Source organism: Photobacterium nomapromontoriensis, from assembly GCF_050336815.1.
GTDB lineage: Bacteria > Pseudomonadota > Gammaproteobacteria > Enterobacterales > Vibrionaceae > Photobacterium > Photobacterium nomapromontoriensis.
Map to the genome: position 1 here is coordinate 1 of NZ_JAKJSL010000058.1, position 41,558 is coordinate 41,558.

38 protein-coding genes, 2 tRNA genes, 1 rRNA gene and 1 riboswitch are annotated in these 41,558 nt (G+C 50.0%); of the genes, 12 read left to right on the forward strand and 29 right to left on the reverse strand.

Going from position 1 to position 41,558, the window contains the following annotated elements; genetic code table 11:
- A partial coding sequence (locus L4D12_RS22590; RefSeq protein ID WP_428450086.1) for a hypothetical protein occupies positions 1 to 347 on the forward strand: 347 nt, incomplete at its 5' end.
- A 56-nt stretch (positions 348 to 403) separates the two neighbouring features.
- On the opposite strand, the gene L4D12_RS22595 is transcribed toward L4D12_RS22590, so the two are convergent.
- The 4 genes from L4D12_RS22595 to ftnA form a co-directional block, all read right to left on the reverse strand.
- Positions 404 to 1,591 (reverse strand): BaiN/RdsA family NAD(P)/FAD-dependent oxidoreductase, encoded by a 1,188-nt coding sequence (locus L4D12_RS22595; RefSeq protein WP_428450087.1) that lies wholly within the window; start codon positions 1,589 to 1,591, stop codon positions 404 to 406.
- Positions 1,592 to 1,797: 206 nt separating this feature from the next.
- The gene (locus tag L4D12_RS22600; protein WP_428450088.1) at positions 1,798 to 2,904 is read right to left on the reverse strand and encodes a mechanosensitive ion channel family protein; all 1,107 of its coding nucleotides are present in this window, start codon (positions 2,902 to 2,904) and stop codon (positions 1,798 to 1,800) included.
- Positions 2,905 to 2,985: 81 nt separating this feature from the next.
- Positions 2,986 to 3,324: a universal stress protein UspB gene (gene uspB, locus L4D12_RS22605; RefSeq protein WP_428450121.1), complete on the reverse strand. Its 339-nt coding sequence runs from the start codon at positions 3,322 to 3,324 to the stop codon at positions 2,986 to 2,988.
- A 77-nt stretch (positions 3,325 to 3,401) separates the two neighbouring features.
- On the reverse strand, positions 3,402 to 3,929 hold the full coding sequence (gene ftnA / locus L4D12_RS22610) for a non-heme ferritin (RefSeq protein ID WP_428450089.1): 528 nt from the start codon (positions 3,927 to 3,929) through the stop codon (positions 3,402 to 3,404).
- Positions 3,930 to 4,224: 295 nt separating this feature from the next.
- Between ftnA and L4D12_RS22615 the strand changes: the two genes are divergently transcribed.
- Positions 4,225 to 4,647, forward strand: coding sequence for a universal stress protein (locus L4D12_RS22615; protein ID WP_428450090.1), 423 nt, complete (start codon positions 4,225 to 4,227; stop codon positions 4,645 to 4,647).
- Positions 4,648 to 4,841: 194 nt separating this feature from the next.
- Positions 4,842 to 5,717: a carboxylate/amino acid/amine transporter gene (locus L4D12_RS22620; RefSeq protein WP_428450091.1), complete on the forward strand. Its 876-nt coding sequence runs from the start codon at positions 4,842 to 4,844 to the stop codon at positions 5,715 to 5,717.
- A gap of 188 nt (positions 5,718 to 5,905) precedes the next feature.
- On the opposite strand, the gene fre is transcribed toward L4D12_RS22620, so the two are convergent.
- From fre to trxA, 6 genes are all read right to left on the reverse strand, one after another.
- A complete protein-coding gene (gene fre, locus L4D12_RS22625) occupies positions 5,906 to 6,616 on the reverse strand; it encodes an NAD(P)H-flavin reductase (protein WP_428450092.1) in 711 nt (236 codons plus the stop codon).
- A gap of 9 nt (positions 6,617 to 6,625) precedes the next feature.
- Entirely contained in the window at positions 6,626 to 6,892 is a 267-nt protein-coding gene (locus tag L4D12_RS22630; RefSeq protein WP_428450122.1) for a 2Fe-2S iron-sulfur cluster-binding protein, read from the reverse strand.
- Positions 6,893 to 6,976: 84 nt separating this feature from the next.
- On the reverse strand, positions 6,977 to 8,842 hold the full coding sequence (gene ubiD / locus L4D12_RS22635) for a 4-hydroxy-3-polyprenylbenzoate decarboxylase (RefSeq protein ID WP_428450123.1): 1,866 nt from the start codon (positions 8,840 to 8,842) through the stop codon (positions 6,977 to 6,979).
- A gap of 137 nt (positions 8,843 to 8,979) precedes the next feature.
- Positions 8,980 to 10,005: a hypothetical protein gene (locus L4D12_RS22640; RefSeq protein ID WP_428450093.1), complete on the reverse strand. Its 1,026-nt coding sequence runs from the start codon at positions 10,003 to 10,005 to the stop codon at positions 8,980 to 8,982.
- A gap of 192 nt (positions 10,006 to 10,197) precedes the next feature.
- Positions 10,198 to 11,460, reverse strand: coding sequence for a transcription termination factor Rho (rho, locus tag L4D12_RS22645; RefSeq protein ID WP_428450094.1), 1,263 nt, complete (start codon positions 11,458 to 11,460; stop codon positions 10,198 to 10,200).
- A 196-nt stretch (positions 11,461 to 11,656) separates the two neighbouring features.
- Positions 11,657 to 11,983 carry a thioredoxin TrxA gene (trxA, locus tag L4D12_RS22650; RefSeq protein ID WP_428450095.1) on the reverse strand — a complete coding sequence of 109 codons (327 nt, stop codon included), beginning with the start codon at positions 11,981 to 11,983 and terminating at the stop codon, positions 11,657 to 11,659.
- A 113-nt stretch (positions 11,984 to 12,096) separates the two neighbouring features.
- Between trxA and rhlB the strand changes: the two genes are divergently transcribed.
- The gene (gene rhlB, locus L4D12_RS22655) at positions 12,097 to 13,407 is read left to right on the forward strand and encodes an ATP-dependent RNA helicase RhlB (protein ID WP_428450096.1); all 1,311 of its coding nucleotides are present in this window, start codon (positions 12,097 to 12,099) and stop codon (positions 13,405 to 13,407) included.
- Positions 13,408 to 13,422: 15 nt separating this feature from the next.
- A complete protein-coding gene (gene gppA / locus L4D12_RS22660) occupies positions 13,423 to 14,913 on the forward strand; it encodes a guanosine-5'-triphosphate,3'-diphosphate diphosphatase (RefSeq protein WP_428450097.1) in 1,491 nt (496 codons plus the stop codon).
- 64 nt (positions 14,914 to 14,977) lie between these two features.
- Here gppA and prlC read toward each other — a convergent pair whose 3' ends face one another.
- Positions 14,978 to 17,020, reverse strand: coding sequence for an oligopeptidase A (prlC, locus tag L4D12_RS22665; protein ID WP_428450098.1), 2,043 nt, complete (start codon positions 17,018 to 17,020; stop codon positions 14,978 to 14,980).
- 213 nt (positions 17,021 to 17,233) lie between these two features.
- Between prlC and L4D12_RS22670 the strand changes: the two genes are divergently transcribed.
- The 3 genes from L4D12_RS22670 (at position 17,234) to L4D12_RS22680 (ending at position 21,543) form a co-directional block, all read left to right on the forward strand.
- Positions 17,234 to 18,073, forward strand: a complete 840-nt coding sequence (locus tag L4D12_RS22670) for a 23S rRNA (adenine(2030)-N(6))-methyltransferase RlmJ (RefSeq protein WP_428450099.1) — start codon at positions 17,234 to 17,236, stop codon at positions 18,071 to 18,073.
- Positions 18,074 to 18,473: 400 nt separating this feature from the next.
- Positions 18,474 to 19,829 carry a glutathione-disulfide reductase gene (gorA, locus tag L4D12_RS22675; protein ID WP_428450100.1) on the forward strand — a complete coding sequence of 452 codons (1,356 nt, stop codon included), beginning with the start codon at positions 18,474 to 18,476 and terminating at the stop codon, positions 19,827 to 19,829.
- Between the two features lie 349 nt (positions 19,830 to 20,178).
- Positions 20,179 to 21,543 carry a YjiH family protein gene (locus L4D12_RS22680; RefSeq protein WP_428450101.1) on the forward strand — a complete coding sequence of 455 codons (1,365 nt, stop codon included), beginning with the start codon at positions 20,179 to 20,181 and terminating at the stop codon, positions 21,541 to 21,543.
- 193 nt (positions 21,544 to 21,736) lie between these two features.
- On the opposite strand, the gene tatC is transcribed toward L4D12_RS22680, so the two are convergent.
- The 7 genes from tatC to rmuC form a co-directional block, all read right to left on the reverse strand.
- The gene (tatC, locus tag L4D12_RS22685; RefSeq protein ID WP_428450102.1) at positions 21,737 to 22,492 is read right to left on the reverse strand and encodes a Sec-independent protein translocase subunit TatC; all 756 of its coding nucleotides are present in this window, start codon (positions 22,490 to 22,492) and stop codon (positions 21,737 to 21,739) included.
- A gap of 11 nt (positions 22,493 to 22,503) precedes the next feature.
- Complete coding sequence (tatB, locus tag L4D12_RS22690) at positions 22,504 to 22,845, reverse strand: Sec-independent protein translocase protein TatB (RefSeq protein WP_428450103.1); 342 nt, start codon at positions 22,843 to 22,845, stop codon at positions 22,504 to 22,506.
- A 3-nt stretch (positions 22,846 to 22,848) separates the two neighbouring features.
- Positions 22,849 to 23,106, reverse strand: a complete 258-nt coding sequence (gene tatA, locus L4D12_RS22695; RefSeq protein ID WP_428450104.1) for a Sec-independent protein translocase subunit TatA — start codon at positions 23,104 to 23,106, stop codon at positions 22,849 to 22,851.
- 69 nt (positions 23,107 to 23,175) lie between these two features.
- Positions 23,176 to 24,813: a ubiquinone biosynthesis regulatory protein kinase UbiB gene (gene ubiB, locus L4D12_RS22700; RefSeq protein WP_428450105.1), complete on the reverse strand. Its 1,638-nt coding sequence runs from the start codon at positions 24,811 to 24,813 to the stop codon at positions 23,176 to 23,178.
- Positions 24,810 to 25,421 (reverse strand): ubiquinone biosynthesis accessory factor UbiJ, encoded by a 612-nt coding sequence (locus L4D12_RS22705; protein WP_428450106.1) that lies wholly within the window; start codon positions 25,419 to 25,421, stop codon positions 24,810 to 24,812. The genes ubiB and L4D12_RS22705 overlap by 4 nt, the downstream gene beginning before the upstream one ends.
- 7 nt (positions 25,422 to 25,428) lie before the next feature.
- Positions 25,429 to 26,184 (reverse strand): bifunctional demethylmenaquinone methyltransferase/2-methoxy-6-polyprenyl-1,4-benzoquinol methylase UbiE, encoded by a 756-nt coding sequence (ubiE, locus tag L4D12_RS22710; RefSeq protein WP_428450107.1) that lies wholly within the window; start codon positions 26,182 to 26,184, stop codon positions 25,429 to 25,431.
- 80 nt (positions 26,185 to 26,264) lie between these two features.
- Entirely contained in the window at positions 26,265 to 27,821 is a 1,557-nt protein-coding gene (rmuC, locus tag L4D12_RS22715) for a DNA recombination protein RmuC (RefSeq protein WP_428450108.1), read from the reverse strand.
- 237 nt (positions 27,822 to 28,058) lie between these two features.
- Between rmuC and L4D12_RS22720 the strand changes: the two genes are divergently transcribed.
- Positions 28,059 to 28,964, forward strand: coding sequence for a DMT family transporter (locus L4D12_RS22720; RefSeq protein WP_428450109.1), 906 nt, complete (start codon positions 28,059 to 28,061; stop codon positions 28,962 to 28,964).
- 147 nt (positions 28,965 to 29,111) lie between these two features.
- Here the strand turns inward: L4D12_RS22720 and L4D12_RS22725 are convergent, their stop codons facing one another.
- Positions 29,112 to 30,320, reverse strand: a complete 1,209-nt coding sequence (locus tag L4D12_RS22725) for a multidrug effflux MFS transporter (RefSeq protein WP_428450110.1) — start codon at positions 30,318 to 30,320, stop codon at positions 29,112 to 29,114.
- Between the two features lie 114 nt (positions 30,321 to 30,434).
- On the opposite strand from L4D12_RS22725, the gene L4D12_RS22730 reads away from it, so the two are divergent.
- Entirely contained in the window at positions 30,435 to 31,382 is a 948-nt protein-coding gene (locus L4D12_RS22730) for a LysR substrate-binding domain-containing protein (RefSeq protein WP_428450111.1), read from the forward strand.
- 139 nt (positions 31,383 to 31,521) lie between these two features.
- Positions 31,522 to 33,309, forward strand: a complete 1,788-nt coding sequence (locus tag L4D12_RS22735; RefSeq protein WP_428450112.1) for an aminopeptidase P family protein — start codon at positions 31,522 to 31,524, stop codon at positions 33,307 to 33,309.
- A 93-nt stretch (positions 33,310 to 33,402) separates the two neighbouring features.
- Here the strand turns inward: L4D12_RS22735 and thiH are convergent, their stop codons facing one another.
- From thiH to L4D12_RS22770, 7 genes are all read right to left on the reverse strand, one after another.
- The gene (gene thiH, locus L4D12_RS22740; RefSeq protein ID WP_428450113.1) at positions 33,403 to 34,515 is read right to left on the reverse strand and encodes a 2-iminoacetate synthase ThiH; all 1,113 of its coding nucleotides are present in this window, start codon (positions 34,513 to 34,515) and stop codon (positions 33,403 to 33,405) included.
- A gap of 10 nt (positions 34,516 to 34,525) precedes the next feature.
- Positions 34,526 to 35,296, reverse strand: a complete 771-nt coding sequence (locus L4D12_RS22745) for a thiazole synthase (RefSeq protein ID WP_428450114.1) — start codon at positions 35,294 to 35,296, stop codon at positions 34,526 to 34,528.
- On the reverse strand, positions 35,297 to 35,518 hold the full coding sequence (gene thiS / locus L4D12_RS22750) for a sulfur carrier protein ThiS (protein ID WP_428450115.1): 222 nt from the start codon (positions 35,516 to 35,518) through the stop codon (positions 35,297 to 35,299).
- Positions 35,519 to 35,522: 4 nt separating this feature from the next.
- Positions 35,523 to 36,284 carry a HesA/MoeB/ThiF family protein gene (locus L4D12_RS22755; protein WP_428450116.1) on the reverse strand — a complete coding sequence of 254 codons (762 nt, stop codon included), beginning with the start codon at positions 36,282 to 36,284 and terminating at the stop codon, positions 35,523 to 35,525.
- Positions 36,274 to 37,518: a thiamine phosphate synthase gene (thiE, locus tag L4D12_RS22760; protein WP_428450117.1), complete on the reverse strand. Its 1,245-nt coding sequence runs from the start codon at positions 37,516 to 37,518 to the stop codon at positions 36,274 to 36,276. The genes L4D12_RS22755 and thiE overlap by 11 nt, the downstream gene beginning before the upstream one ends.
- On the reverse strand, positions 37,518 to 39,440 hold the full coding sequence (gene thiC, locus L4D12_RS22765; RefSeq protein WP_428450118.1) for a phosphomethylpyrimidine synthase ThiC: 1,923 nt from the start codon (positions 39,438 to 39,440) through the stop codon (positions 37,518 to 37,520). The genes thiE and thiC overlap by 1 nt, the downstream gene beginning before the upstream one ends.
- 124 nt (positions 39,441 to 39,564) lie before the next feature.
- A riboswitch (TPP riboswitch) is annotated at positions 39,565 to 39,662 on the reverse strand.
- A gap of 95 nt (positions 39,663 to 39,757) precedes the next feature.
- Complete coding sequence (locus tag L4D12_RS22770; RefSeq protein ID WP_428450119.1) at positions 39,758 to 40,180, reverse strand: universal stress protein; 423 nt, start codon at positions 40,178 to 40,180, stop codon at positions 39,758 to 39,760.
- A 185-nt stretch (positions 40,181 to 40,365) separates the two neighbouring features.
- On the opposite strand from L4D12_RS22770, the gene crcB reads away from it, so the two are divergent.
- A complete protein-coding gene (crcB, locus tag L4D12_RS22775) occupies positions 40,366 to 40,749 on the forward strand; it encodes a fluoride efflux transporter CrcB (RefSeq protein ID WP_428450120.1) in 384 nt (127 codons plus the stop codon).
- A 268-nt stretch (positions 40,750 to 41,017) separates the two neighbouring features.
- On the opposite strand, the gene L4D12_RS22780 is transcribed toward crcB, so the two are convergent.
- From L4D12_RS22780 to rrf, 3 genes are all read right to left on the reverse strand, one after another.
- A tRNA-Trp gene (locus tag L4D12_RS22780) sits at positions 41,018 to 41,094 on the reverse strand.
- A 36-nt stretch (positions 41,095 to 41,130) separates the two neighbouring features.
- A tRNA-Asp gene (locus L4D12_RS22785) sits at positions 41,131 to 41,207 on the reverse strand.
- Between the two features lie 66 nt (positions 41,208 to 41,273).
- Positions 41,274 to 41,389 (reverse strand): 5S ribosomal RNA (rrf, locus tag L4D12_RS22790).
- Between the last annotated feature and the right edge of the window lie 169 nt (positions 41,390 to 41,558).

Consider the following 41,558-nt stretch of genomic DNA (forward strand, 5'->3'; position numbering starts at 1 on the left):
ATCGGTTTGACACTCCAAAGGTTGTGGCAGGCATCGCGCCACAGCGCTGGATTGTACAAGAGGGACAGTGGTTTATGAGTGAGGATAACCACGATATCACCCGCTTACGTCAGCCAGGAGAAGACTCGCCACTTTCGGCGGTACATTATACCTACACCGGCAAGGGCAAGGGCCCGCTCGATGTTATAGCTGGCTACTTCAGTATGTCGATATCCCAGAACCTCAGGGAAGACTACAACCACCGTGATTTCAGCGCGTTTTTCCCGCCCCTGCCCAGCCCTGACATGTACTGGGAATCAGCCTATCGCCAACTGGACGCACAGAGCAAGAGAGGGAAACGTGGCTAACTATACCGTTCACGGCGTTTACCTGATGGAGGTAGCGTCTCCTTCGTCCCACGCGTTTACGCGTACTGGCCCACCACAAAGCCTGAACTCCAGGCCCATTGGAAGTTGTAGCCACCAAGCCAGCCACTGACGTCCATCACTTCACCGGCAAAATACAGCCCTTTGATCTTTTTCGTTTCCAAGGTTTTCGATGATAGCTCGTCGGTATCGACCCCGCCCAATGTCACTTCGGCGGTACGGTAGCCTTCAGTGCCGTTTGGCACAATGGTCCACTGGTGGAAAGAGGTCGCCAGTGCAGTAATGTCTTTCGGGTTAAGCTGCTTAAGTGGACGGTCGACCACCTCACCCCGCGTCATCAACGCCTCAATCAGGCGTTTTGGCAACAGTCGCGCCAGTGAATTCTTCAGGCTCTGGTTCGGATGCTGCTCACGCATGGTTGTCAAGATCTCAGCCAAATCCAGCTCCGGCAGTAAATCGACCGTTACTTTCTGTCCCGGCGTCCAGTACGAGGAGATCTGTAAAATGACCGGCCCTGACAGGCCACGGTGAGTAAACAATAAATTCTCTTTAAAGCTGACGCCATTTTCTGCCTCGACCACCGTAGGAATGGCGATCCCTGACAGCTCGGCAAACGCATCTTTATCAGCAGTGTGCAGGGTAAAAGGCACTAAACCCGCGGTGGTCGGCACCATTTTCAGGCCAAATTGCTCAGCAATGCGGTAACCAAATGGCGTCGCGCCCAGTTTCGGCATCGATAATCCACCCGTTGCCACCACAAGCGACTCGCACTCTACCATCTCGGTATTCAGTTTGAGGCGAAAGCCGCTATCTGTCTGCTCGATGCTGTACACATCGACCTGATAGCGCTGCTGTACCGTCGGTAAATCACATTCTGCCAATAGCATCTTTACGATATCTTTGGCGGAATCTTCACAAAATAGCTGGCCGTGTTCACGCTCTTCGAAGGTGATCCCGTGCTTTGACACCATTGAGATAAAATCCCACTGGGTGTATTGCGATAAGGCCGATTTCACGAAATGTGGGTTACGGCAAACGTAATTATTCGCGGCGACATCGTAATTGGTGAAATTGCAGCGGCCCCCGCCTGAGATCAGGATTTTACGGCCTGGCTTCTTAGCATTATCAACTACCAGCACCGAACGACCACGCTTACCCGCTTCGGCGGCACACATCAAGCCAGCCGCACCCGCGCCAATTACTACCACATCAAATTTTTCTGTCATTACTTCACCGCTGTTGGTCTCAATCGTACCAAGCCTATCGATAAAAAAGGGATGCACTGCCCGCGGGCCTGCATCCCTTTCAATACATAATATCCCAATGACCTTGGGTATATCCCGGCTCACCCTCACCGGATGGCGGCAATTTTACCTGCCAGGCAAAGTGAATACCAATGGATTATCCTCTCAGCCGTTACACCCCTTAACGATTAACCTACAGAGGCGGGTAAACGCACAACGGGGGCCTCAGCCTGCTCAGGAAGATCAATCTGCACCGTGGTTGTGGGAAACGCAAAACCGGCATCGTGCTCTTTGACGATTGCCATAATCTTCAGCATCACATCTTGCTGGACGTCTTGATACGCCACCCACTCCGTGGTCTTGGTAAATGTGTAAACCAAAATGTTCAAAGACGACGGGCCATAACTTTCAAAACTGACGATCATGGTCTGGTGGGAATCGATATCAGGGTGAAGCGATAGCATCGCCTTGATGTCTTTCACCACGATCTCAACTTTATCAGCATCCTGATAACGCAAACCAACGGTCTGTTTGATCCGGCGATTGAGCATCCGCGAAGCATTTTCGACCACTATCGAACTGAATACCGAGTTGGGTACATACAACGGTCGTTTGTCGAATGTACGGATCAAGGTCATCCGGAAACCAATCCTTTCTACTGTGCCTTCTATCTGGCGGTCAGGGCTACGGATCCAATCACCAATCTTGAACGGGCGGTCAAAATAAATCATCACCGCACCAAAGAAGTTGGCGAGTAAATCTTTTGCCGCCATACCGACAATCAAGCCACCCACACCACCAAATGTCAGCACCCCGGAGAGACTCAAACCGAAGTTCTGCATCATCGCCAGACCGCCAATCACCATGACCACTAAACGCAATACTTTTGATATCGCAGTGATGGTGGTGACATCTTTCATATTGCGGCAAATCGCTTCCTCTGCATTGCTGATCAAGCGCAGCAGAACCCAAATAACGGTCCATACCACCATCAACTGACGCAGGGTTGAGAGGAAGGAAGCAGAATAATGCGAGGTATTTTCGATCACAACACCGAGGGCAAATGCGGCAGGCCACAGCCAAATTAACCAGCTGATCGGCCGCCGAACCGCTCTGATCAAAGCATCGTCCCAAAGCAGACGAGTATTTTCTGCGATGTGGAGTAAATGCCGGGTGATCATCAACCAGCCCCCCCACAAACAGGCACTGAGGAGCAGCAATAAACCCACATTGCCGATCCAGTTTTGACTCACACCTTGCTGTAAGGCATCCCACCATTGGTATAAATGATTCATAGCGATCCGGTTATTAATATCTCTTGGTCGCTACGGTAGTGCTCAGCTGCTCGGATTTCAAGCCCTGACACCAACCGGTCATTAAATCCCGAGGTAGGCCACAACAAAAATAGAAATGAAAAAAATCAACAGGTAGGCGCTTGCCAAAATAAACAGCTTACGTACTTTGACGCATTTTTCCATGAAGATGGGATCATGGTGATTTTGATATTGATGGCTGCGAATATAATGAAACAGCCGAATTTGCTTAGAAACATTTCCCTGAGAAGAGAAAAAACCGCGTCCATCCACCTGCTGGTATAGCAGGGGATCACATTCTCGCATTACCGCGAGTAACGTGCGCAATGTACTGACATACCGAGATACATTCACTACTGCTACCAAAAAAAGTGCAAGTAAAAGTGCATCACCACTGATCATAAAGCCCCCCGAACAACGTCTCTGATCAGCCAGGCTAATGAAGCATAGATGGGGCATGTTGCCATGCCCCGAACTTATCAGCCAGCTGTTGTATCCATAACCGATGAAGACTCAGCTTTTGCCATTGCCGCAAGATCTTTATCAATGAAAAATAGCGCTTTGCCGTCTTCACCAACCAGCTCAATCTTATCTAGGATACCTTTAAACAATTTTTCTTCTTCGTGCTGCTCTGCGACATACCACTGCAAGAAGTTAAATGTTGAGTAGTCTTGGCTCGTAAACGCCACATGAGCCAGCGTATTGATCTGCTTAGTGATCAATTGTTCATGCTCATACGTTTCGCGAAATACATCACCTAATGAGGCAAATTCATGCTTCGGTGCTTCAATCGTCCCTAATATTGGCATCGAACCCGTTTCGCTCACATAGGTAAACAAACGCTGCATATGGGCCATTTCTTCAACGGCATGGGTACGCAAAAACTCTGCGGCCCCTTCAAAGCCCTTGTCTTCACACCATGCACTCATTTGCAGGTAAAGGTTTGAAGAAAAGAACTCCAGATTGATTTGCTCGTTGAGTTTCTCAACCATAGCTTGAGCTAACATCGCACTACTCCTATCTATTCTAGTGTATACCAATCTCAACGATAGGTATGAAAACGCCAGTTACCTATTGTCACCATGCCCTCATGATAATGCAACTCAAAGGGCATAAGGAGAATACTCTATACTAATCAAAATCACAGCCAGCGACTTCTGTCAAAAAAACAGAGTCAATTCAATCTTTCACGACTCATTTTTCTTTTTGCTAAGGCGCCGTAAGTTGGGATCCCGGTAATATTATTCCATCGCAGTCGATGCTAGCATGAGATAAAACCCGCACGGTCAAGGAGTGCATATTATGGCGTATAAACATATTCTGGTTGCCATCGATCTCTCAGACGACAGCCACATTATCCTCGGTAAAGCGGCCGATTTGGCCAAGGCACTGGATGCCAAGCTATCGCTGATCCACATTGACGTTAATTATGCCGAACTGTATACCGGACTGATTGATATCAACCTCGCCGACGCCCAACACAAGATGGCCGATGATGCCCAGCAACAGCTTAAGGCGCTGGCAGCCAAAGCCAATTACCCGGTTTCCCATACGTTGGTTGGCAGCGGTGATTTAAGTGATGAGATCTGTCATGTGATTGATGATCTCGATATCGAACTGGTGGTTTGTGGTCACCACCAAGATTTCTGGAGTAAAATTCTCAGCTCCGCCAAGCAGCTCATCAATCGCTCTCCGATCGATATGCTGATGGTACCACTCAAATAATCCCGCAATCCCGCGGCTTTCGCCCCGTACCACAAACCTATTGTGCTGCAACTGCGAAAGCCCGGTTATCACTCGGCTTAACGTCTCGCATTTCATTGCTCTTACCAGTCCCAAAACGCAGAAATCTACTACTTCCCTGCCGACAACTTCCGCTACACTAGCGCCATCATTTTTTGGACAACACATTTTATCTTATGGGATATCTCTCTGCTGTTACCCTGCTGTGGGCATTTTCATTTAGCCTGATTGGGGTCTATCTGGCCGGGCAAGTGGATGCCTGGTTCTCGGTGCTCACCCGTGTTAGCCTTGCGGCGCTCGTGTTCTTGCCTTTCCTTCGTCGCCAGCACCTGCACCGTGCACTGTCACTCAAACTGATGGCGGTCGGGGCGTTTCAGCTGGGGCTGATGTACTGCTTTTACTACCAGTCATTCCTTTATTTGAGTGTACCGGAAGTCCTGCTGTTTACCATTTTCACCCCCATCTACGTCACGCTGATTTACGATATGTTGCATCGCCAATTTTCAGCTTGGTATCTGGTAACCGCCGCCGTGGCGGTACTGGGCGCGGCAGTGATCAAGTTTGAAGGGATCAATGAAAATTTTATTCTCGGCTTTTTTATCGTTCAGGGGGCGAATCTCTGTTTTGCCATTGGTCAGGTGGGCTATAAGCGGATCATCGAACAGGAAAAGGCAGATATTCCCCAGCATACGGTTTTTGGCTTGTTTTACCTTGGGGCGATGTGTGTCGCCCTGCCAATGTTCTTGCTGTTTGGCAATACCGAGCAGCTGCCAACCACCAGCACTCAATGGGGTATTTTGATTTACCTCGGCACGATTGCATCCGGGCTGGGCTATTTCATCTGGAACAAGGGTGCCACGCTGGTTAACGCAGGTGCGCTGGCGATCATGAACAACGCCTTGGTGCCTGCTGGCCTTATCGTCAATATCGTGATCTGGAATCGCGATGTCGACTACCCGCGCCTGATCCTCGGCGGAGTCATCATCATGGTATCACTGTGGCTCAACGAGACATGGGTAAAGCGCAAGGTCGAACAAGCCAGAGCCCATTAATTTAGATAAATAGCACCACTAAACAGCGCACATAAAAAAGGCGAGATCCATGATCTCGCCTCTTGTTTGGGTTCTGTAAGCTGAGTATCCGCCGGAACATCAGGTCGCCGCAGAATCCCCACAGGATCTTAGGGTCATAGATCCGCTTTTATCGCTTTTCCTCGCCCCTAGTCCCTCACTACTAAAACCTAGATAAACGAGAAAGCATCGGCGAACATCCGCTCGCGCACCGCACCTTTTTCAGCCGAGAACTGCTCACGCGCCGCGCCCGCCATCTCAAAACGGCCACAAATGTAGATATCGTAAGCTGACAAACTGACAAAGTCTTCGCTTACCGCTTCTAGTACGTTACCCACCTTACCCTGCCAATGGGCTGGTGCCGTTTCAACCACGGGCACATAGGTCAAATGGGCATGCTGTTCGGCCAATGCCTGCAACTCATCATGTGCATACAACTGGCAGGCATCACGTCCCCCCCAGTAGATGAAAATCGGCTGAGAGACACCACGGCTCAGGCAGTTATCGAGAATACTTCGGACATACGAGAACCCAGTTCCTCCCGCAATCAACAACAACGGCTTGTTGCTGTCATCACGTACCCAGGCATCACCGTGTGGCGCTTCAATCTCGATCTGTGACCCCTCCGCCAACGCAGTTTTCATCACCTCGACCACTTCAATCGCGTAGGCATTATGCTCTGCAGCACCGATGTGCAGCTCCAGTTCACCTTCACGGCACGGGCTACTGGCAATGGAAAATGGACGCTTATCTTTCTCGCCCATGACCGCCAAGAGGTATTGCCCCGCTTTGAAATCAACCGGTTGATCTGGCTTGAGCAAGATCCGGAACGTGTTACAAGCCAAGGGTTCGATGGACTTAACTTCGCATTTGATTGACATTTTCTTCCTCTAATCTAACTCTAAGACCAAGTTACTCTCGACGACGGCCTGACAGGCAAAGATCCAGCCTTCGGCTTGCTCATTCTCAGTAAGCATAGGCGCTAGCTGATAACGGATCTCACCCGACAGTTTACGGCACATACACATAGCACATGCCCCTACCTGACAGCGGTTCGGGAAAGCAATACCTGCATTGAGCGCAGCCTCTAATACCGTTTGGCCCGTTTCAGCGCGGAACGTAATATCATGAGGCAACAGGTGAACTTGGTGCATTATTTCTCTCATTCCCGGTAACATACCGGGCTATTGTTGTTATTTCGGGTTCGTAACTACCGTATTGATATTACCGATCTATCAGGGTTAACCGTTAATTCCTAATTTATCCCAGATCGCATCAATTTTTGCCACGATCGCTGCATTTTTGCTAATTGGGGTTCCCCACTCTCGATCGGTTTCTCCCGGCCATTTATTGGTCGCATCCATCCCCAGCTTCGAACTCCGACCTACATCTGGCGAGGGGATCAACACCGTATCACGGCTTGGGTCCATCCGGGTGGTGATCGCCCAGATCACATCATTCCAGTCACGCACATTGACATCGTCATCACACACAATGACAAACTTGGCATCGGTAAACTGGCTCAGCCATGCCCAGATCCCATTCATCAGCTGCCGCGCATGACCGACAGCTGATTTCTTCATGCTGACAATGGCCATACTGCTGGCATCCGCTTCTGGCGGTAAATAGCAGTCGACAATCTCAGGGTATTGTTCCTGTAATGCACGCTGGCTTGCTGCAATATCAAACTCGGGATCGGCTTGATAGGTATTATTGGGCGTTGTATGGGTTTCTGCCGCCCATTTAATGGTCGCATCTAGCCCCATTTTTGAGCCAAGCCCAACCACAGGAGAAGCAAAGTCGAGTGAGTCAATCGGGGTGTTGTCGATCATCAGTGTATCGCGCACCGGATCCATCCGGGTGGTTATGGCATGAATGACACTGTTCCAGTCACGGCCATTCACGTCGTCATCGCACACCACCACATACTTGGTATACATAAACTGGCGCAGGAACGACCACACCCCCATCATGACTCGCTTGGCGTGCCCGGGGTACTGCTTCTTCATCGTGACCACCGCCATCCGGTAAGAGCACCCTTCCGGTGGCAGATAAAAATCAGTAATTTCAGGAAACTGCTTACGCAAAATCGGCACGAACACTTCATTCAATGCCACCCCAAGCACTGCAGGCTCATCCGGTGGACGGCCAGTGTAGGTGCTGTGATAAATGGGATCTTGGCGCATCGTGACATGGGTGACGGTGAATACGTGGTGACGTTCAACCTCGTTATAGTAGCCCGTATGATCGCCGTATGGCCCTTCATCAGCATACTCATTCGGGTCGATATAACCTTCCATGACGATTTCCGCACTGGCAGGCACATCCAGATCATTACTGAGGCTTTTGACTACCTCCGTTTTACTGCCACGCAGCAGCCCTGCGAATGCGTACTCTGACAAGGTATCAGGAACCGGCGTCACCGCACCCAGAATCGTCGCCGGATCGGCACCGAACGCCACGGTCACCGGGAAGGGTTTGCCGGGATAAGTCTCCATCCAGTCACGCAGATCCAGCGCGCCACCACGGTGGGCCAACCAGCGCATGATGATTTTATTTTTGCCGATTTTCTGCTGGCGATAAATACCAAGGTTCTGGCGTTTTTTATTCGGCCCTTTGGTGATCGTCAACCCCCACGTCAACAACGGCGCGACATCACCCGGCCAGCAACTCATCACCGGAATATTGTCCAGATTGACCTCGTCCCCTTGCCATCTAATATGCTGGCAAGGCGCTTTACGCAGGCGTTTGACGGGCATATTCAGCACTTGCTTGAACACTGGCAGCTTATCGATCGCGTCACGAAATCCACGCGGTGGCTCTGGCTCTTTCAAATAGGCCAACAACTCGCCCACCTCACGCAACTCGCGCACATCCTGACGCCCCATCCCCATAGCCACCCGTTCAGGAGTACCGAACAAGTTAGCCAACACGGGCATGTCATAGCCAATCGGGTTTTCAAACAACAGTGCTGGCCCGCCCGTCCGCAAAGTGCGATCACAAATTTCAGTGATTTCCTGATCCGGGTTAACGGGATGCGTAATACGCTGTAACTGCCCTTGTTGCTCTAGGTAGTCAATAAACTCTCGCAGATCCTTGAATTTCATCGATTCGCGGTTATCCATCCAAAATACACCAGCACCCGAAGCCGCTCGCCGCCTCGGGTACAAATAATCATTATCACGTCATTATAACGATTTGTTAACGCCAGGACAGCGTAAATTCGACTGTCGCATACAGCTCGTTATGGCGACGGAGCCATCGCTATACTGACGTTATTTTTCAACACGGGGTTATGGCTTGACGCCGCCCACAGCTCCAGCCAATCACGATGATGACTGCGGGCTAATTCCGTTGCAACAATCTGGCCATCATCGACCTCATTTAATTTGCCCTTGAGAAAATCATGGATAGCCATCGGTAATGATGGAAATGAAATCAAGGCACGATAGGCCTGACGTTTTAAAGAGGGGTTTATCGTCGCCGCCATCAACTGTTCTATCGCCATAGGTTGCGGGGCAAGACTGGTAAGGCGGTTCAGCTCTGCCAGACTGTACTGGTCGCTACGCCGACGCCATAACAGATGGTAGACATCCTCGCGCCCCGATGCAGCGGCTAATGCAGCAAGTACCGCGTTATCAGGCTGCCACATCAATTTACGATCCGAGATGAACTGCTCTGCAAGCTGTGCAACCGCTGACTCAGATAACTGCGGCAATTGGCTCAGAAAAATATCTCGCCGTGCAGTCTGGGCCGATAAATCTCCGGCCAGCCACTGCGACAAGACCAATTCGCCTTGCTCGGCCTGTGCCGTCATGGCCTGAGCCAACAGAATTTGCTGCCAACGCAACACCAATCCTCGCGCTTTGGCGCCATAACGAAAGGCACTGCGTGTCACCATGTAGCCATCACCTTGTTCGATGATACTGAACATGGGTTTACGTTCAGCCTGCTCCTGAAGCCAATCAGCCTTCGCCTGATCCAGAGCCTGATGAGTGATCGCATAGTCCACCAGCGACGCCCTAACGGCTTCCTGTGGTAAAGCAGAAAGCAGGGATAGGTTGAATTCCAGCGACCAAAAATCGCTGTTCACATAGAGCACCGACAATGCGGCAACCCGATGCTGAACTTGGTAAGAAGTAATAACGCGCTTAACGTCTTGTGCTGACACCTCGGTCGTGCGATTCACACTAACTGCATGAGCCACACCGGCTGTCATCGTCATACTGACAGCAAGGAGTCCTATCTGCATGCACCGTCCTAGTCGCATGTCACCTCCCTGGTGATAAAAAAGTCATAATATTCGAACCATCCTGGTCCGCGAATACCTATAAAGTAAGCGGCTGCCTCTACCATTAAGTATAATTGAACAGCGAGCAATAGGATTATGCCCAAAGTACAGACAATAAAAAACGCCACACGAGGTGGCGTTTTAGAAACTGTGAGTTAGACAGCGAATTAATTATTTCTGACGACGCATCGCATCGAAGAATTCATTATTGGTCTTAGTCATCGATAACTTATCGATCAAAAATTCCATGCTATCGGTCTCGCCCATTGGGTGAACGATCTTACGCAGAATCCACATTTTTTGTAGCTCATCGGCTTTTGCCAGCAGCTCTTCGCGACGAGTACCTGAACGGTTGAAGTCAATTGCAGGGAAGACACGCTTTTCCGCAATCTTACGAGAAAGATGCAGTTCCATGTTACCTGTACCTTTAAATTCTTCGTAGATCACTTCATCCATCTTCGAGCCAGTATCCACTAGCGCGGTGGCGATGATAGTCAGGCTTCCGCCTTCTTCAACGTTACGAGCAGCACCAAAGAAGCGCTTTGGACGGTGCAAGGCGTTGGCATCCACACCACCTGTCAGTACTTTACCTGATGATGGGATCACGGTGTTATATGCACGTGCCAGACGAGTGATTGAGTCCAGCAGAATCACAACATCTTTCTTGTGTTCAACCAGGCGCTTGGCCTTCTCTATCACCATATCAGCAACCTGTACGTGACGAGACGCTGGCTCATCAAACGTAGAGGCAATCACTTCACCCTTCACCAGACGCTGCATCTCGGTCACTTCTTCCGGACGTTCGTCGATCAATAGCACCATCAACACACACTCAGGGTGATTGTAGGCAATGCTCTGGGCAATGTTCTGCAGCAACATGGTTTTACCGGCTTTTGGCGGCGCAACAATCAGGCCACGCTGGCCTTTACCGATAGGTGAAGCCAAATCCAAAACACGGGCGGTAATGTCTTCGGTTGAACCGTTACCACGCTCCATACGCATACGCTCGTTAGCGTGCAGTGGCGTTAGGTTTTCAAACAGGATCTTGTTACGGGCGTTGTCCGGCTTATCGAAGTTAACTTCGTTAACCTTCAGTAGGGCAAAATAACGCTCACCGTCTTTCGGTGGACGAATTTTTCCGGCAATGGTATCACCAGTGCGAAGGTTGAAACGGCGAATTTGGCTAGGAGAAACGTAGATATCGTCAGGGCCGGCAAGGTAAGAACTGTCTGCAGAACGGAGGAAGCCGAAGCCATCTTGAAGGATTTCTAGAACACCATCGCCAAAAATGTCCTCACCGCTTTTCGCGTGCTGCTTGAGAATGGCAAAGATGATGTCTTGTTTTCTCAAGCGCGCTAGGTTTTCAAGCCCTAGGCTTTCGCCAAGCGCAACCAACTGTGAAATAGGTTGGCTCTTCAGTTCAGTCAGATTCATAGTGGTGGGTTTCTTGTCAGTCAAAATGGGGGTTCTATATTAATTTGAGAAAGTCGACCAATGAGGCAGGTCAAGGAATGAACGAAAGTGCAATTTACGGGCATTAAGTTAGCACTAAAGATCTCATCCGTCTAGCATAGACGGTTGTCAAACCATGCACAACTTAGAAATTGAGCATGGTTCACATTCAGATCGCTTACAGGTTCGCGTTCAGGAACTCTTTTAGCTGGCCTTTTGATAGCGCGCCCACTTTCGTGGCGGCCACGTTACCGTCTTTGAACAGTAGCAATGTCGGGATACCACGGATACCAAATTTAGGCGGGGTGTCGGCATTCGCATCGATATTCAGTTTGCCGATCGTTAGCTTGCCTTCGTACTCATCCGCGATTTCATCAAGGATTGGGGCTATCATTTTGCAAGGACCACACCATTCGGCCCAAAAATCGACCAGTACTGGACCTGCTGCATTAATCACATCGCTGTCGAAACTTTCATCGGTCAGCTGCACAATCTTGTCGCTCATCTTCCACTCCAATGGTTGATTTTCTTAGCTGATTTGATTTTAACCAGCAAATCGATGCCCTATTTGAATGGAATCCGTTTCGTATTGCAACCCTAAGCTGATATTCTATACGAATGAAGATGACTCATATCACAGAGCAAAAATTTGCCGACCTGGGTTTAGACCCTCGGGTTTTACAAGGATTGGAAGCCAAAGGTTTCCATAATTGTACGCCGATCCAGGCGCTGGCATTGCCGGTAGTGCTCTCCGGCCATGACATTGCTGGTCAGGCTCAAACAGGCACAGGGAAAACCCTGGCTTTCCTGACCGCGACTTTTAACCACCTGCTGGTTACCCCAGCCAAAGAGGATCGCAAACAAAATCACCCTCGCGCTATCATTATGGCACCTACCCGTGAACTGGCTATCCAGATTTACAATGATGCCCAGCCGCTGCTTGAAAGCACCGGACTGACCGCAGGCCTAGCCTACGGCGGTGAAGCCTATGAAAAACAACAGAAAGCACTGGAAGATGGCGTCGATATTCTGATTGGCACCTGTGGCCGTATTATCGACTTCTACAAGCGACATGTTTTTGATCTTCGCTCTATTCAGGCCGTGGTTCTGGACGAAGCTGATCGCATGTTTGACTTGGGCTTTATCAAAGATATCCGCTTCTTGTTCCGCCGTATGCCAGCACCAGCTGAGCGCCTGAACATGCTGTTCTCGGCAACCTTGTCATACCGCGTAAAAGAGCTGGCTTTCGAACACATGAACAGCCCTGAAAGCGTTGTGGTTGAGCCTGAGCAAAAAACCGGCCACCGCATTCAGGAAGAGCTTTTCTATCCGTCAAACCAGGACAAAATGCGCCTGCTACAGACGTTGATCGAAGAAGAATGGCCTGATCGTGCCATCATTTTTGCTAACACCAAGCACCGCTGTGAAGATATCTGGGCGCACCTTGCTGCAGATAAACACCGTGTTGGCCTACTGACGGGTGATGTCCCACAGAAGAAACGCGTACGCATTCTAGAACAATTCACCCAAGGTGAAATTGACATCCTAGTTGCCACCGACGTTGCTGCTCGTGGCCTGCACATCCCTCAGGTTACCCATGTTTTCAACTACGATCTGCCTGACGATGCCGAAGACTATGTTCACCGTATCGGCCGTACTGGTCGTGCTGGCGCCAGTGGCCATTCCATCAGCTTCGCCTGTGAAGGCTATGCGATTAACCTGCCTGCGATAGAAACCTACATCGAGCACGCTATCCCGCTATCAAAATATGATGCTGAAGCACTCCTTGATGACCTACCGCCGCCAGTGAGTATTCCACGTACACCGCGTCAAAACGGTGGCCGTCGTAATAGCAACAATTCATCACGCCAAGGCCAACCTCGCCAGCAGCGTAACCGTCGCCGTCCGCCACAAAACAAACCGGCGTAACCAGCAGATATGACCATGGAAAGAACAGTATCCCCTTTGTATGCCGCCATTGATTTAGGCTCGAACAGCTTCCATATGTGGATAGTCAGAGAGGTTGCAGGCAGCGTGCAAACTCTGGCAAAGATCAAGCGTAAGGTGCGCCTTGCCGCGGGTCTTAATAGCCACAATGAACTTAGCAACGAAGCGATGCAACGGGGGTGGGATTGCCTCAGCCTGTTTGCCGAGCGCCTGCAAGACATTCCGGCAGAGAATATCCGGATTGTCGGCACTGCCGCACTGCGAACGGCGATCAATGCCGATACTTTTCTTTCCAAAGCGGAGGCTATACTCGGCTATCCCGTTGATATCATTCCAGGTGAAGAAGAAGCCCGAATCATCTATCAAGGCGTCGCTCATACCTCAGGGGGAAGCGGTAAACGTCTGGTGGTTGACATTGGCGGAGCCAGTACCGAAGTGATTATTGGCGAAAGGTTTGATACCAACGCCCTGACCAGCCTCAAAGTGGGTTGCGTCACCTGGTTAGAGCGCTATTTTAAAGATCGCTATCTGAGCGCGACTAACTTCGATGCCGCCATTACAGCTGCGAAAGCGGCTATCGCCCCCATTGTCGACCAGTATCAAGCTCTGGGTTGGACAACCTGCGTCGGGGCTAGCGGTACCGTACAAGCCCTGCAAGAAATCATGCTGGCTCAGGGGATGGATGAAATCATCACCTTGCAAAAGCTCAAACGCATGCAGCGACAGGCAATGCAATATGAGCGGTTAGAAGATCTCGATATTGAAGGGTTAACCCTTGAGCGCGCGCTGGTGTTCCCAAGCGGTTTATCAATCTTGATCGCCATTTTTGAATCACTCAATATTGATGCCATGACGTTGGCAGGCGGCGCCTTGCGCGAAGGCATGGTGTACGAGATGATGAGTCAAATGCGCCATCACGATGTCCGGGAGCGCACGCTGCACAGTCTGCAATCGCGTTTTCAGCTTGATAGTGAACATGCCGAACACGTCGCCGACATGGCCAAGGCTTTACTCAACGCGAGCTCACCCGCATGGCAACTGGAACCACAAGCATCATATTTACTGCATGCTTGTACCGCCCTGCATGAAATCGGCACCTTACTAGAGTTTAAAAAGAGCGGTGAGCATGCCGCTTACCTGATCAACAACAGTGATCTGCCCGGTTTTACGTTGGCGCAGAAACACCTGATTGCTGAACTGCTGCGCCGTTTTCGTGAACAGCTCACCAGCTTACCGGAGCAGCATGCCCTGTCTGCCCCCAGTGCCACCCGATTACTCCGCCTGCTCCGGCTGGCCGTGATCCTGTGCCACCGCCGCGACAAGGCCCAGCAACCGCCCTTTACCCTTACCGTGGAAGACAACACCCTGACCCTGTCTCTGCCCGCCACATGGTTAGCGGCTAACCCACTGAGCAATGCTGAGCTACAGCAAGAAGCCATCCGTCAAACCGATATGGGCTGGCCACTGGTGATCAACGAGTGTGCCTAACCGCATACCCATCCAAACAAAAAAAGCACCCTCGGGTGCTTTTTTATTACCTGCGATACAGGGATTAACCCGTGATGCCCGAATGGCGAAGCAACGCATCGATCTGCGGCTCACGGCCACGGAAACGCTTGAACAGTGCCATCGGCTCTTCGCTGCCGCCACGCTCAAGGATACAGTCCAGGAAGTCTGCACCGGTGTCGGTATTGAAAATCCCTTCCTCTTCGAAACGCGAGTAAGCATCTGACGACAGCACTTCTGCCCACAGGTAGCTGTAGTAACCGGCACTGTAGCCACCGGCAAAGATGTGGCTGAAGCTGTGCGGGAAACGGCCCCACTCTGGACTTTGTACCACCGACACGCGCGATTTGATCTCAGCGAGAGTTTCTAGCACTTTGGCGCCGGCTTCTGGATCGTATTCAGTATAGAGGGTGAAATCGAACAGACCGAATTCGAGCTGACGCAGCAGTCCCATGGCTGACTGGTAGTTCTTGGCTGCCAGCATCTTATCTAACATTTCTTTTGGCAGAGGCTCACCAGTTTCATAATGACCAGAGATAAAGCTCAGTGCCTCTTCTTCCCAGCACCAATTTTCAAGAAACTGGCTTGGCAGCTCGACCGCATCCCATGGTACACCGTTGATACCCGACACGGCAGGTACGTCAACTTGTGTCAGCATATGGTGGATGCCATGTCCGGTTTCATGAAACAGAGTGACCACTTCATCATGGGTAAACAGAGCAGGTTTATCGCCAACCGGTTTATTGAAATTACACGTTAAGTAAGCGACTGGCGATTGCAACGTGCCATCCTGACGCACACGACGGACAATACATTCATCCATCCATGCACCACCACGTTTATGCTCGCGGGCATACAGATCTAGATAGAAGCTGCCACGCAGTTCACCTTTTGCGTCAAAAATATCATAGAAGGTCACAGACTCATGCCAGGTCTCAATCCCGTCACGCGCCTTCACCTCCATCCCGAACACACGCTTGAGTACCTCAAACAAGCCGGCGACGACTTTCTGCTCTGGGAAATAAGGACGTAGCTGCTCATCAGAAATACTGTAACGATGCTGCTTCAGTTTTTCGGCATAGAACGCAAAATCCCATGGCTGGAGATCGGCTGCGCCAAACTCACAGTTGGCATACTCACGCAACTCAGCTACTTCTCGCTCGCCTTGCGGCTTGGCGCGGCTCGCCAAATCATTGAGGAAACCCAGGACCTGAGCGGGTGTTTCTGCCATTTTAGTCGCCAATGATTTCTCACTGTAAGTATTAAAACCCAACAAACGAGCTATTTCGTGATTCAGTTTTAGCTTCTCTGCAATGATGTCGCTGTTGTCCCACTTGCCCGCATTCGGACCTCGATCCGACGCGCGGGTCACAAAAGCCTCATACATTTCCTGACGTAGCGCGCGGTTTTCACAATAGGTCATCACTGGCAGGTAAGACGGAATATCTAATGTGAACAGGTAACCTTGCTGATCTTTCGCTTCAGCATTGGCTTGGGCCGCCTGCAACGCAGACTCAGGCAAACCGGCTAAATCAGCGTCGTCTGTTACCAGCTTACTCCAGCCCATGGTCGCATCCAGCACGTTGTTGCTGAATGTTGAGGAAAGCTCAGACAAGCGCTTGCTGATCTCACCATAGCGATGCTGCTCTTTGGCTGGCAGCCCAATGCCTGACAGCTCAAAATCTTTCAGGGCGTCAGTGATCGACTTCTGTTGCGCCTGACTCAGCACCGCAAAACCCGCATCGGCTTTGATCGCTTTATACGCGTCATACAGGCCTTTATGCTGTCCCACCCAAGTGCTGTAGTCTGACAGCAACGGCAAGCAGCTCTCATAAGCATCGCGGAGCTCTGGGCTATTTTTAACCCCGTTAAGATGACCGATCGGGGACCAGATGCGGCTCAAACGATCATCAGTTTCTGCGAGAGGAACACAAATCGTTTCCCAGCTCGGCGCAGCGTCATGCGCTAATACCGCTTCTACTGCCGCACGGCAGTCAGCAATCGCCTGCTCGACAGCGGGTTTAATATGCTCTGGCTCAATCTGTGAAAACGGGGGCAGATCCGTCATTGTAAGTAATGGGTTAGACATGCGCGGTTCCTTAAATATATTGTTCTTTATTAAATGCGTCTTCTGACACATAAAATCAATCCTTTCGTGCCACCAAGTCGTAAAAACATCCTAGCATTTTAACGTACAATTAACATCCGCCACGATAGAAGTCATCCCCACCCCTAGCTATTCCGCGGCAATTCGCCATAATACAGGCTCAATTCATTACATTTTTCTGTCGAGATCCCAGCCATGCTGAGCTACCGCCACAGTTTTCACGCCGGCAACCATGCCGATGTGGTCAAACACATTGTCCAGAGCCTGATCCTTGATGCCCTCAAGCAAAAGGATAAGCCGTTTGTCTATCACGATACCCACTCCGGGGTCGGCCGCTATGACTTGCAAGACGAGCGCAGTGAAAAAACCGGTGAATTCAAGCAAGGTATAGCCCGTATTTGGGGTCGTGACGATATTCCAGCCGAGCTTGCCAGTTACTTGAATGCCATCAAAGTATTGAATGACACGGAAGAACTGCGTTACTACCCAGGCTCACCGAAGGTGGCCCGAGCCCAGATCCGCGAACACGATCGCATGGTGCTGACTGAGCTGCACCCGAGCGACTTCCCACTGCTACTGCAAGAATTTCGCGGTGATCGTCAGGTAAAAATCTACAAAGAAGATGGTTTTGCTCGCCTTAAGGCCAGCCTTCCGCCAAAAGAGCGCCGCGGCGTAGTGCTGATTGACCCACCTTATGAGCTCAAGCATGAGTATATGGACGTGGTCAAAGCGATTAAAGCGAGTCATATTCGCTGGGCAACGGGCACCTATGCTATTTGGTATCCTGTGGTGTATCGTGAAAACATCGACAAGATGCTAAAAGGCCTGAAAGATCTCGGCATTCGGAAAATTCTCCAGATTGAATTGGGCGTTGAACCGGATACCGAAGAGCGCGGCATGACCGCCTCTGGCATGATTGTGATCAACCCACCGTGGATGCTGGAAAACCAGATGAAAGCCATCCTGCCATGGCTACAACAGGCTATTGCGCCGAACCACGGCCACCACACCGTCGAGTGGGTTGTGCCGGAATAAGCCCGCAGACCGGACACTTAGGCAGGATGTTTCCTGCCTTTTTTATGTCTAATTTCTCGACCATCGCCTCTCGTAACTGCCCCCGTTCTTGATTAAACTACTATACCCAAGTTGCCTCAATATGTTGGATTCAAAGTGAGTTCTACGCATTCAAATCAAGGAAAATGTCTGAAGGAATAATTCCCTTCCAAAGGCATTTGATACCGAAGTGATTGCGCTGAATCACTCCCAAAAGGCGAGTGTTATTGGCTTCTACTCAGCGTTGCAGATTTTTAACGTAGAACTCCTATGTCTACAAATCTACGCCTTGATTAGAAACCAATATCTTCTCGCTGAAACGAGCATCTTGAGGTAGCTTGGGTATAACAGCCAAATTAATAAAAATTATTGGAGTAAAGTCATGGCGAAGCATTTTGATTACATCTGTATTGGTGGTGGCAGCGGCGGGATTGCCTCAGCGAACCGTGCAGCTATGTATGGTGCCAAGGTTGCACTGGTTGAGGCCAAAGCACTTGGTGGTACCTGTGTAAACGTGGGTTGTGTACCGAAGAAAGTGATGTGGCACGGCGCACAAATCGCGGAAGCCATGCATCTGTACGCCAAAGACTACGGCTTTGATGTCGATGTAAAAGGCTTCAGCTGGAGCAAGCTGGTAGAAAGCCGCGAAGCGTATATCAGCCGCATTCACTCCGCTTATGACAATGTACTAAGCAACAACAAAATTGAAGTGATCAACGGCTTCGCGACCTTCGTGGATGCGAAGACCATCGAAGTAAATGGTGAACACTACACCGCCGATCATATTCTGATCGCTGTCGGCGGCGAACCAACCATTCCGAATGTACCAGGTGCTGAGCACGGTATTGATTCCAATGGTTTCTTTGCGCTGACTGAACAACCAAAGCGGACTGCCATTGTTGGTGCCGGTTACATTGCAGTAGAAATTGCCGGTGTATTGAGTGCTCTGGGGACCGATACCCACCTGTTCGTGCGTAAAGAGTCACCGCTGCGTACCTTCGACCCAATGATCATCGATACCCTCGTTGAAGTGATGAACACCGAAGGCCCGACGCTGCATACCCATTCAGTACCCAAAGAAGTGGTCAAAGAGCAAGATGGCTCAATCACCCTGCATTTTGACAATGGTGAAAGCCACAATACCGATCTCTTGATCTGGGCAATTGGTCGCAACCCGACCACGGATAAAATCAACCTAGCGGCAGCAGGCGTTGAAACCAATGCCCGCGGCTACATCAAAGTTGATGAATACCAGCAGACCAATGTTGAAGGTATCTACTGTGTCGGTGACATCATGGAAGGTGGTATCGAGCTGACTCCGATTGCGGTGAAAGCGGGTCGCCAATTGTCAGAGCGCCTGTTCAACAACAAGCTTGATGCAAAAATGGACTACACACTGGTACCGACCGTGGTATTCAGCCACCCGCCAATCGGTACCATCGGTTTGACGGAACAAGATGCCATCGCCCAGTACGGCGAAGACAACATTAAAGTCTACCAGTCTGGTTTCACCGCGATGTACACCGCCGTCACCGCTCACCGCCAACCATGCAAAATGAAGCTAGTATGCGCGGGTGACGACGAGAAAGTCGTTGGTCTTCACGGCATCGGCTACACCGTGGATGAGATGATCCAAGGCTTTGGCGTTGCAATGAAGATGGGCGCCACCAAAGCAGACTTCGACTCTGTAGTAGCTATCCACCCAACAGGCTCAGAAGAGTTTGTCACCATGCGTTAATATATTTCCTGCTCAGCCACGTTCGCTGAGCACGAAACGTATGACTATCCCATATATCAAGGAGGCTTCGGCCTCCTTTATTTTTTGGTTTTTTCCTCCCCCCAACCACCACATACCACCCAACCATGCTTTATGCTGATTTACACATTTTCAGGAAACGCTACCACTGCCATAGCGGCAAAATCACCACACAAAAATGAATAAACACCCACATTTTCACGAAAAGTATTCCAATCAAAAGCCAAAGACGGTAATCTCAGCCTTAATTACTTACATTCAGTGAATAGTTATTCTGTAGCGAATAACACTGCTATTTACTTAATTTGAATTCATTACATAAAGGTCAGATATGCAAGATCAGGTCATTCCACCACCCGCTAAAAAATCACCGTGGCTGATGTTCCTCGTGCCATCACTTCTCGGCGTGTTCATTTTTATGGCACCCATCAGCTTTCAGGGAACCATCACCATTCCTATCGCGGTACTGGCAAAATTCGTTCAGGCACTGTTCGACGGTATGCTGACAACTGTTGTGACCTTTCTAATCAGCATCACCGCTCTTGCGGCGATTGCGACCAAACTTTTTAAGCCTCAGGCTGTCCTCAACAATAGTTTTGTCAGTGGCTTGCTCAATCCGAGCCTGCCTTGGTTTATCGTCCAGCAACTTGGTGCTGTTTTTGTACTGATGACCTATTTTGGTATCGGGCCGGAAATGATCCGTGATGGTGCAACAGGTGGACTGGTGCTCAATGATCTGCTGCCAGTACTTTTTTCTGTCTTCCTGTTTGCTGGCCTGTTGCTTCCTTTGCTACTGAACTTTGGCTTGTTGGAATTTGTCGGCGCGTTGTTTACCCGCATCATGCGCCCGCTATTTAACCTTCCGGGTCGTTCTGCAGTAAACTGCATTGCCTCTTGGCTGGGTGATGGCAGTGTCGGCGTGCTGATGACCAGCAAACAGTACGAAAGTAAGATCTACACCGAACGTGAAGCAGCGGTCATTGGCACCACCTTTACCGCCGTATCGATCACTTTTAGTCTGGTGGTCATTGCCCAGGTGAATCTGGAGCATATGTTTGCCCCGTTTTATTTAACGGTGTGTGTAGCTGGCCTTGCTGCCGCTGTGATAGTGCCGCGTTTGCCGCCCCTGTCTTGGAAAAAAGATCAGTACATTGACGGCGAAAAACTGACGGTAGATGTTGAAGCCGTCCCTGCGGGCCAAACCGTCTTGAGCTTTGGACTTGAGCAAGCATTGTTGAAAGCTAATGAAGTCACCAGCTTACGCGCGGTACTCATCGATGGCTTAAAAAATGCCGTTGATATGATTTTCGGGGTACTGCCGGTTGTCATGGCGATTGGTACGGTGGCACTGGTGATTGCTGAAAATACACCAATTTTCAGCTTGCTGGGCCTACCTTTTATTCCGTATCTTGAATTACTGCAGATCCCGGATGCTGCTGCAGCGTCTGAAACCATTGTGGTGGGTTTTGCCGATATGTTCCTGCCGTCTATTCTGGCTTCTGGCATTGAAAGCGATCTGACCCGCTTTGTCATTGCTGCGATGTCGGTAACTCAGCTGATCTACATGTCGGAAATTGGCGCCTTGCTAATTGGCAGCAAAATCCCGGTAAAACCGTGGGAGCTGTTTATGATCTTTATTTTGCGTACTCTCATCACCCTACCGGTGATCGCATTTATGGGTCATTTGTTCTTCTAGCACTTTCGCTGATTCACGGTAAACACAACCAGCCTTCGGGCTGGTTTTTTATATCTATAATCGCCATATCTCATCACGCCATGCACACTATCATCTACCCTCACCCAGCTTGATCTGAGTCCTTCACATGGCATACCGAGCCAAATTACAGGCATAAAAAAACCGGCCTCAGCCGGTTTTTTATCCGATGGCATTACAGCTCATCATCTGCAAGATCTTCGTCTTCCTCTTCTCGAACATAGTATTTCGAGAAGAACAAACCAACCTCAAATAACAGACACATGGGTACAGCCAGTAGTGTCTGTGAAATGATATCCGGTGGTGTCAGTAGCATCCCCACCACAAACGCAGCCACAACAATATATGGGCGCTTCTCGCGTAGACTTTGCGGATCCGTTGCTCCGGTCCAGCACAGTAAAATGATGGCAACCGGAATTTCAAATGCAATACCGAATGCCATAAACAGTGCTAACACGAAATCAAGGTAGCTGGAAATATCCGTCGCAACCTGCACCCCTTCCGGTGCAATGCTGGTGAAGAACGCAAAGACCAACGGGAACACCACAAAATAAGCAAAGGATACACCGGCATAGAACAGCAGCGAGCTGGAAAACAGCAGCGGCATGATCAGCTTGCGTTCATGCTTATACAGACCAGGTGCGATAAACCCCCAGATCTGATACAGGATCATGGGTACCGCAACAAACACAGAAGTGACCAGTGTGAGTTTAATTGGCGTAAAGAATGGTGATGCTACATCTGTCGCGATCATTGTCGCCCCTTCAGGTAGGCGATCTACCAAAGGAGCTGACAAAAAGGCATAAATGTCATTTGCAAACCAAACCAGGCACAAAAAAACCACAATGACACTCAGGATCGAACGCAACAAGCGGTTACGCAGCTCAATCAAATGGCTGAATAACGGTTGCGTATCTTCAACAGTAGACATAGTGATGTAATTTAATCCTGCTTATGAGAGGTCGTCACCGATGGCTGCTCATCTTTTTTTTCAGCATAAGGACGCTGCACTTCTGAGGCGGCTTTTTTCAGCTCCTCGACAGAATCCCTTAGCTCAGGCGAGAGATCTTTCATCCCCATTTGCTCAGCTTTTTTCAGATTTTCCTGCAACTCATGAAGCTTTAGCTCCTGAGACAGCTCATCCTTGACTGAGTTCGCCATATTCCGAGCAGCTCCTACCCAGCGCGACACCGAACGGATCGCGACAGGTAGGCGTTCCGGCCCCAGTACAACCAATCCCACGACGGCGATCAGTATTAGTTCCCAGAACCCGATATCAAACACGCGTTAAACCTGCTCTTTGTCTTTCTGGCTCTTCTGAGCCTGATCACCTTGCTGTTCAGCAAGTTTCTTTTGGTCGAAATCTGCGTCAGCATCGACTGTTGCATCTTTCTTGGCTGTTGGCTCATCATCGCTGATCGCTTTTTTGAAACCTTTAACCGCAGAGCCTAGGTCACCACCTATGCCACGCAGTTTCTTGGTTCCGAATAGCAGCACTATGATTAGTGCAATGATAAGCAATTGCCAGATACTAATACCACCCATGCTTGTTTTACCTCAGCTTATTGTGGTTGATAACAAAACGTTTTATTTGTTGGCTGCATACTTTACCGCCTATTTACGGCAAGCACGCCACCCAAGTAACCAAAACGTGATACCCGTTACAGCACTGATGGCTGCGTAAGTGTCAATATGATTACTAAAAAGTATGGCAGAACATACAACCAAAGTTGCACCAATGCCAAAATGGAACCTTGCTTGGCCCTGATAGCGTCGGCTCTCCATGAAGTTGTCATAGAGTGTATCTATACGCTGATTTAGCGCATTGCCCTGACGCAAACTGTCGTACAGTAATTCCGGCAGTTCCGGCAGTTTTTCCGCCCAGAACGGGGCCCGACTTTTCACCCCGTCAATCACGGCCTGTGGCCCGACTTGACGAGACATCCAATCTTCAAGAAACGGCTTGGCGGTATCCCACAGATCAAGCTGCGGATAAAGCTGCCGACCTAACCCCTCTACGTATAACAGGGTTTTCTGTAATAGCACCAATTGCGGTTGCACTTCCATATTGAAGCGCCGCGCGGTATTAAACAGGTTAAGCAGCACATGGCCAAATGAAATTTCTGCTAACGGTTTTTCAAATATCGGCTCACACACGGTACGGATAGCAAATTCGAATTCATCGACGTTGGTATCTCTCGGCACCCAGCCTGAATCAACATGTAATTCAGCCACTTTGCGGTAATCTCGATTAAAAAATGCCAGCAGGTTTTCAGCCAGATAGCGTTTATCATCCCGGTTCAAGGTGCCGACAATACCACAATCGAGGGCAATCCACTGCGGATTTTGTGGATTTTCCCGCGCGACAAAGATATTCCCTGGGTGCATGTCAGCGTGGAAGAAACTATCACGAAATACCTGAGTAAAAAAGATCGTTACTGCATTCTCAGATAACAATTTCATATCAGTACCGTTGGCTATCAAAGCCTCGACGTCCGATACTTGAATGCCGTAAATCCGCTCCATCACCAGTAGATTTTCCCGACTCAGGTCGGTATACACTTCCGGTACATACAGCATGTGGCTGTCTTCAAAATTACGGCGCAGCTGAATTCCATTTGCCGCTTCACGCATTAAATTGAGTTCATCGAGCAGGGTTTTCTCATACTCCCGCACCACCTCAATAGGACGTAGTCGACGTGCTTCAGGCAGCATTTTCGATAAGATTTTGGCCATCCGATACATCAGTCTGATATCGGCTTGGATCACGGGCAATATATCTGGGCGAATCACCTTGAGGACAATCGCCTGACCATTTTCGCGCAGGGTCGCGGTATGTACTTGCGCAATTGATGCAGAAGCCAATGGCGTTTCATCAAAGTCATCGAACCAGGTATCCAGCGACGCACCTAATGCGGCTTCCATCTGCTGCTTAGCCAGCTTTCCGTCAAAAGGGGCCACCTGATCTTGCAGCAGTGCGAGCTGATCAGCGATGTGTGGCGGGAACAGATCCCGACGTGTCGACATCATCTGGCCAAACTTGATCCAAACCGGCCCTAGCTCTTGCAGCGCCAAGCGTAAACGTTCACCCAACGGTTTTTCAGGGTGCTGATTTTTGAGCCAGAATAGTGATCGACGTGCGGTTTTGGGTAGCTGAAGACGCGGGTCGTTGGGTAACAGCTCGTCCAGTCCATACCGGAGTTGAACGGCGGTAATTTGGTATAGGCGTTTAAATTCGGAATAGCCCATCATGCGTAATGTCGCTCCAACAATCGGTTGAGGCGTACTTCGCAACGGGCGACGTCCGTTTTAAGATCGTCCACCCGATCGGCAAAATAGGCGATTTCCAAAGCCTGAGGGGCAAGTTTCCATTCTTCGGTGATCACCTCCGCCAAATGACGCTGGTGTCGTTCCATGCCCTGACGAACAATATGCACACCGCTTTTCACACCACTGACTACGGTGTGGGCCACAATATCACCAGTATAGTGAGACAATTTCTCTTCTACATCGGGTTTCAGCCCACTGAGCAAGCTTGCAAATTGCTGAGCAAGCTGGATATCGCCATCAAGCGCTAACTTATCGGCTTTGATCAACTGGGTCAGGTTCGCCTGCTGACGCAGCTCTGGCAACACCGACAGGTTCAATGCCAATTGGCAGTCCACGTCACCTTCATAGGCGCCCAGCACATCAATCTGCTGGCTAAACAGAAAATATAACTGCTTACCAAATTCATTGAGCGTCACTCCAATCACCTTGCCACGCAGACGAGCAAGACGACGCTGGCTACCTTCATCTTCTTTCAGTAAGGCATTGAGTGACGTTTCAATGGCCGCCGTTACAAACGCATCAACAGGCATAAGATCCTCAGAACTTGTAACCACGGTGCAAGGCAACAATGCCGCCCGTTAGGTTGTAGTAATTGGTCTGCTCAAAACCAGCCTCTTGCATCATGCCTTCGAGGGTATTTTGATCTGGATGCATACGAATAGACTCTGCCAGATAACGATAGCTTTCGCTGTCATTGGCGATCAGTTCCCCCATTTTGGGTAACAGATGGAAGGAATAAGCATCATAAATTTTTGACAGCGGCTCAAGGGTCGGCTTAGAAAATTCTAACACCAATAGACGACCACCAGGCTTTAGAACGCGGTACATTGAGCGCAATGCTTTCTCTTTATCGGTCACATTGCGCAGGCAGAAGCTGATGGTTATGCAATCAAAAAAATCATCAGGGAATGGCAGTTCTTCGGCATTGGCCTGAACATAACCGACATTCCCTACCACGCCGAGATCGCGCAGTTTACTGCGGCCCACCTTGAGCATCGAGTTATTGATGTCAGCCAAGATCACCTGACCGTTATCGCCGACAATGCGCGAGAACTTAGCGGTTAAATCCCCGGTACCGCCACCGAGATCCAAGACTTTATGGCCACGGCGTACACCACTGCAATCAATGGTAAATCGCTTCCAAACGCGGTGGATCCCCATCGACATCAGATCATTCATAATGTCATATTTTGCCGCTACTGAGTGGAAGACTTCAGCAACCAGCTCCGCCTTCTCTTCCTTGGCTACGGTACGATAGCCGAAATGGGTCGTATCTAGTGTGGTGTCCGTCATGTTAATTCCGTCGTGGTTAACTTTCTGCCATAAACTGGCCTAGTGTACTTGATGGTTGTCCTTTGCTCAAAGTTCTCCGCTCAATCATTTGCCGGAGTGCTCGCGGGACGAACGGATTCTTCATCGGCAAAAGGCAATTCCGGTGTCTCATCCGCGGCACCAAGCAGTGCCCGCTCAATCAGTAATGGCGAAATATCCCGTTTCACTTCCACCCCTAACTGGCGGAAACTTTCGGCCTGACGGATCACATTGCCCCGTCCGGTAACCAGTTTATTCATGGCCCCTTGATAGCTCTGGTTGGCTTTATCCAGCGAGCTACCCACTGCCTCCATATCCGTGACAAACAGCCGTAGCTTGTCATACAGCTTGCTGGCCCGTTCAGCGATTTGCTTGGCATTCTGATTCTGTCGCTCATTACGCCACAAGTTACTGATGGTACGCAGTGCCACCAGCAACGTCGTTGGGCTGACCAACATAATATTTTGATCCATCGCATCACGGATCATGCTCGGATCGGCGGCAACTGCAGCCTGAAACGCGGGCTCAACGGGAATAAACATCAGCACGTAATCTAAGCTCTCAACGCCATGGAGCTGATGATAATCCTTACGGCTCAGCCCGCGAATGTGGCTACGTACTGAGGCGACATGCTCACTCAGAGCCAGCTCTTGCTCGGCGATGGTCTCGGCGTTGAAGAATCGCTCATAGGCCACCAGCGACATTTTGGCGTCAACCACGACATCTTTATTCTGTGGCAGGTGTACTACCACATCTGGCTGATAGCGCTTGCCGTCATCATTTTCCAAACTCACCTGAGTCTGGTATTCATACCCTTCGCGCAGCCCAGAATCACTCAGCACCCGAGCCAGCACCACTTCACCCCAGTTGCCTTGGGCTTTGTTGTCCCCTTTTAGCGCCTGGGTCAGATTCACGGCTTCTCTCGCCATCTGCTCGTTAAGCTGTTTAAGGTTATTAATTTCATGTACTAAGGTATGGCGCTCACGGGCTTCCTGGCTGAAGTTGTCATTGACCTGTTTGCGAAACCCTTCCAACTGCTCACGCAACGGCCCGAGTAAGCCATGCATGCTGATCCGATTCTGCTCATCCACGGTACGGGTTTTCTGTTCAAACAGGCGATTGGCCAAACTTTCAAACTGGATCCGTAACCGCTCTTCGGCGTTTTCCAACAGAGCTATCTTGTCATCCGCGGCTTTTTGCTCTTCGAAATGCCGCGCTTCTTGCTCGCGCAGATCGGCTTCTAGCCCGGCATTAGCCATTCGTGCATTTTCGAGCTGTTCGCCCAGATACTGCTTTTCATTTTTAAGCGCTTCAAAATGGCGCATTTTTTCCAGTGCCGCTGCTAATCGGCCATGCATCTGGCGCAGTTCAGCCGTCAGCCGATCCCGCTCGATATCCATTTCATCAAGTTCCTGATTGCGCTCATCAAGTTGTTGCTGACAATACTGCTCACGGCTCTGGGCCAGCCGCAAATCACCCTCCGCCTGCTGGCGAAGCAGCTGTAACTGCTGCTGGCAACGGTTGTTGAACACCCATGCAGTAATGACACTGGCCAACGTTGCCCCGGTCAAGCTTGCGACTACGGCCAGCCCAACCCCCGACAACCACTCATTCATCATGTTCTTTATCCTGACTCATTGACAACACAGGCTAATGGCCCGTTTTTTCCTACCTCAAGGCTAAGGGGATACTGGATAAATGTCCAGCCAAAGTCAGGTTATCAACCGCCGTTCTGCAAATCATTACATTGATAATTGGGAGAGGCTAGCCGCCATTCTGACAATCGAATAAACTGATGATCTTACTGAGATTAGGCCTGCGGTTCCGATACCGTTGCCATTGATTATGGATGAACAATGAACGAACGTTATGCGCTCGGGTATGGCCTGGCGGCCGTCCTGTTATGGTCCACCGTTGCGACCGCTTTTAAAATCACCCTGAACTATTTTTCCCCGGTCCAGATGCTGGTTGCCGCCAGCGTGGTATCGGTCTTAGCTCTGTTTGCTATCGCGCTGTATCAAGGCAAATTGCACCTGCTTGGCCGCACATTTATGGCCCGCCCGTTCTATTATTTGCTGCTTGGCCTGATCAACCCTTTTGCCTATTACTTGGTATTGTTCAAGTCCTATGAACTATTACCTGCCTCGCAAGCCCAGCCACTTAACTACAGCTGGGCGATCACCCTGACATTAATGGCAGCTATCTTTCTTGGCCAGACAATCCGGAAACAAGACTGGATGGCCTGTGTGCTGGGCTATCTGGGCGTGGTTGTGATAGCAACCAAAGGGGATCTGATGGCGCTACAGTTTGATAGCCCGATGGGAGTTGCACTGGCGCTTGCATCTACCCTGCTGTGGGCAATGTACTGGATCCTCAATACCAAAAATCAGGCAGATCCGGTATTAGGGGTATTGCTAGGCTTTGTCGTCTCACTGCCTTTTTCTATCGGGCTCAGCCTCTATGTTGGCGGCTGGTCGAGTGTACCTTGGCAGGGCTGGGCAGCAGTCAGCTATGTGGGCTTGTTCGAAATGGGGATCACCTTCGTGCTGTGGATCAACGCACTTAAACTGACCCGCAATACTGCACGGATCAGTAATTTGATTTTTATCTCCCCTTTCATCTCTCTGATCCTGCTGGCAACCATTATCGGCGAGCACATTCACTCGTCGACGTTGGTCGGGTTGGTATTGATTATCTGTGGCCTGCTGATCCAGCAGTGGAAAGGAAAAACAGCCCGTTCAGCAACGCCAACGAGTCAATAAAGGCAAACTCATCCCTGCCTTTACCATAAAAAAAGCCTGCCACGAGGTGGCAGGCAAATAGCCTTACGGGTTGTCGAGACCCTGCGCCTTCAATATACGGCGTCGAATTATTTTATTAACAATTAACCGTTATACGAGCTCACTCAATCAGGCCGTGACGGGCGCATGCCAACGTCGTCCCAAGCGAGACCACAAGATCACTAAGCCCGGGATCAATAACCACATTTGTAACACCATCAGGTTCGGCGGGGTTAGATCTAAACGTTGGGTCAGGCTCACCATCACACCTGCGCCACTCATCTGGAATAACCCCAAAAGTGCGGCAGCGGTACCCGCTCGATCACCAAAGGGCGCCAATGCCTTACCCGCCGCAGAGCCCAGCACAAAAGCAAAGCCAAATGAAGAAAGAAAGATTGGCAGCATAAATGCCCAAGCGGCTTGAATGTGACTCATCACCAGCATTAGCATCCCAGCCACCAGCAAGATCACCAATCCGGTACTTAAGGTAATACGCGAGCCAAAGCGGTCAATGTATTTCGGTGCCACCATACACGCCAGAATATTCAGCCCGGCATTAATCCCGAACCACACCGTGAACTGGTTCATGTCTTGGCCCAATTCCATCATTAGCCAGACTGGGGCTGAGGTAACGTAAGCCAGGATCACCGACATCGCGAGCATGCATAACGAGGCATGGAACAAGAAGGTTGGTTCACGCAATACTGAGAGATAACGGGACACACTAATTGTAGCGCCGGATACATCGGTATTGGCTGGGCGCGTTTCTTTAAACAGCAAGACAATAAATAGTCCCGCCACTACCGCAAAGCCGGCCATAAAGCTGAAGTTTGAACGCCAGCCAAAATGATGTGTTAGCCAAGTCCCTAAGAGCGGAGCCAGCGCAGGAATAAAGCAAATAGCGCCATTCAAATAGCTGATCATCCGACCGCTTTTCTCAGGGCCAAAACTATCGCGAACCGCCGAAAATGCAGCAACTGAGGTTGCACAGGCACCAAAACCTTGTAGCAAACGGGCGACAAGCAACATATCAAGACTCTGCGCCATGAATGCCAGCATCGCGCTGCAACCGTAAATGACAATACCGCCCAGTGCGATAGGACGTCGGCCAAATCGGTCAGCTAACGGACCAGCCAATAACTGACCCAGACCCAGACTGAACATGAACCAAGTGATGGTATCTTGCACTCGGGTGGTATCCACCGCGAAGGTATCTGCGATCGCAGGAAAAGCAGGAAGGTAAATATCGATAGCCAACGGGCTAAACAAAACCAAGATCACCATCAGGGTGACCAGTTTCGCGCCAGCAGGATTGTTCGTTTGCGTGTTCGATTGCATGGGGGTGTCCTATGGAATAATGGCGGCAGTCTACGTTGTTCGTGATATGAATTGAAATGGTATATATTCAAGTCATATTTTCCATTATGGAATATCACTCATTGCGAGGTCTTTGTGTCTTTCGAAAAGCTCACCCGGCTCGATCTCAACCTGTTAGTCTGTCTCCACGTTTTACTTGAAGAGGGCAGCGTCACCCATGCGGCTAAACGCTTATGCCTAAGCCAATCCGCCGTCAGCAAAAGCCTCAGCCGACTGCGGGAGCAATTTGATGATCCACTATTTATTCGCACTGCACACGGCATGCGGCCGACAGCACGAGCTCAGGCTCTGCTGCCTCCGCTTGAACAGCTACTACGCGATGTTGAGCAGCTTACCGCGCCTGCAGTCTTTATCCCGCACACCAGCCAGCGCCACTTCCGTATGGCGTTAGTAGAAAGTGCCTACCCTCTCTTCCTGCCACAATTCCTTGGCGATATTTTTACTGAAGGCCCTCAAATTATTCTCGATACTCAGGCCTGGGAGCCCAATACCTTTGCCAAGCTCATTGATGATGAAATGGATTTTGGGATCACCGGTAAAGATCTCAATCCCAAAGATGCCATGCTAACGATGATGCCACCGAAAGGCATTCAGTTCACCGAGCTCTGTCGGGATACCCAACGTTGCATCGTCCGCCAAGGGCATCCTGTACTGAATCAAACCTGGGATCAGGACAATTATCTCAAGCAACGGCATATTCAAGTTCGTTGCGGCAAAGATGATCGCTGGTTGCTTGACTATAAATTGGCGGAGCGAGGTCTAAACCGCGATATTGCCATGTACGTCCCCGACTTTAACAGCGCAGCCAGTCTCTGCTCCCATACCGATCTAGTTTTTACCGCCCCGAGTCATTTTGCCAATTATATTGCGGCCCAACTTAATCTTGTGGTGTTGCCACTACCGACTGAACTTCCCCCTATGGCCTACACCCTGTTTTGGCATCAACAACAAGAAAAAGACCCCGGCCATAGCTGGTTACGTCAGATTATCATCAGCCGTTGCCGTGATTTATCTGTTCACTAATTGCAGCTACCCAGCAAACGCGCTAACGTAATGCGTCAGCCTGAACAGCTAACACCGCCAGTCATTTAGGCGATGTTAGCTCTTCAGGCTGCTATCCAGGCCGTCACAGGGACGGTGACAAGTGAAAGGAAAAAAAACCATGCAAACAGATATCGCGCAACGTGTCGCGCTGATCCGTCAATGGCTAACGGATAATCAACTCGATGCCATTTTGATCCCCCACGAGGATGAATACCTCGGCGAATACATTCCCGCTCATAACGAACGCCTTCACTGGGCAACCGGATTCACAGGCTCTGCCGGCATGGCCGTGATTGGTCAAGACAACGCCGCCATGTTTGTTGATGGCCGCTATGTGGTGCAAGTTCGCAAACAAGTCCCTGGTGATGTCTATGAATACCGCCACCTGATCGAAGAGCCACCGGTTCAGTGGGCGCTTGATAACCTGCCTCAAGGCAGCAAAGTTGCGATTGATGCCCGCTTACACAGCGCCGCATGGCTGGCTCGCAATACTGAGCTAGTTAAAGGTAAACTTGAATTGGTGTGCATTGAGCAAAATCCCATTGAGCTATATTGGCATGATCGCCCAGCCGCAACACTCTCTGCTGCCAAGCTAATGGGGTTGGATTTTGTTGGCCAAAGCAGCACCGATAAACGCGAGCAAATAGCCACGGTACTGAAGAGACAAAAAGCGGATGCAGCACTGCTGACCCAACTCGACAGTATTGCCTGGTTACTCAACGTACGCGGCAGTGATGTTCCAAGCCTGCCAGTGTTGTTATCCACCGCACTCTTGCATGCTGATGAAAGTGTCGACTTCTTTATTGATCCAGCCCGATTACCGGCAGAGTTTGCCAGCCATGTGGGTGCAGAAGTGCGCGTTCATGCTCCAGAAAATCTGGAAGCGGCGTTACAACAACTTGAAGGTAAAGCGGTACTGGTTGATCCTACCACCAGCAATGCGTGGGCCAGTCAGATCCTGCAAGCAGCCAATGCCACATTAATTGAAGCTGCCGATCCTTGTCTGCTACCCAAAGCGGCGAAGAACCCAACCGAGATTGCGGGTATGAAAGCATGCCATATCCGTGATGGTGTGGCTGTTTCTAAATTCCTAGCATGGGTTGATGGTCAAGTTGCCCAAGGCCACCTGTTAGATGAAGGCACGCTTTCTGATCAACTGTGGCAGTTCCGCAGCGAAGACAGCAGCTGTACCGATGTCAGCTTTGATACCATCTCAGCAGCGGGCAGTAACGCGGCCATGTGCCACTACAACCACCTGAACCAACCTGCACCTAGCGTGTTGGAAATGAACAATGTGTACCTGGTGGATTCAGGCGGTCAGTATCCAGATGGTACAACCGACATTACCCGTACCATCGCGATTGGTGAACCGGGCGATGACGTCAAACAAACCTTTACTTTGGTATTGAAAGGCCATATCGGTTTAGCATCCGCACGCTTCCCTAAAGGGACGACGGGATCGCAACTGGATGCGCTGGCCCGCCAGCACCTGTGGGCGTATGGATTTGATTATGACCACGGCACCGGACATGGGGTCGGCCATTACCTCAGCGTTCATGAAGGGCCACAGCGCATTGCCAAAGTCTACAACCCAACGGCTCTGTTGCCGGGAATGGTTCTGTCCAACGAACCAGGCTACTACCGTGCCGATGCCTTCGGGATCCGAATTGAGAACCTCGAGTTGGTGGTAGAAATTGAAACCGCTGGTGATATGACCGTGATGGGTTTCGAGTCGTTAACCCGTGCCCCGATCGATCGCCGTCTGGTTGACCTATCACTAATGACGGATGCAGAACTGACATGGCTGAACAACTACCATCAGACTGTGTTTGAGGTGATCAGCCCATCACTGACAGGGGAAGATCTGATCTGGCTTACTCAAGCGACGGCACCGCTCATTCGCTAAGTGCCCACGCGCCAACGCCCAGAGACTATCAGCTCAAGTAAATAACGCCCGCATTGATGCGGGCGTTATTATATCGACCACTCAATCCAGGCATTAACCGGAGTAAGCATGGTGCCAGTCTTTCCACACCACCTCAAAGCCATGCTGCCTGACCGATTCGGCCACCTCTGCCGCCGACCGCTCATCACTGATCGCAAACTGCTCCAGCTCAGGTTCACCGTCGGCATACCCACCTGGTTGGGTTTTCGACCCCGCAGACATAGTCGTGATCCCCAGAGGCAGGACATTCTGGCGAAATGCCGGCGATTCACGGGTCGACAACGACAATTCCACCTCAGGATTAAATAATCGGTAGGCACAAATTAACTGCACTAACTGACGATCATCCATCACCGACTTGGGCTGCCGCTCACCTTCACATGGTCGCAACCGCGGAAACGAGATCGAATAGCGGCTCTGCCAATAGGTACGTTCAAGATATTGCAAGTGCGCCGCGACGAAGAAACAATCTGTCCGCCATTCCTCCAACCCAATCAGCGCGCCTATACCAATTTTATCGATCCCGGCACGAGCTAGGCGATCAGGGGTTTCCAGCCGGTAATTAAAATCCATTTTATTACCGCGCAGATGATGTTCAGCATAGGTCGGGGCACTGTATGTCTCCTGATACACCATCACCGCATCCAGTCCCAAGCTCTTCAATTCGACATATTCGTGTTGATCCAAGGGCTGCACTTCCATTGCCAGATAACTAAACTGCTGCTTGATCACTGGCAACACCTCACGGAAATAGGCCATCCCAACCTTACGCTCATGCTCTCCGGTGACCAGCAACAAACTGTCGAACTGCATGGCTTTTATTGCTTCACACTCCCGCTGGATTTCTATCACGTCGAGAGTTCGGCGCTTGATCCGGTTCTCCATCGAAAATCCACAATAAGTACAGGCATTCGCACACAGATTAGACAGGTACAAAGGCACGTAAAATGACACCGTATGGCCAAACCGCTTGCGGGTTAGCGCGGCGGATTGCTGCGCCATCTGTTCAAGGTATGGCACAGCAGCTGGTGAAATCAGCGCTTTGAAATCTTCCAGATCACGCTTTGGCTTACGCAGTGCTCGCTCTACATCCTCGGCCCGTTTACTGTAAATTGACAGCCGGACATCATCCCAATCCAGTCGCTGCCAGACATCGACAAAACTCATCGCCAGCTCCTTACACCGCCGGATCAAGGAAAGCCGTTAGCGGACTAGAGGCAATCGCATGGTTTACCGTACCAGCCAGACCTGCTTCATAAGCCATACGGCCACTTTCGACGGCCAGTTTAAACGCCCGCCCCATGGCAACCGGATCCGCAGCGGCAGCAATAGCAGTATTGACCAATACCGCATCCGCCCCGAGCTCCATCGCTTCAGCAGCATGAGAGGGAGCGCCGATCCCTGCATCAACAATCACGGGTACCCTAGCCTGAGCAATAATGATTTCCAGAAAATCACGGGAAGCCAGTCCTTTGTTTGAGCCAATGGGTGCCCCCAGCGGCATTACCGCCGCACAACCAACTTCTTCTAGGCGCTTACATAACACGGGATCAGCATGACAATACGGCAGCACGATAAAACCGTCCCGAACTAACTGCTCGGCGGCGGCCAGAGTTTCGATCGGATCAGGCATAAGGTATTTGGGATCAGGGTGAATTTCCAGTTTAAGCCAGTTGGTCCCCAGCGCCTCACGTGCCAGTTTAGCGGCAAATACCGCTTCCTTGGCATTCTTGGCGCCTGAGGTATTGGGCAGCAAATTCACCCCAGCGGCAATCAGCGGCGCTAAAATATCATCATCACGGTTTTGGATATCAACACGCTTCAGTGCCATGGTGACCAGCTCTGAACCTGTCGCAATGATCGACTCCGCCATGGTGTGACGGCTAGCGTATTTCCCCGTCCCAGTAAACAAACGGGATGAAAACGTTTTATCAGCAATCGTAAGCATCTAGCCTCCGGCAATAGCTTGAAACAGGGCAATCCGATCCCCTGCGGTTAATCGCGTACTCTCCCACTCACTACGTGGGATAATCCTGTCATTCATTGCCACCGCTGTCGCCGGCAATGGCATCTCAAGTTGGTGCAGTAACACGGTCAGCGCCTGCCCATCTGATATATCAATTTGTTGATCATTCACCCAAATAGAAATGGTCGATGAAGGGGGGGTCATGGCATTACTCTCCTGTACTGCATACGGGACACGATGTATCTTGCGCAAGATTAAAGGTTTGCCAGGCCATGCTCAGGCCATCGAACTGTAGCAAACGGCCAAACGCCACCTGCCCAGCACCAGATAGGAACTTGATCGCTTCAAGCGCCTGCATCGTCCCCATAATGCCGACAACCGGGCCGGCAATACCGGCATTACTGCAATTCTGGGGTTGTTCAAAGGTATCGCCTGCCAAAGGAAATAAACAGTGGTAGCACGGGCCGATACCTTCACGAAAATCAAACGCCATCAACTGTCCTTGCCAGCGGATCGCAGCACCCGCTATCAATGGGGTTTGGGCCTGAAAACACACCTGATTCACCGCATGTCGAGTGGCCAGATTATCGGAACAATCGAGGACCACATCAGCCAGTGCGACCTCCATGGCGAGCCGCTCACCCGCTAACCGGGCCTTCACAGGCCGCACTCTGATCAGCGGATTTAATGCTTGTGCCTGTACTGCTGCTTGTTCTGCCTTGGATTGGCCCAAATCACTATCGCGATAGATCACCTGCCGCTGCAGGTTAGAACTCTCGACAATATCATCATCGGCAATAACCAAATGGCCGATCCCTGCACCCGCCAAATACAGCATGGCAGCAGAGCCAAGTCCTCCCGCCCCGACCAATAATACCTTGGCCTCGTTCAGCCTCTCTTGACCCTGCACTCCAATTTGCGGCAACATAATTTGCCGGTTATAGCGAAGAAATGCCGGATCACTGAGCATTATCAGACTCCGTCATATTCGGCCTTACCAAGATTCGCTTAAACGCCTCGATTGCCAGCGCTGGATCAGTCGCCTCAGTGATAGCCCGAACCACAGCAACACTGGTTACCCCGGTTCGCCATACTTTCTCAGCCCGAGATAAATCAATGCCGCCAATAGCAACAGTTGGAAAGGCCTCGCCAATTAGCTTTTGATATAATGCTAATCGATTCAATCCCTGCGGTTTTGACGGCATGTCTTTCGTCGTGGTGGGGAAAATATGGCCAAGCGCAATGTAACTTGGTGAAAACTCAGCAGCACGCAGAATCTCATAATACCCGTGGGTTGATAATCCAAGTCGAAGTCCGGCCTGCTGGATCGCAAACAAATCTGCCGTTTCGAGATCTTCCTGCCCCAAATGTACCCCGTAAGCCTGATGTTCAATGGCCAACTGCCAATAATCATTTACAAAAACCTGTGCCTGATAGCGCTCTCCAGCCGCAATAATATCCGCCACTTGGGATGGCAGACTCGGCTCACTAGGATCTTTGATGCGCAACTGAGTCGTATTAACTCCTAGAGCTAACAACTGCTCGACCCATGCTGCTGTATCGACAACCGGATAGAGCGCCAGTTTACTGCGTTCAACCGCCATAAAAGGCGCCACACTGACTTCCTTGCTCACCCAACCTAACATCTCTACTTCGGGGTGATTAGCCGTTAACGGTCGAGGAAATAACTCTCGAGTCGTCGGCCACCCCATCTCACCGTGCCCATCGACATGACTGGCTTGGTATCCCCTTGCATGAGCACGAGCCAACGTCACCGCATCTTCAAGCGGAAAATCCAAGGCTAACGCAGAGAGTAACATTGCTCGTTGTGGCTCACTTGCACCCGCATGATGGCAATATACACCACGGGCTTCACCATTATGATGCCACAGATCCACACAGCCTTGCTCCGTCGGCAACCCACACACTATCAAATTAGGTGTATCAGCTACGAGCTGCTGCATGTCTGACAACGTAGGATAAGGAGCGAGCCATTGATCTCGCACCTCATAGCCCGCTACAGGCTCAGATGGATTAAACGCCACACTCAGCGATAAACCTCCTGCCTGAATGTCTACCACTGCCGAATCACTCCACTCCACAATAACAGCTTCACCAAGCTGGTATTGATCTGCAGCAGCCAATAAGGGCTCAATCTGCATCAACAACGGTGTTAGGTGATCGGGTAAACATAAATCACTCATTACTCCTCCTCTTTTACCGGATGATAAAGCTCACTCCCCCTAGATCGGAATTCATCGGCTTTTTGCTGCATACCATCGAGCGGATCTTCTAGCATTCGAATAGCCACAGCCTCGGGTTCATCCAGGCCTTTGGCATACTCGCGTACTTCCTGTGAGATCTTCATCGAACAGAACTTAGGGCCACACATAGAGCAAAAATGGGCAACTTTGCCAGATTCTTGAGGGAGTGTCTCATCGTGATAAGCTCGCGCCGTAATTGGGTCTAAAGCTAAATTAAATTGGTCTTCCCAGCGAAATTCAAACCGCGCTTTTGAAAGGGCGTTATCTCGTACCTGAGCTCCGGGATGCCCCTTCGCTAAGTCTGCCGCATGGGCACATAGCTTGTACGTGATCAGTCCCACCTTTACATCGTCTTTATTTGGCAGACCAAGATGCTCTTTCGGTGTCACGTAGCACAGCATGGCGCAACCGTACCACCCTATGATCGCAGCGCCAATCCCTGAGGTAATATGATCATATCCCGGAGCAATATCAGTCGTCAGCGGACCGAGAGTATAAAATGGTGCTTCATGACAATGCGTTAGCTGCTCATCCATGTTTTCTTTGATCATGTGCATTGGCACATGTCCTGGCCCTTCAATCATCACTTGGACATCGAACTCCCAAGCAACTTTGGTCAGCTCCCCTAATGTCCGTAATTCACTGAATTGTGCTTCATCATTAGCATCAGCCACTGAGCCCGGACGCAAACCATCGCCTAACGACAATGCAATATCATACCGAGCACAGATTTCACAGATCTCACGAAAATGCTCATAGAGGAAGCTTTCTTGATGGTGAGCCAGACACCACTTCGCCATAATCGAGCCCCCCCGGGAGACAATCCCGGTAACTCGCTTTGCTGTCATAGGTACATAACGCAGAAGAACACCAGCATGAATAGTGAAATAATCAACACCCTGCTCGGCTTGCTCAAGCAAGGTATCGCGGAACACTTCCCAGTTAAGCTCCTCAGCAATGCCGTTCACTTTTTCTAATGCCTGATACATCGGTACTGTACCAATAGGAACAGGGCTGTTACGGATTATCCATTCTCGCGTTTCATGAATATTGCGACCAGTCGACAAATCCATCACAGTATCCCCGCCCCAGCGGGTCGACCATACTAACTTCTCCACTTCTTCTTCAATGGAGGAACTAACGGAGGAGTTGCCGATATTGGCATTAACCTTAACAAAAAAATTACGACCAATAATCATTGGTTCAGATTCAGGATGGTTGATATTGGAAGGAATAATCGCCCTGCCTTCCGCGACTTCACGACGGACAAACTCAGGCGTAATAGTTGGTGGTAAATTGGCCCCAAAATTCATCCCGGAATGCTGATGATTCAAAACTTCATCACGGTATTTTGCCTGCCCCATATTTTCACGTATGGCAATATATTCCATTTCTGGTGTGATGATCCCTTTACGGGCATAGTGAAGCTGGGTGACATTAGTTCCAGATTTAGCGCATCGAATACGAGCCGGCTCGCTGAAACGAAACTCATCGAGAGTCTCATCAGCTAGGCGCTCTTTGGAATATGCAGAACTCAATTCACTTAATAACTCGGTATCGCCACGCTCTGCTATCCACGCTTCACGAAGTTTGGGCAACCCAGAATAAATATCAATTTGATGCAGAGGATCAGTATAGAAACCCGAGGTATCATAAACTCGCACGGGCTCATTGGATTCAAAGATAGGGGATTCTTTAGATCCACCGATAAGGCTATCGGCAAGCGTGATTTCTCGCATAGGCACACGAATATCATCACGGCTACCTGGCACATAAATTTTCTGTGAGCTTGGGTAAGGTTGGGTGGTAAGTGATTCAATAAATTGTTTCGCGTCCAGTCTCGCTTGTTTGCGATTCGACATAGCAATTTCCTTGTTATCCATAATAAGGGAAGTTGCTTGGCGGATAGGTGCGTAAACAAGAGGCCACATATAGGGCTTGTAGCATCATCTGAAACAGCGGCTATAGTCAAAAAAATAGCAATACAGAAGACATTCTCTTGTTCCCTTCGCAGGTATTAGCCTGATCAGGTTCTACGGATCCCGCAATGCGGTCTCAGCCAATTGGCACTCCGACAAGTATTAATGAGTATAAAAAAGTATCAGAGTAGCAGCAAGCCTAAAACCAATAATTATCCACCTCGTTGATTAAACCGCTCCCTGACTCACACTTTACCCACTTACTGACAAATCAGCACATCAGCATTTAGCTGGTGTGATAATGCATGACTGATATCACCAAACCAATGAATACCCGATTTTCGGCAGCCAGTGATTACCAAATTGGCCTCTAACTGTTCAGCTAAAGTAGTTAAATGTTTAATTACATCACCATTAGCCATGTGTACCGCCTGTACTTTATAAGGTGACAGCTCAGATAATGCAGTTAACTGTTTCATTCTTTTATGGGCAAGCTCGTTATGCGCTTCATCAAGCTCTAATTCAGCATCTGCGAAACTAATATTCCCCATGCCGGGTTCAACAAAAACAAGATGTAATTCTGCATGATTCTGCTCTGCAATAACCGCCGCTTTTACCATAAGTCGGTGTGCTTCTTTATCATCGGGATTAACAGCCAATAATACGATTTGGTAAAGCGCCATGATCACCTCTCCTTCCATTCACAAATGTGCCAACTTGCTGCTATAACTGTAATACAGCGTACACCTAAATCTCAGAAAACATGCATTACAATCAATGATTGCAAAATTACACTTCGTTAAAGGTAATAGTGATTGCAGCAACATGGTATTAGTATGACATCCCTTATTCACAACTTGAGCTTTCGATGAGTCAATTAGTATTTCTTGGATTGATAGCCCTTGGGGGCGCATTTGGTGCTTGCTCCCGATATTTCATATCCGAACTGTGCGTCTACCTATTTGGCAAAGGTTTTCCTTACGGAACGCTGGCTGTTAACGTGATCGGTTCAATGATTATTGGGTTACTAATGTCAGCTCTAGATCAAGGAATGATTGAAGCTGTACCAGCCCGGCCACTCATTGGATTAGGTTTTCTTGGGGCACTAACAACCTTCTCAACATTTTCCATGGATAACGTTATTCTGATGCAGCAAGGTGAGTTTATTAAGGCTGGCCTGAATATTTTGCTCAACATTACACTGAGCATTACAGCATGCTTTATTGGCTACCAGCTTATGATGAAAGGCTGAATTATTACTATTTGGGAGAATTCTATCATTAGGTGCTTCGCTAGAAGCACCTCCCTCGCAAAATTATCACTATCCATTCAAAAACTACAACCCAACCAATAGAAAACATAAACGAAAAAGGCTCCAGCATTTCTGCTAGAGCCTTGAATATAACAAGGTGAAGAGATTTGAACTCACAACACGCGCTGATGTTCGATATGGCGGGATCCGCTACCAATAACGACCACAAACGAAAAAGGCTCCAGCATTTCTGCTAGAGCCTTGAATATGGCAGGGGTGGAGAGATTCGAACTCCCAACACGCGGATTTGGAATCCGCTGCTCTGCCAATTGGAGCTACACCCCTGTAGTTGTTTTAAAGACTTAACTATGTCTGAATAAGTGGCGGAGCGGACGGGACTCGAACCCGCGACCCCCGGCGTGACAGGCCGGTATTCTAACCAACTGAACTACCGCTCCACACGGTGATAAATACTTTCATATTTATCTGATATTCATCGTTCAGAATGAATATCTAAATTGGGAGCCTGGCGATGTCCTACTCTCACATGGGGAGACCCCACACTACCATCGGCGCTATTACGTTTCACTGCTGAGTTCGGCATGGGATCAGGTGGGTCCATAACGCTATGGTCGCCAAGCAAATTCGTTTATTCACCGCCATCAGGCAGCAAATAGCAATCTGGGAAAGTTAACTAGTTTACAAATGTAGTTCAACACTGCATTCAAGTGCTTACAGAGTCCGATTCTCTTTCGAGATAAAACCCCTTGGGTGTTGTATGGTTAAGCCTCACGGGCAATTAGTACAGG

What these genes read in the sequence shown, in the direction of transcription:
- L4D12_RS22595 (WP_428450087.1), bottom strand. Translation starts at nt 1,591, where the DNA reads ATGACAGAAAAATTTGATGTGGTAGTAATTGGCGCGGGTGCGGCTGGC.
- L4D12_RS22600 (WP_428450088.1), bottom strand. Translation starts at nt 2,904, where the DNA reads ATGAATCATTTATACCAATGGTGGGATGCCTTACAGCAAGGTGTGAGT.
- uspB (WP_428450121.1), bottom strand. Translation starts at nt 3,324, where the DNA reads ATGATCAGTGGTGATGCACTTTTACTTGCACTTTTTTTGGTAGCAGTA.
- ftnA (WP_428450089.1), bottom strand. Translation starts at nt 3,929, where the DNA reads ATGTTAGCTCAAGCTATGGTTGAGAAACTCAACGAGCAAATCAATCTG.
- L4D12_RS22615 (WP_428450090.1), top strand. Translation starts at nt 4,225, where the DNA reads ATGGCGTATAAACATATTCTGGTTGCCATCGATCTCTCAGACGACAGC.
- L4D12_RS22620 (WP_428450091.1), top strand. Translation starts at nt 4,842, where the DNA reads ATGGGATATCTCTCTGCTGTTACCCTGCTGTGGGCATTTTCATTTAGC.
- fre (WP_428450092.1), bottom strand. Translation starts at nt 6,616, where the DNA reads ATGTCAATCAAATGCGAAGTTAAGTCCATCGAACCCTTGGCTTGTAAC.
- ubiD (WP_428450123.1), bottom strand. Translation starts at nt 8,842, where the DNA reads ATGAAATTCAAGGATCTGCGAGAGTTTATTGACTACCTAGAGCAACAA.
- L4D12_RS22640 (WP_428450093.1), bottom strand. Translation starts at nt 10,005, where the DNA reads ATGCGACTAGGACGGTGCATGCAGATAGGACTCCTTGCTGTCAGTATG.
- rho (WP_428450094.1), bottom strand. Translation starts at nt 11,460, where the DNA reads ATGAATCTGACTGAACTGAAGAGCCAACCTATTTCACAGTTGGTTGCG.
- trxA (WP_428450095.1), bottom strand. Translation starts at nt 11,983, where the DNA reads ATGAGCGACAAGATTGTGCAGCTGACCGATGAAAGTTTCGACAGCGAT.
- rhlB (WP_428450096.1), top strand. Translation starts at nt 12,097, where the DNA reads ATGAAGATGACTCATATCACAGAGCAAAAATTTGCCGACCTGGGTTTA.
- gppA (WP_428450097.1), top strand. Translation starts at nt 13,423, where the DNA reads ATGGAAAGAACAGTATCCCCTTTGTATGCCGCCATTGATTTAGGCTCG.
- prlC (WP_428450098.1), bottom strand. Translation starts at nt 17,020, where the DNA reads ATGTCTAACCCATTACTTACAATGACGGATCTGCCCCCGTTTTCACAG.
- L4D12_RS22670 (WP_428450099.1), top strand. Translation starts at nt 17,234, where the DNA reads ATGCTGAGCTACCGCCACAGTTTTCACGCCGGCAACCATGCCGATGTG.
- gorA (WP_428450100.1), top strand. Translation starts at nt 18,474, where the DNA reads ATGGCGAAGCATTTTGATTACATCTGTATTGGTGGTGGCAGCGGCGGG.
- L4D12_RS22680 (WP_428450101.1), top strand. Translation starts at nt 20,179, where the DNA reads ATGCAAGATCAGGTCATTCCACCACCCGCTAAAAAATCACCGTGGCTG.
- tatC (WP_428450102.1), bottom strand. Translation starts at nt 22,492, where the DNA reads ATGTCTACTGTTGAAGATACGCAACCGTTATTCAGCCATTTGATTGAG.
- tatA (WP_428450104.1), bottom strand. Translation starts at nt 23,106, where the DNA reads ATGGGTGGTATTAGTATCTGGCAATTGCTTATCATTGCACTAATCATA.
- ubiB (WP_428450105.1), bottom strand. Translation starts at nt 24,813, where the DNA reads ATGATGGGCTATTCCGAATTTAAACGCCTATACCAAATTACCGCCGTT.
- L4D12_RS22705 (WP_428450106.1), bottom strand. Translation starts at nt 25,421, where the DNA reads ATGCCTGTTGATGCGTTTGTAACGGCGGCCATTGAAACGTCACTCAAT.
- ubiE (WP_428450107.1), bottom strand. Translation starts at nt 26,184, where the DNA reads ATGACGGACACCACACTAGATACGACCCATTTCGGCTATCGTACCGTA.
- rmuC (WP_428450108.1), bottom strand. Translation starts at nt 27,821, where the DNA reads ATGATGAATGAGTGGTTGTCGGGGGTTGGGCTGGCCGTAGTCGCAAGC.
- L4D12_RS22720 (WP_428450109.1), top strand. Translation starts at nt 28,059, where the DNA reads ATGAACGAACGTTATGCGCTCGGGTATGGCCTGGCGGCCGTCCTGTTA.
- L4D12_RS22725 (WP_428450110.1), bottom strand. Translation starts at nt 30,320, where the DNA reads ATGCAATCGAACACGCAAACGAACAATCCTGCTGGCGCGAAACTGGTC.
- L4D12_RS22735 (WP_428450112.1), top strand. Translation starts at nt 31,522, where the DNA reads ATGCAAACAGATATCGCGCAACGTGTCGCGCTGATCCGTCAATGGCTA.
- thiH (WP_428450113.1), bottom strand. Translation starts at nt 34,515, where the DNA reads ATGAGTTTTGTCGATGTCTGGCAGCGACTGGATTGGGATGATGTCCGG.
- L4D12_RS22745 (WP_428450114.1), bottom strand. Translation starts at nt 35,296, where the DNA reads ATGCTTACGATTGCTGATAAAACGTTTTCATCCCGTTTGTTTACTGGG.
- thiS (WP_428450115.1), bottom strand. Translation starts at nt 35,518, where the DNA reads ATGACCCCCCCTTCATCGACCATTTCTATTTGGGTGAATGATCAACAA.
- L4D12_RS22755 (WP_428450116.1), bottom strand. Translation starts at nt 36,284, where the DNA reads ATGCTCAGTGATCCGGCATTTCTTCGCTATAACCGGCAAATTATGTTG.
- thiE (WP_428450117.1), bottom strand. Translation starts at nt 37,518, where the DNA reads ATGAGTGATTTATGTTTACCCGATCACCTAACACCGTTGTTGATGCAG.
- thiC (WP_428450118.1), bottom strand. Translation starts at nt 39,440, where the DNA reads ATGTCGAATCGCAAACAAGCGAGACTGGACGCGAAACAATTTATTGAA.
- L4D12_RS22770 (WP_428450119.1), bottom strand. Translation starts at nt 40,180, where the DNA reads ATGGCGCTTTACCAAATCGTATTATTGGCTGTTAATCCCGATGATAAA.
- crcB (WP_428450120.1), top strand. Translation starts at nt 40,366, where the DNA reads ATGAGTCAATTAGTATTTCTTGGATTGATAGCCCTTGGGGGCGCATTT.